Raw genomic sequence first — 42,646 nt, forward strand, 5'->3', positions numbered from 1 at the left:
ACTATCATTACTTTACGGGTTTCGCTATAGTATAAGTCATAGCTGCCTGCATCACCAATGAATTTCACTTTATCATCGGCTGTACGTTCGAAATAATTCAGGTCATATACTATGTCTGTGCTTGTGAGGTCGTCAAACAGATTTACTTCCTGATTTTTTTCGAAAGAACGCGATAGTTTCTTGAATGCTTCGTTGCTTGCTGTTACATCACCGAAGTTGTCTAATACCAAGTCATTAGGGTTTAGTGTACTTCCGTTCAGAGTGGTTTCGAACATATAGTTATCGAAAACGATACTTGTGATATAATCCACATCGGTACTGGTAGTTGTAATATAATCGCCTGTTTCGTCTACTAACTGAATAGTTCCACCTTTATTACCCCAAACATGGCCTGTGAAATCGATCTGGTTGTCCGATGTAATTTTCTGGGCAATACGGTAACGGATACTGTTGGCCTTAATCATTACATCAGCCGATTTGTATATATCCGATTTTGTTCCCTGAGGAGTCAAAGGATATACTTCGCCACTGTCGAGTACAAGGTATAATGTGTTGTAATAGGTTCTTTTGCCGGTTACACCTGTAATGCTTCCGGTAGTTTTGTCTCCTTCCACATTAATAAGGGTTAACATCACTTCTATATTAGCATCCTCGGGCAGTTCGCTGGTATATGTCACCTTGAATTTGGATGATACTTCTGCGCTATTTCCTGCTGTACGGATTGTTTGTTGTGCAACAAGTACATCATTCACAACCATTTTCATTTCCAATGTGGAAAGAGGCGTTTTAGGGTCCGAGACTTTAGCTGTTATCGTAACAGAATCTCCGTACGCAAATGTCGAAGGATTTATTGAAGCTGTCTCGATAACCGGAGTCGAGTGAGGGAATACAGTCCGCGAGTCTTCATCTTCACACGAAGTGAACAAGAGTGCCCCGGCGCAAAGTCCCCATATAATATTTTTATATATAGATTTCATATATTCTGACTGTTTAAGATTTTGTATTTATTTAGTAGCCCGGATTTTGGGTAAGGTTAGCATTCAGGTCCAGTTCACTTTGAGGTATTGGCCAGATTAATTTTTCATCTGAAATTCTGGATGCAAATTCACTCTGGTGATCGGTACATGATTGCATTACTTGTTTAAAACGGTTTCTACGCTTCAGATCCATCCATCTTTTACCTTCGAAAGCAAATTCGAAACGGTTTTCGTTTTCGATAGCCAGTCTCATATTGTCTTTTGACGTTGCTGTTGTATTAGCTAATTCGGCACGGGCTCTTACCTTGTTAATCTGGTTTTTGGCTTCATTGAGGTTACCCAGTTCGTTCTCAGCTTCTGCTAATAACAGGATAGCTTCGGGCAAGCGGAACAGAACAATATTTCCGGCTTCTTGTGATCTTAATTTATAGCAATACGGATATTTATTCGATGGCCAGTATTTGTCAGTCCATTTTCCGGTTACGTCGCCAAACATGATCGAAGCATCTCTGCGGACAACGTCGCCGGCAGATGTGAAGGCTTTATATAAATCCTGACTTGGAGTATTGAATTTCTTCCAGTCGATGCCGTAGAACATCTGTGCAGCCCAGTTTCCTAACGTAGTCCAACTATTGTAGTCTACTTCGAAAATAGATTCCTTACTGTGCTCATTAACAAGGTTTACGCTAGGCAGTACTCCATTTGATGGAGTTTCGGCAACAGCAAACAGATCGTTGTAATTATCAAGCATACCATATCGGGTATCCTGAACAACTGCCTGAGAGTACTGTTTTACTTTGTTCCAGTCGGTATTAGAGAATCCGTCTTTGGTTGCATATACCTGAGCTAATATTAAGCGAACGAATGCTTTACTGATTTTGAACTTATTGGTCGAATAATCGGTAACATTAGCTTCTGAATATTCGAGGTCACTTACGATCTGAGTATAAATGTTTTCGACTGTTTCTTTTTCAGGATACAGTAATGGATATATCTCATCGATATTACCAAGACTGATTTCGGGAATGTATTGTGTGATCAAAGGTACATCTCCGTATATTCTTACAAGGTAAAAATAACAGATGGCTCTCATAAAGTGAGCTTCACCGCTGATCTCGTTTCTGCGTTGTTCTGTTAAGGCAGAATCTTTGATCTTAGGTATCCATTCGATTATAGTATTGGCTTTCGATATATGAGAATACAGGTACCCCCAGTCTCTCTTAACACTACCGTTCGATGCAGAGATACGAAGTTCGTCGATCTGCATAGTCTGATCTTTAGGTTCTCCGGCATAGGCATTATCAGCTTGAGCATCATTCATTATGTACAAGTCGAGTTGCCAGAATTCATTTGCAAAATCTCCGTAAGCACCTGTCAGAAGTTGTTCCATTTGACTAGCTGTGGTATACTCGGTTGCATTGTCTTTGCCACCCGATCCCCAGTTTTCGTTGGTTAATTCTGAGTCGGGGGATTCATCAAGGAAACTGCTGCATGAGCTGAGTGCCAGACATGCCATAGTTCCGCATAGTAGATGTTTTATATTGTATTTCATTGTGATTCGTTTTTTAGAATGATACATTAAGACCGAAAATAAATGAACGAGATTGTGGATAAGTACCATAGTCGATACCTAATTGAGCTGCACTGGCATTAGAGTCTACCCAGCTAAGTTCGGGATCGTAACCTCTGTATTTAGTCAGTGTGAATAAGTTATTGACTGTTCCGTATACATTCAGTTTAGATAATTTCAGTTTATTGATGATCTTTTGGTCGAATGTGTATGCTAACGTCAAAGATTTCAGACGGATAAATGAACCGTCTTCAACAAAGCGTGTAGAGTTTAACGAGTTAGTTAATACTCCGGCTCTCGGAACATCGGTTATCATTCCCGGACGTACCCATCTGTTCAGAACTGTAGTTGTTTGGTTTTTAGAGTCAAACATTCCTTCTGAGTCTATACGCGATGCGTTGAAAATATCATTACCGTACGATCCGTTGAAGAAAGCACTAAGAGTGAAATTCTTCCAAGAGAAATTGTGAGTGAATCCGAATGTGAAATCCGGTTGTGCATCACCGATAATAGTTCTGTCGGCCGAATCTATAACTCCGTTAGCATCTACACCTGCAACTCCATTGTTATTTAAGTCTTTGTAAATGATATTACCTGTTTCCGGATCAACACCTTGTGCTACATATCCGTAGAAAGAACCTAATGGAAGACCTTCTTTGATCATAATCACATCATCCCCGTTACTTTCGATATTGGCTGCAGTAAATTGCGGTGTAAGCCCCAGTTTAGTCAGTTTATTGCGGTTAAACGACATATTGATGCCGGCATCCCATTTAAATGTGCCTGTAAGGATCTGTCCGTTGATATTGAATTCGAAACCTTTGTTTACCATCTCTCCGTCATTTCTCATCGGTAGATCAACACCTACTGTAGAAGGTAACTTGATGTAAAGAAGCAAATCGGTGGTCTTTTTGTAATATACATCGAATTCTCCTGTTAATCTTGAGTTGAATAGAGTTAAGTCTATCCCTGCATTGTATTGGGTCGTAATTTCCCATTTCAGGTCACGGTTACCCAGTCTTCCCGGTTTTACTGCAGGACCTTCTCCTGTAGTTTCTTGCTTAACGATGGTATACTTATCATATAGGTCGTAGTCGCCGATACCGCCTTGGTTACCATTGCGTCCCCAACCGATTCTTAGTTTTGCATCATCTACAACGTTAGTTAGTGGTTCGAAGAATTTTTCGCTGGAAAAACGCCATCCGGCAGACATTGATGGAAAATATGCCCATTTGTCATATAATTTAGAAGAACCGTCGGCACGGAAGTTGAGTGTCGCTAAATAGCGGCTTTCAAAATCATATTGTACTCTGGCAAGGTACGACATCAATGAGTTACCTTCTTTTTTAGTAGTAGCACTGTTTATCTTGTTTGCCATATTCAATGTCATCGTTTTGAAAGTAGTACCTTTTACAAAGTCTTCTACCGACATATATGAGTTGGTATGTCTGTATCTTTGCATAGTGATACCTCCTAAAGCGCTGAAATTGTGCTTTCCGTCAAACTTCTTATTATATGATAATATATTTTCGCTTTGCCATGTAAGATAACTGTCGTCAGCATGTTCGCCGCGACCATTTGCCTGACGTCCATATTGCGTTTTGATCGGGTCGATAAATTTATCCCAACCATGGTCGGTATAGTCTACAGAGAAACGAGGTTTAAAGTGAAGTCCGTCTGCCAGAGTGAAATCCAGTTCAAGATTACCCATGAAACGGTATTCCTGGTTCTTATCGTATGTATTTGCCTGTGCAAAAGGATTTTCCCATGATGACTGGAAGGGGTTAGTGGCGTACTGTCCCGGATTAGCGGAATCCCAGATAGGCATAAAAGGAGGAGTGTTTATAATAGACATAATAACACCTCCACGTCCGGCGTTGGCATTGTCGGTAGCATCCATACGTGTATTGCGGGCAAAGCTCAGGTTGGAAGTTACTTTGAACCAAGGCTTAATATCTGATGACAGGTTGGTTCTGAATGAAAATCTGTCATAATTGGCAGGAGAGATAATACCTTCTTCTTTTTGGTATCCTCCTGATATATAGTAATTTGTTTTATCTGTACTTCCCGATAGAGAAACCTGATAGTTTTGTTGCATACCTGTTCCGTACATTTCTTTAGCCCAGTTGGTATAGTTATGGTTGGTACGGTCTACACTTATCCCTACTTCATCCATTAAATCATAATACTGCTTTGTGTTCAGGGTTTTGATCTGTTTGGTGACATTAGAGAATCCGACATACATCGATAAATCTACCTTAGTTCTTCCTTTCGAACCTTTTTTAGTAGAGATAAGTACGACACCGTTGGCTGCACGACTACCATAAATAGCAGCAGATGAGGCATCTTTCAGTATTTGCATAGTTTCTATATCGGAAGGCGATATATTTGTTATATCATTGGTGATAACTCCGTCTACAACATAGATAGGGTCGTTTCCTGCATTTAGAGAGGTAGCACCACGTACACGTACTTGTATACCTACACCCGGTTTACCGGATGGTTGTACGACCTGTACACCGGCGGCTTTCCCTTGTAGAGCTTGTTGTGCCGATATTATAGGACGGTCTGCCCAGTCGTCAGCCGAAACACTTGCTACAGATGTAGTCAGGTCGGCTTTACGTTGAGTACCATATCCGATCACAACAATTTCTTCCAGTTGTTTGGATGATTCTCTTAAAGTTACATTTACTACTGATGAATTAGCAGCTACTTCGGCTGTCTCATATCCCATATAGGTAAATACCAGAGTAGAGCTTGCGGGGATATTGTTTAATGCATACTTACCGTCTATGTCCGTCATTGTGGCATTGGTGGTTCCTTTCAGGCTAACCGAAACCCCGATAAGAGTTTCACCTGTAACAGCGTCCGTAACCGTACCTTCTACTCTTGTACCGTTTTGAGCAAAAGCGATAGCCGGAAGCAGCAAAGTAATAACAAGACAAATCTTGTACAAGAATTGTTTACTTTTACACTTCATGATTCTTTTAGATTTTAATGTGATTTTGTTTTTGATGTAATATTTCTTTGGTATAAGAAACATTAAAGACTAGTTGATTGTTAACAGATGTTCAAATTTTGAAATATCATTTCATGCTTTTCTGGTTTTGGTTTTAATGGGTTATTAGAATTTGGGCTCTTTAAAAAATCTTAATATTTCAAAATTATGGATATAGGTAGCTCTAACTTTTCTTTATACAAAAAAAGTAGTGATATGGAATCTATAAAATATTGATGTTTATAGATTTAGTGGTTTGTTGATAGAGCTAAAAAGTAGTGGGTTTGGATTGATTTAACCTATCTGTTTTTCTGGATAACCCCGATTTTCATCACCCAATCTTCGAATTCGTCTCTTGATACTGCAGCTTTGTTTCGTCCCTTTGTGCGGTAGTTGTATATAGTGCTGAGGGAATACCGTAAGAATCCGGCGATCTTAACACTGTCGGTAATACCTAAACGAATAAGGGCGAAAATACGTAGCTCGGTGTTTAGCTGTTCTCCGGGCTTTAATTGTATTTGCTCTTCCTTGATAAGCAGCGAATTGAAATCTTCAACAAAGGTAGGATAGAGGCTGATAAATATGTTGTCAAATTTTTTATACAAATCTTCTAATTCATTATCAACAATTGTTGTTGATTTCAGCATCTTGAAAAGCTCGTCGAGCTGATTATTACTTGCTCTTTTGTTCAGAGCTTTGCGATAATCTTCCAATTTGGTTATATAAGCCGAACAAAGGTCGAAGAAGTGCGCTATGTATTCCTCTTTTATATGGTTGGACTCGGATAACTGAAAGTTGACATTATTTAATTGATTATTTGTTGCCGTTATATCTTCGTTGAGATTTATAAGTTTAACATTGGCACGGTATAATTCTTTCCTTATTCTGGATATTCGCCTCATCTGTACATATACATATACAACGGCGGCAATAAGGCATACTATAAATATACTGGTAAAAATGAGAAAGAGTTTTAGTTCGCTCTTCTGTTTATATTCTTTAGCCAGATAAGCAGTATTGATAATACTGAAAAACTCTGATATCTCGATCGTTCGGAAACGTACATTACAGAACACAGCATCTTCGATGGCGGCTTTTGTAAATTTATAGGCTTGGTCTATATTGCCTTCTTCGTAAAATGTTGATGCCAGGCTCTGAAGTGAGGCATTATCTTTGGTTGCATTCCGTATGTCGCAGATAGCAGAGATGGCATAATAATGTTTTTGTAATTCGTGGTCGCGTTTATTTTTATAAACGGTTCCTAACAGATAGGTAACCAGTCCATAGTCGGGATCTTCCGGAGATATTTTCTCAAGGAGTTTCAATAATCTGTTATTCGCTATTTCGAACTGTCCCTGATAAAGTATTTTTTCGGTATATGTTATCTGGTATTTTATTGATCCGGTATCTAATATCGCTAGCAATGAATCGCGAAATGCTTCATTTTTCTGGAAATAGGTGTGCCGGTTATTACTTTGTGCATAATGTCCGTAAAACTGGCTGTATGTTTCGAAATAAAGAGGTAAAAGATCTTTAGACAGCTTTTTGCGGTCGGTATTATCCAGTATACTTTTTGACTCTATGTACATCCCTGAGGCTGAGTATAAGAGAGATAACCGTAGGCTTGTTTCGTCGATCCTGTTTTTGTTGCCCGATTTTGCAGCTATAGTTTTATTCTTTTCTATATAGAGTATAGCCGAGTCTATCTGGTATTTCTGATATTCGTTTGATAATTTGATGTTTATATCGTATTCTTGATTATCAGGAAGATTTTGTGTGCCTAGAAGCTGTTTCAGACTTTTAATCTTTAATTCTTTTTGCTCCATATATACCTGTTTGTTATTGATCTCTTTGTTCAACAGATTCAATACAGAGTCTTTCTCCATTTTCGATTGTGAGTATAAACTGGTACAACAAGTGAGTAGGATAAGCAAAAATTTATTCATAGCTGGTCGATTTACCTTCAGAGATTATTCAAAGTTAATCAAAAAAATAATTTATAAAGGGCTGTATGACTATACAGCCCTTTATTGTGTTTCTATATCGGCATTATTTATTTATAAGTAATCTGTATATCTCCTCCAAAAGGATCGAAATCAAATATAACCTTATCTGAAAGCACTTTAGGTGTAATTTTTTTTCCTCCTTGTTGTATTTCAAAGCTTTGAACTCCTGTAGTTTCAATAATAGCAGTTAAAGGTTCTTTGAACAGGTTTTTGTCCAGACTCAGTTGAGGAGTGACTGTTACTTTTCCTTGCTCCTTCACTGTATTTAGTTGGATATTGTCTCTTTCGGCTATGTAAGATGCAACCTGACTGAAGGTTCCTACCCATATTTGATTGTCTAAAGCCTTTACTTTCTCGAAATTATTCCACAAAACATTAGGGTCGGGGAAAGCATCGTATCCATAGTTGATTCCGTGTATCATTGCAACAGCCCATTCTCGATTGTCGATTATTTCTTTTAATTTCTTATTGAGCGATTCTATTGTACTTTCTGTTCCTATAGCAAATTCGAAAAGACGGGTTCCAACTCTGTTCTTTGAAGCCAGAGCTATAATCTCGTCATTCTTTGCATTGTAAGGATAGCATAATGAAATGGGGATCAAACCTACTTTCTCCAAAATTATACTGTCGTTTTTCTCTATTTCTTTTACAGCTTCTTCTCTTGTTATTTTTACAAGATTTTGATGAGACCATGTATGTGATGCTATTTCATGTCCTTTTTCAGCCATAATCCTCAGTTCTTCCCATGTCATATGGGTTGTATCTGTTATATGTTGGCTGTCTTCATTTATTGTTGATCCGATAATCCAGAATGTACCTCTGAATCCGTATTTTTCGAGTTGTGGGACTGCCAGCGTATAATGTTCTTTCATTCCGTCATCGAAAGTATAACTGAGAGCAGAGACTTTGTCGTCTTTATAATTTGCTATGCGGATATTTACATCAGGTATTTCGTTTCCGAGTACCAATAAAGAATTTATCAAGAAGAAGGTTGCCGCGAATACTATTTTTTTCATGATCTTTGGTATTTGTGAATATTTATTGGGTGAGATATAGAGAGTCGCCGATGTAAATACCATCGGCAAAGGTCTCTACATGAATTTTATCTTGTATTTTGTTTCTTCTGAATTCAAGAGTGCGTTCTTTGATCTGTTGCTCGCTTAGTAGCTTGCAGATAATCCGGGAATCCTTGATTTCGAATTCGAATCGTACATCGAAAGGGTAGGGATTGGCAACCCGAAGATCCTTATAGCCATATACGATTGTTGCATCGGAACCAAGTGGTGTGAATCGTTCTTCTTCGGTATAGATATCTACTGTATGGTTATGACGTTCGGTTATATTCATTCCGGCTTTTAATGCACAGATATAAATTAGTCCGGAAAGTTGACAAAGTCCTCCTCCATAATCGGCTTGAAGCTTTCCCTCGATCAGATTTCGTCCAACTTTAAATCCTCTTTGAGAAGAAGGATTACCTATGGCTTCCCAAAATGATAAGGTTTCGTTTTGTCCGATGATATAGTTTTCTATAAAATCGGCTCCTAGTCTGATATTATCTATTTTATTTTCGTAGTGGCTCGACTGCCTGATTGGTTGGGTTACTTCTATAGAGAACGGAGGTGTGTATTCGGATGCATGTGCTACCGCAAAACATATTCCTGATTTTTTATCAGTCGCTTTGCGTTTTCTCAGCTTATACTCTAACCTGAGGTATTTCGGTATTAATTTTCTTAACCTCATACTTTCTTTTTGAGTATAACAACAATATATGACGCGTACTTTTTCAGGAATGAACGGCATATCCATGTATCTATCCGGCGGAGATAACGTCTGGTAGAAGGAGGAAACCTGTGAATCGGAAAAAATAATATTCCATATGATGATTTTACAAGCCATTGTGTTGTCATGGCTTGTATTTCGATAGTCGAAAGGGCATTGGATGCGTGCCAGTTTTCGGCTTTATAATTAATAGCCTGACGCCGGTATTTCGAAGGGAAATCGAAAATAAGCGTTGCTCCCGGTTTAGCTATACGGCTTGTTTCTTCCAAAAACTGCCGGGTAGTTTCTTTGTCTAAATGCATGACTAGATGGAAGGAAAAAATGGTCTCGAACTTTTTATCTTCGAAAGGCATTTGCGAAGCATTACCTTCGAATAATAAGCGATTGCGATATTTTCGTTGGGCTACTTCGAGCATATTGGGGCTTATGTCGAGTCCGTATCGTGCATATCTGAGAAATCTGCCTGTTCCGCATGCTACATCAAGAGTTGTTTCCTTATCTCTGTGAAGCATAAGCTTGTGCATTACCTTTTTCTCTTGGTAGTCAATATATTTCCCATATGAATTAGCAAATCTGTCGTGATCGTATTCAGGTGCTAAATCATTATAATATGTCTTAATGGATTGTTGTCTGTTCTTATTCATTTTAGAAATCCGTATAGAGTGGGAGTATTGTGCGGGTTATTCTTCTATAATGATTCGGTACGATGCTGTAAACTTTTCTCCTGCCGGCAGTTTGTTCATCCAGTCTCGGTGTTTAAAGTCTCCGGAGTAATTAACTCTGTCGCATCGCCCGTACCACGGTTCGATACAAACAAACGGAGAATCTTTGTGCGGCGGTTCCCATAAGCCAACCAGAGGCGCATCAAAATCTAAGGTGATATAAGGTTTCCGTTGCGTATTCAGAAGTGTAACCCGTCGAATTTGATTGCTTTCGAAGATAAGCGCGTCATTGTCGAATGTCTGATTGTCGATAGGGAGTCTCACGTCGGGCAATTGTAAATCATATTCTTTGGAGGGATCTATACATCCCTTTTCCGAGATAAGAGTATATTTCAGCTTTTCGGTATTATCAAAAGTGAAGTATCCTTTTATTGCATCAGAACCTTTGCTCTCGGGATAATTGAAGGCTGGATGTGCTCCTATCTGGAAATAAAGTTCCGATTGTCCTATATTTATAACTTCCCATGATACTTCTATTACGTTACCGGATAATTTATATCCGATCTCCAGATGAAAAGGAAATGGGTATATATTGCGGGATGCTTCGTCATCTTTCAGTAGGAAGCGGATTTCGTTTTCAGATTCTTTGACTAGTTCGAATTCGCGGTCTCTTGCAAAACCATGCTGAGACATCCGGTAAGTTTTTCCTTCATGGGTGTACTGATTATCCCATAAGCTGCCGACTATGGGAAAAAGTACCGGGGAATGGCGTTTCCAATATGTTGGATCTGCCTGCCAAAGATATTCACGGCCGTCATCTTTCCGTGTAATGCTCGTAAGTTCGGCTCCGAAAGATTTAATTTTTATGGATAGTTTATCGTTGACCAGAGTTTTCATTATATCGTGTTGTTTGAGTATCTTATTGTTGAACTAATTGATTATCCTTTAGTTCGGTTATCTCTTTTATCCCTTTCCGGTTGAATAGTAACCGGAATTTACGATAATATAAATTTTCGGAACCTTCGCATCGCACAACCATATAGAGCGCATAGACTTTTTCGCTCGAATACCGGACATAACCATCCTGTTCATCCGGTAGATAGATGGGTATTGACGGATTGTCCATCTTTTGTATGTAGTGAGCTATATTAAACCGTGTAATGTCATTGATACCGATAAATTCATATCCCCGGTAAGTGCCTATTTTTGACGATTCCAGCCTAACCAGTTTTCGGTAGAGAAGAATCTGTTCATTATATACTTTGTTTTCGGCTTCCACAAGGGGTGATCGTTTGCGCATGCTGATAACTTCGGGTGGAACTTTCGATTCGAGTACGTAGTCGAAAGCTTCTTTTGTCCATCCGATAGGTTCGTGTTGTATATCGAGTTGTCGTTTGGTATCGAAATACTTTTTCCCTAGCTGTGTACTGAAATAGTATCGCATAAGGTCTTTGATCCTGTCTTTGAATATATAGCTGATAACGAGGGCACAGAACAAGGGAACGGTGAAATTGCCGTAATGGAGCTGTGCCGAAAAAGAAATTACGGTTGCGAATATCATAGATATACCAGCTGCAATTCCGTAGAAGAACTGTTCGGCGATAGCCCCGTCTTTACTCTTTTTGGTAATGAGGAAGAGATCACTTTCGATAAATTTCTTCAGTATGCCCCAGCGCATAATTACCAGATAATTATTGCTGCTGTCTTTAGTATCGAGCATCGAATAACCTTGCGACCTTTTGTAATTGTCTTCTTTTACAACAAGGTTATGCAGCTTGTCTTTGACCTGAAAAAAGGAGTTCATATTCTCAAGTCCTCGCATCAACCTGAAAGTCTGTTGCTGAAGGATATTGCCGATAAAGTCGTCGCCAAAAATATAATACTGTTTATTATCTTCCGAAATTGAAGGGTGATTGATATAAGGTTTTAAGTCCCGGTATCGTTTTATGATTTGTGAGATATGCAGTACATATTCATCAATTAATCCGTTTAATAGATCATTTTCCTCTTCTTCAATAATATAAAATGCCCTGTCTCGGGATGCACTTTTGAATATTGATGAAAACATCCTGATCTGGAAGATGTAGTTTTTCTGAAATTCTGCATTCTCGGGATCGGAGGTGATATCTTCGATAGCTTTTTTTAGTCTCGATAAAGGACTGCTTTCACCCATGTATATTTCCTGTAGTGTATAAACAGGAGTGATCAAGCGTATATATGACTTTGTATCTTTATAAAATTGCTCTTTACTGTACGTACTACGATTGATATCTATATTGTTCGGGACAAATAGCCAGGTGTTGATACCAAATTCATTAGTCTCATTACCAGTCGTTTTTTTTGTGGCAATAAAAGATGTCTTGAATTCGAACGAGTAGGCATCGTGTATTTTTACTTTGATATCAATCATACTACCAAAGATAGTATTTTTATGGTATTGTTTGTTATTCAGATATATTTCAGTGTAAACAGTTTTGATGGAGGTTATTAATAAATAGTCTGCTTACAAGGAGTTAGAGGCATTTTTTGCACTGAGGTATTAATAAGGCCAATTCAAACCTTCGATGTTGAACTTTACGCTTTTGTTTTCTTCATGAAAGAATTCGAACTGTGCCAACAGGGTTTTGGTCTTTTTTAGTTTTGATATAAATGCTGTACTATGGTGGATACTAATAGTGGTTGAGCTGAATTCTTTTGATGTGGTGAAATGGAAAGTCTGGGCTTTTTCGTTATCAAACCGTACTTTAATAAAATCATCGTTATTATTGAATAGAAACTGGTCTTTTTGTATCAATAAAAATACTTCGGATATATCTTGGGAGCTTATTTTCCTCAGTATTAATTTAACGGGAGTACTTCCTTTATAAGGATAACTGAAAAATAACTCGTCTTCGGACCATGTTTCTGCTAAATATGTTTTTATATCGTCTATTTGGCAGACGTTTTCTGTGTAAATCCATTGGCAACCGGAGCTTTGGAACTCATTAATGGTATCCTTTGTATTATTGTTTTTATTAATCTCAGCGACTGTATTTTGAGCAGGTGGTTTTGGTGATAAACCTGAACAAGAACTGAATAAAATGATAGAAGCAAAAAGATAGAATAAGTGTATTCTTTTCATCAAAGTGTAAATTTTTTAAGGGGTTTTGCAAAAATAAGAAATTGTTCAGTTTTTTCTAACTAAAATCTATATATTTAGTTCTACTTCACTATAATTTAATACTATGTTGTAACGAGAGGGATTTCTTCTTTTGTAAAAAAGAGGAATGATTGTAGTTGAAACTTTTAGAAAAGGTTGGTTATTTGCGCAAATTACCAGTTTTTGTAGGGATTGCTTATTAATTGAGAATTATAATACCGTTTATCTCCTGTAACTTCTTCGCCCAGCCAATGGGGTTTGTCGAAACTTTCGTCTTCTGATTGCAATTCTATTTCAGCAATAGTCAAGCCTTCATTTTCTCCAAAAAATTCATCTACTTCAAATATGTGTTTTCCAGACTTTATGAGATAACGTACTTTATCGATCACACCCGGTAGGCAGAGTTGGAGCAACTGCTCAGCATCTTTTATACTGATCTCCTTTTCCCACTCGAAACGACTGATGCTATTTGCTTGTGTACCTCCTTTAATGGTTATGTATCCTATGTCTCCTTTGATGCGGACACGAACAGCCCGTTCTGCATCCGATACTAAATAACCTTGTGTAATCCGCTCGCTGGAATATGCAGATGATTTGTAATCGCCTGTAACTAAGAATTTGCGTTCTATTTCAGTATTATTCATAAAAATGAAGGAAAGCAGTCGGCCGGTATTATTTATTGTATGATCTGTTTAATGGCTCCCATCTCGGGGTAGAATATCACTTTTATGGGCTGTTTATTATTGTCGAACATCTGGGGTACGAGTACGTCTTGTATGCCATATTGAACAACATCGCAACTCTTGTTGACCCAGTCTTTGTTGCCGAACTCAACTTTGAGAGTTGCTTTTCCCGGAACATTGAAGATGATGCCTTTCGAAAATTTCTTTTCCAGTTCTTTTTCCTCTTTAGGACTAAGTATCGGGGCTTCTTTCACGGCTTCTTTACTTATAAGGGAAAGGTAAGCTGGCGCTCCCGAAAGATCGTCATTGCGAACAAAGCCTAATCGGCGTGAGAACCTGAATATAACTTGCTTGTCTATATTTTTGTTTTCGGGTATAATGGTAGATGTCAGAGGTTCTATATTTTCGACGGTTTCGGTACCGGCAAATAAAGAGGTCAGTGCTTTTTCTTGTGTGTCAAGGCGTTCCATAACAAGCTTATAAGCATTGCCATCGGGAGGCATATTATCAGCCTCTCCGGTAAGTATGCTGTTACGTGTTTCGCGAAGTAAAAATATTTGCTTGGCTATGAGTTCAGCTTGCCTTGATTTTGATCCTGCCCGTAATGTTTCTTCCGATAAAAAGGAATTGGGATTAAGGATCGGTTTAGCCTCCTCGGTTTTGGTTGTATTATTAGGAGTTGAAGGGGCATCGAATTGCGCATCGGCATTGATCGCACATATCAGTCCGTTCTTATCTAAGGTGACGAATGGGGCTACCGTGTTGCTGCGAAATTCAACCTGATAGCTTTTCTCTTTATCTGCCACTCCGCTAACTTCGGCAGATATGTCGGTTAAAGTGTATATAACTTCGTCTTGTGTGATAGGGTTTGCTATATTCAGATATTGTTGAGCATATTCGAAAAACTCTCCGGCTTTGCGGGTTGTTTTAGTTGCCTGTGCTTTTACGGTAATAGCCGTTTTCGGTAGCGAATATACTACTCCGTAATTGTTGCTCCTTACAGCACTCATTTTTACAGTTTCCTGAGCGTGCAATCCTCCGACAAACAATAGAGACAATAATCCTATATAATAATGTTTCATATTTTTTGTATTCTGAAATTAGTTGATAACAGACAGGGTAAAAGTAAGTATTTTCTGTCGTATTATCAAGATATATACAATCCGGACATATTACTAAAAACTGCCAGGGTCGAATTCTAAATTTACTTTTTTTCTTCGGTGATACCCGACTCGCGCATCTTGTCAAACTTGTCCAACTGATGTAAGTTGACAGTTAACGAATCTGAACTTGAGGAACTTTCGTATATAGTCAGTCCGAATACTTTGACATTATAGATCAGATGGTTAAATACTTCGCACATAATGCGTTCGTATTCAGCCCAAACTGTAGTATTGGTAAATGTGTACACTTCTATCGGTAATCCGGATGAAGTGGGTGCCAGTTCGCGAACCATCAAAGTCATATCCTGATGGATATTCGGATTATTCTTCAGGTACCATATTGCATAGCAGATAAACAGGTCACAGTTAGTTATTTGAAAACCATTGAGTAAAGAAGCTTCGTCAATTTTCAGATTTTTATTCAGTGTGCCGTATTCTTCTTTTTTCTGCTTGATATAACCTGCTAATGCTTCGGTTTTTTCATAAACAGCTAATTCTTCGTTGGTAAGGTTTCTTATGTCAGATTGTTTGATCACGAGTGCCCGTTTGATACGTCTTCCGCCGCTTTCCTGCATTCCTCTCCAGTTCTGGAATGAATCGGAGATAAGCGAATAGGTTGGTATTGTGGTTATTGTCTTATCAAAGTTCCGCACTTTTACCGTTGTTAAGGTTACTTCTTCTACAGTTCCGTCTGCGCCGTATTTGCTCATGGTTATCCAGTCGCCTATTTGTACCATATTATTTGTCGATATCTGGATACTTCCCACAAATCCCATGATTGTATCTTTGAACATCAGCATGAGTACAGCTGAGGCAGCTCCCATAGCTGCAAAAAATGCCGTTGCCGATTTGCCGGTAAGAACAGAGTATATTACAACAGCCCCGAAAATGAAAAGAATGATCTGTATGATTTGCAGATAGCTTTTCATCGGCTTATTTTGGAAAGCAGGTCTTTCTTGTATCAGGTCGGCCAGTGTACGTATTATTGCCATAATAGTCCAAATGACCATAAATACCATATATATATCGGTCAGTTTTATTGCAGGTTTTATTGCTGCATGATAGTCTGCAAATATGGTAGGTATAGCTGATATAATGAACGAGTAGGGTATAACCAATGCTAAGAAGTGGGGCAGCCGGTTGTTGCGGGCGTGACTGAATATGGAGAGTCCGGTTACTTTCTCGATCTTCTTGAAAGCGAAGGTCACTATAGTTTTGGTGATCTTTTGTAATAAGTATACAATTAATATAGCAGCAACCAGTACAATAATAAGATTAAGGATCTTGATCCAGTTTTCGGAGACTCCTATATCCGATAAAAAAGCCTGAATATGATTGGTTATAAAATTGGCAGATGTTGTAAATTCTGTTTTTTCCATAATGTATGATGTTGTTTAGCGTTTTGCTGCTAGTAAAATTGTTTTAAAGTTACACTTTTGAAGCTTGACTTCCTAAAAAAAGCTATATGCATCTAACATCGGACATAAAAATAAAGTTCGAATTTGATGTAATTCAGAAGATTTGTGTATTGTTATATATCTTGATAATTTCATACATTTGGGGTATTAATGAACGTATAGTTGTGTAATGGAGAATATCCGTTTCAGAGGGAATATTTTAGATGTTAAGCGAATTGTTTTATGGACAGTCTTTTCTGCGATTGTCTTTCTCTTGTTAGTATTGTTCTTTTTTTGTGTAGTTGCTGATATTGTATTTCAGTTGACGAGTATACCGGTTTTGTGATCGGATTTTTCTATATGCTCGGAAGCCTATTTGTTGCCATTTCATTGGGGCAAATGTTGGTAAACTTGTTGTATGGAAATGAGATTGAAATGTCGGAATCGGATGGTGTTTGGAAATTTACCCAGAAGGGGAGTTTTTCTTTTAGGATAGATTTGCAAACTATCAGAGTATTCAGAAGGTCACTAGATGAAAAACAAAATAGATTGAACCGCATAAGTATTAATACAGGAGACCGCACCCTGTATGTAAATGTGGGTACAATTTGGAAAGGAATTGTTAATATTGAGTTGAATAATAAGTTAGTCCAAACGGGCGAATTTTTGGCTCAACAGATGAAAGTTAAACTTATATGGAATGAGGGAAAAGACCGTCACGGGAAGATTATTAGTAACGAATTTTCAGTAATTCATCCGGAAATAAAAGACCGAGAACCTTATGTCGGTAAAAAGATTTGGGGAAGGACTGTCTTACTGGTTTTTGCTTCTCTAACATTAATGATTGTAGCCGGAGTGTATGCTGCAGTTTGGTTAACATCAGATGACGATCCCGGTAATATGGTTCAGGTACATGGAAAGGAATTAGGCGGTAGTAATTATTATTCGTATAATGACGAGGTTTATTATTTACGAAGGGGAGATGGATACTTTAAAGTGAAGGATGCAGATTATAATACTTTCCGCCCTTTGTTGAAGGATAAACAGTTTGGTGGTGAAATGGGAATAGATACTTTTTCCGTTTATTTAGGAACGGAGAGGATTGCAGATATCGACCGTCGGACAATACGGTATATCGGAGCTTATTTTATTGCTGATGCTAAATCGGTATATTATAAGAATTATAAACTGGAAGGAGCCGATTCCAAGACTTTTGGTTTGGTTGGTACGACTACTCATATTTCGAGTAAATATCCTTATGGAGGAGACAGCCGGAATCTTTATTACAAGCATTATTTATTAAAAGGAATCAATCCTGCTGAGGCATGGATATTCGACGGGATATATAACTATATAGCAGACAATAGATTGGTTTATTATCGGACAAATAGGTTAGAGGGAGTAAACGCTCAAAACTTTAAGGCCGAAAAAATAGATTATCAGCTTACGTATGCAACAGATGGTAAGTCGCACTTTATCAATGGAATAGCTTTTCCCGATAAGGTTGCGAATAAACTATTCGGCACATCTGAAGTTGATTTGCAGACTCTGAAACTATTAGCTAAAAAAGAGGACGGGTACTGTTATCATATGTTATTCTTCGATAAAGAGAACATATATTATTTTGATGAATCGAAGCAGGAATTTATTTGTAATGAGAGCTTTGATAAGGAGTTGGATCTGACGATTCTAGCTAATGGATTATTCTCTGATGGGAAAAATATCTACTTTATGATTGGAGAATCTGTACGACGACGAAGAGGTGGAGTGATAGCGTATATTACAAAGGTTGTAAAACTGGAAGATGTTAATTCAATAAATTTCCGAAAAGTAAAAGAGGTGAGCCGCGGTATAATCTGGACTGATGGACGCCGTTTTTTTGTTTCGGGATATATCGAAGAAAAGCATAGTTCGTCACTGTTATGGGAATTAAAGTGTGAACCGGCTGAAAGTTTCTCGAAAGACGATATAACGGGAATTCCCGACTATACATCATTTGTAAAAATAAAAACAAAGCCCAGAAAGTCGTTTTTGAAGGAAGATGATTATTAAGTATTTGAAGATGTATTTCCCGATAATAAAAGGCTCTTACTGCTTTGCTCGCAAGATCGGTAAAAAGAGTTGGAACCTTAAAATAATTATCCTGAGAAAAAAAATGTATGACACATGTACATATTCATCTAAATATCGTACTTTTGTAAGCTTAAAAGTTTTAAGCATCCGAATATGAAAAGCGTAAAGGTAAGAGATAAAGAATTTGAGTTGTTTATCCCTGAATCTGAGATAATTCAGGCTATAGATAGAATAGCCGAGCAGATGAATACCGAATTGGAAGGCAAAGATCCGCTGTTTGTATGTATACTGAACGGTTCGTTTATGTTTGCCGCCGAACTGATGAAGAAGGTGACAATTCCTAGCGAAATCTCTTTTGTACGTATGGCGTCCTATCAGGGGACTAAATCGACCGGAAAGATTAAAGAAATCTATGGGCTTGAAGAGGATATAGCCGGGCGTACTATCGTTATAATTGAAGATATTGTGGATACAGGTCATACTATGTCGTTAATTTTAGACCAGTTAGCTTGTGATGAACCGAAAGAGATAAAGGTTGCCACATTGCTATTTAAGCCTGAAGCATTAAAAACAGAGGTAAAATTGGACTATGTAGCTTTGGAAATCCCCAGCGACTTTATTGTCGGATTTGGTTTGGATTATGATGGTTACGGTCGCAACTTGGCTGATATTTACAAAATAAAATCATAAGATAGAATGTTGAACATTGTTATTTTTGGAGCTCCGGGCTCAGGTAAAGGTACTCAAAGTGAAAATCTTATCAAGAAGTATAATCTGGCTCATATCTCCACAGGGGATGTTTTGCGGGCTGAAAAGGCTTCCGGAACGGAACTTGGTAAGCTGGCTGACAGCTATATGTCGAAAGGTCAATTGATCCCCGATGAATTGATGATTGATATTCTAGCCAGCGTTTTTGATCAGAAGATCAAAGCCGGAGATTGTAAAGGTGTTATATTTGACGGTTTTCCTCGCACAATACCTCAGGGTAAAGCGTTATCTGAAATGTTAGAGAAGCGTAACCAAAGTATTTCGGCAGTAGTAAGTCTTGATGTTCCCGAAGAAGAACTTATTGAAAGGCTTATTAATCGTGGTAAGCAAACCGGGCGCAATGACGATAATTATGAAACGATCAAGGCTCGTCTAGATGTGTACTATAATCAGACTACACCATTGAAAGAGCTTTTCGAGAAAGAAGGGAAACTTTATTCTATCGAGGGAGTAGGTACTGTTGATGAAATATTCGGACGTATTTCGTCTGTTATTGACAGCGTAAAATAAAATAAACTATATGGGTTTGAAAGCTATTGGCTGATTAGGCCGGTGGCTTTCGGCTTTTTAAAGTTCGAACTTGTTTATTGCTTTATAAGCATAAATATTACTTAATTAAATTTACTGCCTGTGATTAGGTAGTTGTTAACAAATTATATGTCAGATACAAATTTTGTAGATTACGTCAAAATATACTGCCGTTCGGGTAAAGGGGGGAGAGGATCGACTCACTTCCGGCGTGAAAAGTATATTCCTAAAGGAGGTCCTGATGGTGGAGACGGAGGTGATGGTGGACACATCATTCTGAGAGGAAATCGGAATTACTGGACTTTGCTCCATCTTAAATTTAAGCGGCACTTATTGGCCGGACATGGCGAAAGTGGCTCCGGACGTTTATGTACCGGAAAAAAAGGTGATTCGGTAATAATCGATGTACCTTGCGGGACTGTTGCTTATGATGCCGAAACCGGTGAATATATATGTGATGTGACCGAAGACGGACAAGAAATAATCTTGCTGAAAGGTGGTAAAGGAGGTCGGGGAAATAACCATTTTAAAACTCCGACAAATCAAGCTCCACGTTATGCTCAGCCGGGAGAACCATTTGAAGAGAGACGGGTTGTCCTGGAACTGAAAGTTCTGGCCGATGTTGGATTGGTTGGGTTTCCGAATGCAGGAAAGTCAACTCTTTTGTCAGTAATGACAACAGCAAAGCCCAAAATAGCCAATTATGCATTTACCACACTTGAGCCTAATTTAGGTATCGTTAGTTATCGCGATCACCGTTCGTTTGTAATGGCAGATATACCCGGTATTATCGAAGGTGCCAGTGATGGAAAGGGATTAGGGTTGAGGTTTCTACGCCATATCGAGCGTAATTCACTTCTATTATTCTTAGTGCCGGCTGATGCAGACGATATTCATGCAGAATATAAGATATTATTGAATGAATTAGCACAATATAATCCGGAGTTATTAGATAAACGCCGTGTCTTGGCTATTTCTAAATCTGATATGTTGGATGAAGAGTTGATCGAGGCATTGAGTGAAGATTTACCTGAAATTCCTCATGTATTTATTTCATCTATTGTTGGACAAAATATTCAGCAGTTGAAAGATTTATTATGGAAAGAACTGAATGCGGATGGAGAATATGTGAAAGCTGCAGATAATCAGATCAAACATCGAAAGCTAGACATCAGGGCTATAGAGCTTGATGATGAAGAAGATGACTTCATTCCTGAAGATGATTATGAAGAGGAAGATTGGGATGAAGAAGATGAGGACTTCGACCCTGATTTTTACTATGGAGAAGGAATGGAAGATGAAGCTTCTGATGAAGATGTTAAGTCTTAAAAATATATTCTCTTAATGAGTTTAGAACTGATACATTCACCTTTACTTAATCGTTATAAATCGATTGTTCATTTTACAACTACGATCAACGGTGGAGTCAGCAGTGGCAATTATGCTACATTGAATCTTGGATTGTATTCCGGAGATTTGCCTGAAAACGTTATGGAGAACCGTTTCCGGTTAGCAGCAACTCTTGGTTTACCTCTTGAGAATTTGTTTTTTCCTTATCAGACGCACGAGGATAAGGTTTGTGTCATTGACGAAGCGTTTATAAATCTGCCCAAAGAGCAACAGTCTGAATTATTAAATGGAGTAGATGCATTAATAACAAATATTCCTTCAGTTTGTATTGGGGTTACAACTGCCGATTGTGTGCCTATTTTATTATTCGACCCAAGTACAAATGTTGTGGCGGCTGTTCATGCCGGCTGGCGGGGGACTATTGCAGATATTGCTGCTAAGACCCTGAATAAAATGATTCGGATTTTTGGTTGCTGTCTTGATAGTATGCTGGTATATATTGGACCGGCTATTTCAGAAGAATATTTTGAGGTAGGGGATGAAGTTGTATTAGCTTTCGAGAATGCTGGTTATGATTTGAGTCAAATACAAAGAGTGAATACTGAAACTAATAAGTCGCATTTAAATTTAAAAAAGGCGAATCAAATTAGGCTTGAACAACTGGGTATACTTTCTTCTAATATAGATATGTCAGATATATGTACCTATAAAAGTAGTGATATGTTGTTTTCTGCTAGACGACAGTCTGTTAATTCTGGTAGAAATATTACAGGTATATCCATTTCGAATAATTTATTATAGTGTATTATATTTGTATATTTATTCTTTGTGTTGAATTTTAGAGGTGTTGTTTTAGACATGTGAGATATATTGGGTTTATTTATAACTCCTGTTTTTTTATCTTTGGTGCAGAATAAAATATTATTGATTATGAAAAATATATTGTTTCTTTCTCTTGTATTAGGTTGTTGCTGGCAAACTATCTCTGGTCAGGAGATAGCTAATGATACGATCGTGTATAAGGGAGAGCATGGGTATATGCCTAATGATACAGTTCAGGATTGGACTATTGATTATCAAGCGTTGGAATCTCAGGTAAAAGCCGATATCGATTGGTTGAATTATACTCCATTGGGAGAAAGGCAAGATGTGAGAGATGATAAAAATAGATTTGTCTTGATGTGGATGTCTGGTGTACCTTATATGAAAATGAAGATTGACGATCGCATTGTTACATTTTCAGAAGGTGAGCCCTGGCTGGTTATGGCATACATGATCGGGTGGACGAAATACTTTCTTGAGAATAACTATTCACAGAATGAAATACAGCTAAGCATAGCAGGTATAAAGAATGTTGTAAACTTTTACAATCGCAACAAAAAGATATATCTTGAAAAAAATAAAGCGGTGGAGGCATATGTGAAGCTCGAGAAAGCAGGGAAACTGGAAGAGTATATATCCAGTGCTCTTTTATCTGGTGAATAGATAACAGATTTGTCTTTTAATAGAATAAATTGATGGATGTGAACAAAAAGTCACATCCATTTTTTATATATTATATAAAATTATTATTTATTGTCTTATTTTGATATAATTCTATTGGTCTTTACTGTACTGTATTGATAATTAGTATATTGGTTCTTTTGTGTTGTTGTAAAATCAAACTTTAAGGTGTTCTCAGAATTGTTCAATCAAAATTATTCTTTTTTCTATGTTTAAAAGCATGTATATGCTTTTTCTGTATGTAATGTGTTTATGTATAGGCATTTATCTTCGTGGTTCATGTTTTAGTGTAAAAAGTACATATGTTAATTAACATTTGAGTTGTTGTCTGGGTTATTAAAGTACCTATATTTGCCAATACCAAGTGATGGTATAAATTAAGAAATTAACGTTAACCTATTTCCAAATTCACTTAAAAAAATCTAAAAGATGAAAAAGAGCATCAAACAAAAGAGATTTAGACAAGAAGTGACTGGCAAGATACTTTTTAGTATTTTGGCTGTATTGTTTTGTTTATTACAGAGTAATGAAGTTTTTTCTCAAAGCGCAGAAAAAATACAGGTGAGGGGTGTTGTTTCTGATGAAACAGGAGAGACCCTTATTGGAGCAAGCGTGGCAGAAAAGGGAACCTCTAATGCAACAATTACTGGCCTTGACGGGGATTATACATTAACAGTATCTCCTGATGCAGTATTAGTTGTTGCTTATATCGGTTATTCGCCTCAAGAAGTGCCGGTAGGAGGGAAAACATCTGTCAACATTCAGTTGAGAAGCGATTCACAAGCCCTTGATGAGGTTGTGGTTACAGCTTTAGGTATTAAGAGAGACCGCAAGTCTTTGGGCTATGCGTTGTCTGAAGTAAAGGGTGATCAACTAACAGAAAACAGGGACGCGAATATCGCTAACAGCCTTTCCGGTAAAGTTGCAGGTCTTCAGGTAAAACCCTCGGCTTCAGGTGCGGGCGGTTCTAGCCGTATTGTTCTTCGTGGAGCTAACTCCATTAGTGGTAATAACCAACCTTTGATCGTTGTAGACGGTGTGCCTATTGATGGTGGTACAGGTGCCGATAATGACGATATCTGGGGTGAAGGTGTGTATGACACAGGATCAGGTATGTCTGATATATCGCCGGATGATATTGAGAATATCACTGTTCTGAAAGGTCCTGCAGCAGCTGCTTTATACGGTTCGCGTGCCGGTAATGGTGTAATCATGATTACGACTAAGACGGGTAAAGGTACTAGCGGTATCGGGGTATCTTATAACTCGAACCTGACTTTCGAATCATTAATGATGACACCTAATTTCCAGAACACATATGGACAGGGAGCTAATGGTGCGCTTGACCAGCAATCTATTTTCAGCTGGGGAGCAGAAATGAAGGGACAGTCGTATACTGACTATGCCGGAAGTTTTAATGATAATAAGGAATTCGTGAGTCTTCGTAATAAGACTTATAGTGCCGGAGGTATGGATATTAAAGATTTTGTCCGCACTGGTACAACCTGGACTAACAGTTTGGATATCTCAAGTGGTGGTGATAAAAATACTATTCGTTTCGGGGTAATGAATCTGATGAACAAAGGTGTAGTTCCTAATAATGATTTCAAAAGATCATCTGCAACATTGCGTGCTACAGCCGAATTGACAAAGAAATTAACATTGGATGCTAAGGCTAACTTTATTCATCAGGATATGAATAATATGGTTAAATTAGGAGCAAGTCCTGATAATATTTTCTATCAATTCTTGTTAATGCCTCGTTCTACGCATTTAAGTGATTTTTCTCTTGGTGCAAATGGCTATAAATCTTCATATAAAGGTATAGTTAATCCTTATGCATATCCATCAGGAACAGTTGATGCTTCAGGATTCGATCTTTCAGGGAAGCCATTAAGTTATGCTAAACCTTCCGCTGGTAATGTCGCTAACCCTTATTTCTCGGTTTATAATAACACGACAAATGATAGGAGATACCGCTTTATCGGAATGACATCTTTGAAATATGAGTTTACTGACTGGTTGAATATTCAAGGGCGTTATGGAGTTGATTATATTGCAAGTCAATTGAAAGATATTCAGTCGTCGGGTAGTCCGCTTTGGTATTCGGATAAGAATGGTAACTTCTCTTTATCAAAGAGTGATAGCTACGAGATGAATGCCGACTTATTGATCACATTTAATAAGCAACTGACTGACAAACTCGGATTATTAGCAACTGCCGGAGGAAATATGATGTATTCGAGATCCGATGGTGTATGGAATTCAACTAACGGATTAGCAATTGAGTATTATTATGCTCTAGCTAACGGTGTGAACAAAGATGCATCTAATTCTCTTTACCGTAAGCAAATTAACTCTTTGTACGGTACTACATCTTTCTCTTGGGATAATATGCTGTACCTAGACTTAACAGCCCGTAATGACTGGTCTTCGGCTCTAAATAGTGATAACAGATCTTATTTCTATCCGTCTGCAGGTCTTAGCTGGATATTTACTCAATCATTTGGCGAAAGAAACGGTCTAGGCCCAATTAACTATGGTAAGGTACGCATGTCATGGGCTCAGGTTGGTAACGATACCGATGCTTATAGGCTTCATAACTATAGAACGATTCGTGTAAATTCTCAAGATGGTTCTATGCAAGCTAACAAAAATCAGGTAAAAGCATTATACAATCTTAAAAACGAGACAATAAACTCTTGGGAGCTAGGATTGGATCTGAAAGCGTTCAACAACCGGGTAGGTTTAGACTTTGCTTTCTATAATAAAGAAGCGAAAGATCAAATATTGAGAAAAGATATACCTGCTTCGACCGGATATCTTTTTGAATATATAAATGCGGGTAATGTAAGAAACCGTGGTATTGAGATTATGCTTACAGGAACTCCTGTTCGGACGAAAGATTTTGTATGGGATGTAGCTTTGAACTGGTCAAAGAACAGTAATAAGATATTGAAACTTACTCCTGACGGACAAAGACAAACATTAAGCCATGCATCATATTCGGATCAGATTATAGTTGTAGCTGACGAAGGTGGTTCATATGGCGACATGTATGGTAAGGCATACGCAAAAGATACTAAGGGTAACCTGATTGTAGATGAAAATGGTTTGCCTACTTATACAAGTAGTTTTGTGAAATTGGGTAATTACAACCCTAGTTGGATGGGAGGTTTGACAAGTACGTTCAACTATAAGGGGATTTCTCTTTCATTCCAGATCGATATGCGCTATGGTGGTGATGTATACATGGGGTCTTACCGTTCGGGAGCAAGCTACGGTACATTAGACTTTACGGAAGCAAATCGTGCTGAAGGAAGTATACTTGTGAAAGGTGTTTACGCCGATGGTACAGCCAATACAACCAAAACCAATGCACAACTATATTGGGGACGGGTTGCGAACATTACAGAAGAATGGATATATGATGCAACTAACATCAGATTAAGAGAGCTAAGCATAGGATATTCGATTCCAAGAAAACTTCTTCGTCAAACTCCGCTGGAAGGTGTGAAATTGAGTTTCGTAGGACGTAACCTTTGGATGATATACAGTAAAACTGACGGTTTCGATCCGGAAGCAGGATTTACAACAGGTAATGCACAAGGTATCGAAATGGGATCTATGCCTACTTTACGTTCATTAGGTTTCAATCTGAATGTTACTTTCTAACCTATAAAAATCCGAAATCATGAAAAAAAATATATTATTATTCATATTCTCAATATCATTGGGATTGATAAGTTTCTCTTCTTGTACAGATTTCGATAATCTGAACGATGATCCATATAATCCTAAGGAAGAAGATTATGACTTCTCTAAAGCCGATTTGGGTGCAGCTCTTCGTTATGGTAGTAATCTTGATTATATAGCAGATAACGGAGGTCTTGCCGGGGGAGGAGACTTATTTGACCGTATCAAAAATAACTGTTGGGAGCCTTGGGCACAATATTTCGTAGGAGGGGCAAATCCTCAGAATGGATGGGTAGAAGCTTATTGGAAAGCTAATTATGCAACTTGGATGTCACTTCTTAACGGTGTAATTCGTGATGCTGCGCTTTATCCTGACCGCGAAAATTCAGAAGCTATTGCCCGTATCTGGCGCGTATATATGTTATCGACTTTCTCTGACTATTTCGGACCGGTACCGTTCTCTGAAGACCCGACAGAACCAAGTCCCGATTATATGTCAGTTCAGGATCTACATACAATCTTTTTCAAAGATCTGGAAAGAGCTATAGATCTGTTTGTTCCCGGACCAACTATGGTTGTTGATGAAGACTTTATATTTGGTGGAGATATTCTTAAATGGCAGAAATTTGCGAATACGCAGAGATTTATGTTAGCTTTGAAAATCTCGGAAATTGATCAGGCGACAGCAGTAGCAGAAATGAAAAAATCATTGGCACATCCGGCAGGTTTAATGACCAGTACAGCTGACGATGCTGTAGGACGTTGGTACGATTCGTGGCAAAATGGTCCTGCATATGGAGGTCTTACATGGAACAGATATGCGATGACAACTACTATGGAAAAAATGATCACAGGTATAGGTGGTTTTCCATATACAGGAGCAGCAACAGGAAAGAAACCTTCTCATGTAGATCCTCGTGCTCAGACATGGTTTGATCCAAGTAATCAGGGTTCGAATTTCCAAGGTGTAAATGTTGCCCCTATTACATGGGATGAGAATACTATATCCTGGATAAGCGCTACGATAAAAGCTGACAACCGCAGGCCATTAGATCAATTGACGTATGTAGAAACATGTTTTATGTTAGCAGAGGCTGTTCATAGAGGTTTTGTTTCGGCAGGAGAAGCCGGCGGCGATGATAAGGCTTGGTATGAAAAAGGAGTTAAAGCCTCTTTTGCCCGTTGGGGTGTAAGTGCTAAAGCTGATGATTATCTGGCTTCTACAGCTAAGAACGGATGGGGAACATCGGCTAAATATGACGATACCAGCGGAGCAGGAAATACTAAGCTTGAAAAAATCGTTACTCAACGCTACTTAGGTTTATTCACAGACCTGTCTTTTCATGTATGGAATGATAAGCGCCGTTTGAATCTTCCGGCTATGGATATTCCCGAATATCAAAATACAAGTGTTGGTACCTGGCCAAGAGACGGAAATATACAAAACCCGATGAACTACTTCCAAAGAGGTATGTATCCTCAAAATGAGGAGATGAATAATCCTAAATATACTTTGGTTCCATTAGGTGGAGAAAACATAGTTACAGTTCCGCTTTGGTGGGCTTCGAAGAAAGCAAATTATTGTACATCAACAAGTAAGTAATACTATATAAGACTGCTTAGTGGTGCAGGGATAGATAACTATAACTCTTGCACCACTAACAGTTAAAATAAAAAAATCGCTGATTTTAGTGGTATAAATAATGATTGGTTTTGTACAGGAAATGTCGAAAATAAAGTCAGATATACTCAGCATATTGAGTATCTAACCGAAAATAAAGAAATGCATATCACATGAGAATAGGAATTGATTTAGGTGGCACTAATGTAAGAGTGGCACTTGTGGATGACAACGGGATAATAAATGTTATAAAAGAACCTTGTAAATCAGATAAGGCTGTTGATGAAATTATGGATCACATAAAAGAGATGATCCGTAAAATCAAAACTCCGGATGTAACAGGTATAGGTATAGGTGTACCATCTGCCGTAGACCCTGTAAGAGGTATAGTGTATAATGTGATGAATATCCCTTCGTGGAAGGAAGTACACATAAAAGAGATTCTCGAAAAAGAATTCAGTATCCCTGTATATGTCAATAATGATGCAAATTGTTTTGTCATGGGCGAAAAATTTTATGGAGCAGTTAAGCCTTATAAAGATATAATAGGGATAACACTCGGTACAGGATTGGGATCGGGACTTGTTATTGATAATAAGTTATATACCGGGAGTAACACATGTGCCGGAGAGATAGGCTGTATCTCATATCTTGATTATACATATGAGGATTATTGCAGTAGCCGTTATTTCATAAGGGAACACAACACAACCGGAGAAAATGCTTACAAAGCAGCAAAAGAAGGTGATGCAGAAGCCCTTCAGATATGGGACGAATTTGGAGTCCATATTGCTAACATGATTTTTACGGTATTATTTGCGTACGATCCGCAAGCTATTGTGCTCGGAGGTAGTGTTGCAAATGCATATGAGCTGTTTGCGTCTTCGATGCATACCAGATTGAAAGATTTTATGTTTCCCCATGTGATCGATAAGCTTGTAATAAAAGTATCGGAAGTTCGTGATGTTGCAATATTAGGAGCTGCGGCTCTGGTGCCAAAATAAATATAAAATTAAAGGGTTATGGTTTTTAAATCTTCGTATTCAGCTATATATATTCTGTGTTGTATGCTACTGTTGGTATCGTGCGGCAAAAATGAGAAAAGTGAATATAAATCGATTAAATTATCTGAAAACTGGAAACTTCATCCATCAGACAGCATAGTTCGTCAGGGAGAAATAATTGCTTCACAGGAACAATCTGTGGAAGGTTGGTTCGAGGCAAAGGTTCCTTCGACAGTTTTAGGAACATTGACTGCGAACGGATTGTATGGAGATGCCTTTGTCGGTAAGAATATTACGGATATTGACAAGACGCAGTTTGATAAGTCATGGTGGTATAGAACAGAGTTTGATTTACCTCAATTAGGCGATAACCAGCATGTTATTATCGATTTTGACGGAATTAGCTATTATGCTAATGTGTGGCTGAATGGAAAGCTGGTCGCTTCGCGCGATTCGCTGTATGGTACATACAGACGTTTTTCGTTTGATATCACTTCTTTTGTGACAGAGAAAAATACACTAGCGGTTGAAGTATTTAGAGGTCAAGCAGGTGACCCTAATGTCGGTTTTGCGGACTGGAATCCACGTCCGGCTGACGAGAATATGGGTATATTCAGAGAAGTAACATTAAAGATAACCGGTTCTGCAAAATTAAATAATACCTATGTTCATACGAAAGTAAATACCCAGACTCTGGACGAAGCATGGGTTACTGTTGAGACCGAAGTTGAGAACCTTACAGATGCACCGGTAAATGGTGAATTGAAAGGCAAAATAGAGTCGATAAGTTTTACGTATCCCGTAAGCTTACAACCAAATGAAAAAAAGAAAATAGTATTAACATCCGAACAAGTAAAAGATCTTCATATAAAACAACCTCGTTTGTGGTGGTGCAATAATATGGGGAATCCGGAATTATATGATTTGGAATTAAACTTCCTAACGGATAATGCTGTTACATATACAGATTCGGTTACTTTCGGTATTCGTCAGATCGAGGATTTTTTTGATGGTGATGATCGTCGGGGTATAAAACTGAATGGCAAAAAAGTTCTCCTGAAGTCAGCAGGATGGACTGACGATATATTCTTACGTGATACGCCCGAAACAAACGAATTGCAAGTGCAATATGTGAAGGATATGAATATGAATATGATTCGTTTTGAAAATTTCTGGGGAACCAGCCAGAACATATACGACCTTTGCGACAAGTATGGCTTGTTGGCTCTGGTAGGATGGAGTTGCCAATGGGAGTGGGAAGCCTACTATGGTAAACCTTGTGACGAAACGTATGGCTGTATTCTGAATGATCAGGAGATTGATCTGATAGCAGAATCATTTGCCGATCAGGTATTATGGTTGAGAAACCATCCTTCTATAATAGGGTGGATGCCTGGAAGCGATATGTTACCGGCTCCGAAACTGGAAGAAAAATATTTGGCATTCTTAAAAGAGTCCGATAGCAGCAGACCATATATTGGTGCCGCTAAAGAACGCACCAGTGAGTTGAGTGGAAAAACAGGAACCAAGATGGCCGGTCCTTACGAATATGTAGGACCAAACTATTGGTATATAGATACAAAATTTGGCGGAGCATTCGGTTTCAATACCGAAACGGGTATCGGTGCACAATTACCGGTACTGGAATCTATCGAAAAGTTTATACCTAAAGATAAGCTATGGCCATTGAATGATTATTGGGGATTCCATTGTACAGCATCTGCTACGGCTATGAATTCGTTAAAGGTTTTGACCGAGGTAATGGATAATAAGTACGGGAAAGCCGATAATCTGGAAGATTATTTATTGAAGGCAGACCTGATCAATTATGATGGAACCAGAGCTATGTTTGAAGCGTTCAGAGCCAATATTGATAAAACTACAGGTATAGTTCAGTGGATGCTAAATTCGGCATGGCCATCGCTATATTGGCAATTATATGATTATTACAAAGTACCTACAGCAGCTTACTATTCGGTGAAGAAAGCTAATCAGCCTATCCAGTTGATCTATAACTATGGTACAAATGCCATACATGCTGTAAATGAAACTATGTCTGATATAAAAGGACACAAGGCGGTTATCCAGGTTTTCGATACAAAATCGAAACTATTAGATAAGAAAGAAGTAGAGGTAACTCTGACAACAAATACGGCTTCTGAAATATTTAAGTTACAGGAGTTGACAGGTAATATATTTGTTGATACAAAGATATTTAATGAGGAAGGAGAATTGGTTGCTGATAATTTCTATTGTATTTCAGCGAAACAAGATGAGTACGACTGGGATAAGACAGACTGGGTACATACCTCGGCAAAAGCTTACAGCGACTTTAAAGATTTAGCTCAACTTCCGGCCATTACATTAGATGTGAAATGCGAAAAAGCGGAATCGGGTAACGATGTGGTATATTCGGTGACAATTAAAAATACATCATCCGATATTTCGTTCTTCAATAACCTGAAATTGAAAGATAATAACGGAGATATAATTTGTCCTGCATTTTGGTCGGATAATTATATAAGTATCTTGCCGGGAGAAGAAAAAATGTTAAAATGTAAGATCAGTAAACACGATATGCCGGATAGTACTGTAACTTTAGAAGTGAAGGGATGGAACTGTTCTAGAATGAGTATGGGTGTTTGATTGACAGATGATAAAGAAATTAACTAAAATTTATTCAAGAATATGAGATTAGATTTAAGTTCACAGATAGTATTGGACCGTGTGCCACAACGGTACTATCGTCCTGAGAATGAATATGAATTGTCGGCCCAGACCCGTTATGAAAAAGTGCCGACCAGTATTTATGAGTCATCGGTAGATGCTTCATTACATATAGCAAAATATATAGCCGACAGGATAAGAGAAAAGCAGAAATCGAATGAAACATTCGTATTGGGATTGCCCGGAGGACATTCTCCACAGACTGTCTACGGAGAATTGGTGCGGTTTCATAAAGAGGAAGGATTGAGTTTTAAAAATGTAATTGTATTTAACTTATACGAATTTTATCCATTACAACCGCAATCGAACAGTAATTTACGTTTGTTAAAAGAATTGTTTCTTGATCATGTAGATATTTTACCTCAAAATATTTATTCTCCGGATGGATCGGTTCCGAAAGAAGAAATTTTAAATTATTGCCGTTGTTACGAGCAAACTATCCAGAAAGTAGGAGGTATAGACTATTTGTTGTTAGGTTTGGGGCGTGCCGGTAATATTGGTTTAAATATAGCCGGATCGAGCTTTGGTTCAAAAACACGTTTGGTCTTGCTTGATGTACAGTCTAAAAAAGAAGCAGTTAATACATTTGGGTCATTAGATAAAGTTCCCGATAGTGCTGTTACAGTTGGTCTGTCTACTATAATGAATGCTAAGGAGATTACCTTGATAGCCTGGGGCGAAGACAAGGCAAAGAGTATAGTAGATGTAGTTGAAGGAAATATATCTGACCGGATTCCGGCTTCGTGCCTACAGAGCCATTTGAATGCGCATATTGTATTGGATCTTAATGCTGCCTATGGTTTGACCCGTATCAATCGTCCATGGCTGGTTACCAGTTGCGATTGGAATGATAAGTTAATTCGCCGGGCTATAGTTTGGTTGTGTCAAAAGTTAAATAAACCGATTCTGAAACTTACCAATAAAGATTATCAGAACAACGGGTTAGAAGAATTACTGTCTCTGTACGGATCGGCATACAATGTGAATATTATGGTATTCAATAACCTGCAGCATACTATAACAGGATGGCCCGGAGGTAAACCGAATGCAGATGATACGAACCGTCCCGAGAGAGCTAAACCTTTTCCTAAAAAGGTCGTTATATTCAGTCCTCATCCTGATGATGATGTGATTTCGATGGGAGGAACTTTCAAGCGGTTGGTCGATCAGAAGCACGATGTCCATGTGGCTTATCAAACTTCAGGAAATATAGCTGTGGGTGATGATGAGGTGATTCGTTACGTATCGGTTATGGAGGATGTAAGAAGCAAATATGATCCAACGAATGAGGTATTGAAGAAAGAATATGCGGATATTTTGCAATTTCTGTTACACGATAAAAAACAGGATGATGTGGATACTCCCGATGTGCTGTTTCTGAAAGGTCATATTCGAAGAGGAGAAGCTGTAGCGGGGTGCCGTTATGTTGGTATAGATGCTTCGCATGCACGATTTTTAGACCTGCCTTTCTATGAAACCGGAAAAATAAAAAAGAATCCTATTTCGGAAGCCGATGTAGAGATTATAAAAGATTATTTATTGGAGATAAAACCTCACGAGGTATTTGTTGCCGGTGACTTGGCCGATCCTCATGGAACACATAAAGTTTGTCTGGATGCCATATTAGCAGCTATTGACGAATTGAAAGATGCAGATTGGCTTAAAGATTGCCGCATCTGGATGTACAGGGGAGCATGGCAAGAGTGGGAGATAGACCATATAGAAATGGCTGTTCCTATTTCACCGGAAGAATTACGGGCAAAACGTAATGCGATCCTCAAACACCAGTCACAAATGGAAAGTGCTCCTTTCTTAGGAAATGACGAACGCTTATTCTGGCAAAGAGCCGAAGAAAGAAACAAGGCTACAGCAGACTTGTACCATCAATTGGGGTTGGCTAGTTATGAAGCTATCGAGGCCTTTGTTGAATACAAACCATTATAAGTTAAACAGTAATTATGAGATTAATTATTCAGGATAATTATGACATTATCTCTCAATGGGCGGCAGCTTATGTTGTATCTAAGATACAGGCTGCCCGTCCTACTGAGGGCAAGCCATTTGTGTTGGGGCTACCAACTGGTTCTACCCCTTTAGGTATGTATAGATATTTGATAAAATACTATCAGGAGAATAAGTTGTCTTTTAAACATGTCGTTACATTTAATATGGACGAGTATGTGGGATTAGATAAGCAACATCCGCAGAGTTACCACTCTTTTATGAGAAATAACTTTTTTGGGCATATTGATATTCAGGAAAGTAATACGAATATACTGAATGGAAATGCGTCTGACTTACAGGCCGAATGTGAATTATTCGAAGCCAAGATAAAAGCTGTGGGCGGAATTGACCTGTTTCTGGGTGGAATAGGGCCCGATGGGCATATTGCTTTCAATGAACCCGGTTCGTCTTTAAGTTCGAGAACTCGAATTAAGACGCTTACACAGGATACTATAATTGCTAATTCGAGATTCTTTGATGATGATATTCAAAAGGTGCCCAAGACTGCTCTTACTGTAGGGGTCGGTACTATTCTGGATGCCAAAGAAGTTTTGATACTGGTAAACGGACACAACAAAGCAAGGGCACTGGCTCAGGCTGTAGAAGGTGGTATCAATCAGATGTGGACAATCTCGGCATTACAATTGCATCCACACGGAATTATTGTTTGTGACGAGGCTTCTACATACGATCTGAAGGTAGGAACCTATAAATATTTCAAAGATATAGAACGGGAGAATTTATCACCTGATATGCTGCTGACATAATATTGTTAACAAATTAAATAAGCTTATGAAAAAAATGAAACTGTTGTACTGTCTTGCTATTTTATTTATAGCAAGTGCTTGTACCAAAGACAGTGTTGTGGCTGATTATAATATCGTGCCGTTGCCGCAGCAAGTGTCTGAAACAGAAGGAGAGGGATTTACCCTTGACGGAAAGACTAAAATTGTTTACGAAAAAGGAAACGAAGCTCAAAAACGTGTAGCTGAATTTCTGGCTGATTACATCAAAAAGGGTGCGGGTTTTTCTCTTACCGTTTCTGATGCCGGAGAGACAGATAATGTAATTATCCTTAAATCGGATTATAAAACCGATAAACCGGAATCATATAACTTGACCGTGACTGCGAAGCAAATCGTTATCAATGGGTCTGACGATGCCGGTACATTTTACGGGGTTCAGACTTTGCGTAAGTCTATACCTGCAACTACAGAAGAGAATCCGGTTCTATTTAAACCTGTTGATATACAAGATTACCCACGGTTCTCTTATCGTGGAATGCATTTGGATGTCAGCCGTCATTTCTTTACGGTAGAAGAAGTGAAGGAGTATATTGATATTCTGGCTCTACATAATATCAACCGCTTTCACTGGCACCTGACAGACGATCAGGGCTGGAGAGTTGAAATTAAAAAATATCCGGAACTGACTACAATAGGATCAAAAAGGGATGAGACGGTGATAGGACGTAATACCGGAAAATACGATGGTACGCCTTATGGACCTTATTTCTATACTCAAGAGGAAATTAAAGATGTTGTAGACTATGCTCAGAAACGTTTTATCACGATAATTCCGGAAGTAGACCTACCGGGGCATATGCTTGCTGCATTAACAGCTTACCCCAATCTGGGATGTACCGGCGGACCATACAAAGTAAGCCCTGAGTGGGGTATATTTGAAGATGTATTGTGTGCAGGGAACGAGGATATCTATCCGTTCCTTGAAAATGTATTTACTGAAATAATAGAATTATTCCCGGGTGAACTCATTCATATCGGGGGAGACGAATGCCCTAAAACAAGATGGGCTGCCTGCCCTAAATGTCAGGCTAAGATTAAAAGCCTGGGCTTGAAAGCGGATAAAGAACACTCTGCCGAAGAAAGGCTGCAAAGTTATGTCATATCACATATGGAAAAATTCTTGAGTGATAAAGGACGCAAAGTAATTGGCTGGGACGAGATTATGGAGGGAGGAATTGCTCCTAACGCTGCTATTATGTCATGGAGAGGTACCGAAGGCGGTATTGCTGCTGCCAAGATGGGGCACGATGTGGTAATGGTACCTACCAAATATCTGTATTTTGACTATTATCAGACCGATGACCTTTCTCAGGAAAAATTCGGAATCGGAGGTTTTGTACCTGTTTCGCAAGTATATAATTTTGAACCGATGCCCGAAGGTCTGACTCCTGAGCAGCAAAAGCATATTATAGGTGTTCAGGCTAACTTGTGGAGCGAATATGTGCTCAATTTCCCTCATGCAGAATATATGGTTTTACCTCGTATGGGTGCATTGAGTGAGATACAATGGACTATGCCCGAGAAGAAGGATTATCAAACATTCTTACCTCGTTTGGTGAAGCTAACCCAGCTTTATAAGCGATTAGGATATACATATGCTACTCATATTTTTGACATTTCAGCTAAAGTTGAGCCGATGAAAGATGAGCGTAAAATTGTTGTTACAATGAGTACGTTCGATAATTCTCCTATCTATTATACCCTTGATGGTAGTGCTCCGACAACTTCGAGTGCGAAATATGAGAAACCGCTTGAGATAACAGATAATTCTATATTGAATGCTATCACAATAAGGGGAGCAGATAGCAGCCGTGTTTATACAAAAGCATTTGACTTCAATAAAGCAACATTTAAGGAAGTAACTCTGGAAAATCCTTCTATACCTAAATATACGTATGGCGGAGCGCCTTCGTTAGTAGACGGTTTGAAGGGAGGAAAAGTTTTCTCAAATGGTGCATGGGTTGGTTTTACTGCCGATTTTGTAGCTGTGGTTGATCTTGGTGAAGAAACAGACGTTTCGGAAGTTACTATAGGTACATTTATTGATGTAAGTGATTGGATTTGTGGTGCTACTGAGATGGAAGTATTATTATCGTCAGATAACAAAACTTTCAAACAGGTATTCCACGAAAAATATCAGGAAGTACAAGAGGGACAGGAAAAAGAATTGAAGGATGTGAAAGCTTCGTTCGCTCCTGCAAAAGCCCGCTATGTGAAGATTATAGCTAAACCGATCCCTCGTATGCCGGACTGGACTCAGGGACGAGGAAACCGTGGTTCGATATTTATTGATGAGATCTCTATAAAGTAAGGATTCACCTTTTGTTTTGAAAAAATTCTTTTCCGAATGTCTGTATTATAAAAACTACAGATATTTGGAGAAGAATTTTTTAGTTTATATCATCTTATAAGGACATATAATAAAGTATGGATTTATTTTTTTTCTACGAAGCTTATTCTAATTAGGTCAATATTAACTAATTTAGCCAACTTACTCACTTTTATAAACTCTTAACCGTTTTTGTTATGAACTTAAATGAACCGTACGCTTTGTTTGAAAGGAATAATCAGGAGTTATTGCAATTATTAAATGATTGGGAACCGAAATTATTGGCTCTGAGTAATGAAATTATTTCTATCCGGAAGAATAAGCAAAACAGGACGATAAAACAGATCGTTGGTCATTTAGTTGATTCTGCGTCTAATAATACTCACCGTATAATTCACTTGCAATATCAGGAGAACCCTTTGATTTTTCCCGATTATGCAACTTTTGGTAATAACGACCGATGGATAGCTATTCAGGATTATCAATCGGAAGACTGGAATGATCTGGTTCAACTGTGGAAATATTCTAATGAGCATGTTATTCATGTTATCCGTAATGTGAAAAAGGAAAAACTGGATAATGAATGGATCGCTGGAACAGGTGAAAAGGTGTCTCTGCAATCTATGATCTCGGGTTACTTGTCTCATTTTAAATTACACTTGAACGAAATAGATGAGTTAATAAATAATGAGAATCGGTAGTTGAAAAAGGTTCTTTAGTTTTTCTACTATTTACTAACGCGCCTAAAGGCTTGTTCTTCATTTTGCCTTGATGCAAAACGAAGCAAAAGATCAAGACTGCGCCTGCAAGCCCGACCCGTTACGTGCTCGAAAGCTAAGACAAAAGAAATCGTTTATTGTAGCAGTCCTTTTGTCTTTTAACGCTCTCTTCGCACAACGGATACCCCGTGCTTTACGCCGATGTCGGAACCTGGCGGATAATAAACTTATTTGGCGAATCGACTTGCCTGGTGCAAACAAAGTCTTTTCATTTTCTTTTGCGGCTTTGGGCAAAAGGAAGGCAAGCAATCTATGATTGCGTGCAGTAAAAAATAAGTATTATTAAAAAGAACATTTTTTCAACTACAGATTGACATAAATAAAGGATAAATAAGTTCGCTTTCTTTTCTTTGCGGATAACTCTTTTTATCTATATATACACTACCGGAATACATTCAGTAGGACTAAGAATAAAAAAATAGTATGTAACGTGTCACTTTTGTCACTTTTAAAGGTTTTTTAGATTGATATTCAATGCGAAAAAAAGGTGACAAAGGTGACACCAAGTCAACATTGCTTGTATAACTTTGTTTACTTATTGTCACTTAAAATATAAATAGAATGGCTGATAATATACAAGAAGGAAATAAGACGTTGAGGTTTGGAATTGTAGGTACGAATTTTATCGTGGATACAGTGTTGGCTGCGGCAGCATTGGACAGCCGGTTCAGTGCAACTGCAATCTATTCGAGAACGCAGGAAACGGCAGATGCTTTTGCCGGTAAGCACAATATTCCGTATACTTTTACTTCACTGGAAGAGATGGCTCAGTCCGATCTTATTGATGCTGTGTACATTGCTTCGCCTACAGCTTATCATGCGAAACAAAGTATACTCTTTATGGAGAACGGGAAACATGTTCTCTGTGAGAAACCTATGGCCTCTAATATCCACGAAGTGCAGGCGATGATAGCGGCTTCGCATAAATATGGTGTAACATTGATGGAAGCCATGCGGTCTACCCTTACCCCTAACTTTAAGAAGGTGGTTGATAGTTTGCCGGAAGTGGGCACCATAAGGAGATACTTTGCCAGTTATTGCCAGTACTCCTCCCGCTATGATAAACTGAAAGCCGGGATTGTAGAGAATGCTTTCAAACCCGAATTTTCGAATGGGGCAGTCATGGATCTGGGAGTATATACAATCTATCCGATGATTGTTTTATTCGGTAAACCTCTTTCTATACATGCTTCGGGGCTGTTACTGCCCACGGGTGTCGATGGTCAGGGTGCTGTGAATTTCGAGTACGAAGGTATGAATGCTACTGTTTTATATTCGAAAATATCGGATTCTCTTTTGCCATCGGAAATACAGGGTGAAAGCGGAATAATATCATTGGACAGGATTGATGTTATATCGAAAGCTCAGTTTCATAAGCGTAAGGGTGATTCATATACATTGTCAATAGATACTCAGAAAAATGAATATTATTACGAAATTGCCGAATTTATAGATCTTGTGGAGTCGGGTAGGAGAGAATCGTTCATTAACAGCCATGCCAACTCATTGGCGACAATAGAGGTTATCGATGAAATAAGGCGGCAGATAGGTGTTGTGTTTCCTGCGGATACAGATAGTAAGTTTTAAGGCTTTTTTTACTGTTTGCTTCCGATTATTTTTGTTAATTTTGTCACTATATACACAGGTAAATAATCCTGTATTCACTGTTTTTTGAATAATGATCAACTGAAATTCAATAATAGATTATCAATATGGCAACTCCAGCATTTAAGTATCAGGAGACTTTTCCTCTTGGAAAGGATACGACTGAGTACTATTTACTATCAAAAGAGTATGTATCTACCACTACATTTGAAGGACAAGAAGTTCTGAAAGTAGATCCGGAAGGTTTAACATTGTTGGCTCAACATGCATTTCGCGATGTAGAATTTCTACTTCGTCCCGAACATCAGGCACAGGTATCTAAAATATTGTCAGATCCGGATGCAAGTGATAACGACAAATTTGTAGCTCTTACTTTTCTTCGTAATGCCGAAATCTCGGCAAAGGGAATACTTCCGTTTTGTCAGGATACCGGTACTGCTATTATTGTAGGAAAGAAAGGTCAGTCTGTATGGACAGGCGGAAATGATGAGGAAGCTCTTTCGAAAGGTGTATACAATACATTTACAGAAGAGAATCTGCGTTATTCGCAAAATGCTCCGTTAAATATGTATGACGAAGTGAATACCGGTTGCAACCTGCCGGCTCAAATAGATCTTTATGCGACAAAAGGTAATGAATATAAATTCTTGTTTGTAGCTAAAGGTGGAGGTTCTGCCAATAAGACATACTTATATCAGGAAACTAAAGCATTGCTTACTCCGGGTAAACTGGAAGCTTTCCTGATAGACAAAATGAAATCATTAGGTACGGCAGCATGTCCTCCTTATCATATAGCATTTGCGATAGGTGGTACTTCTGCCGAAACTAACCTGAAAACTGTAAAACTGGCTTCTACTAAATATTATGATAACCTGCCGACTTCGGGAAATGAAGGTGGACAGGCATTCCGTGACTTAGAGATGGAAGCTAAGCTGTTGAAGGCTGCTCAGGAGCTGGGTCTTGGTGCTCAGTTCGGAGGTAAGTATTTCGCTCATGATATCCGTGTGGTACGTTTGCCACGCCACGGAGCTTCTTGTCCTGTCGGTATGGGAGTTTCTTGTTCGGCTGACCGTAATATCAAAGGTAAGATCAATAAAGATGGTATCTGGCTCGAAAAAATGGAAGATAATCCTTCACGGTTAATTCCTGCCGAATATCAGCAAGAAGGCGAAGCCGGAGGTGTTAAAATAGATCTGAACCGTCCTATGCCCGAGATTCTCGCTGAGTTGAGTAAATATCCGGTGTCTACACGTTTATCATTGACTGGTACTATTATTGTAGGTCGTGATATTGCTCATGCCAAATTGCAGGAACGTTTGGATAAGGGAGAAGGACTTCCACAATATATTAAGGATCATCCTATTTACTATGCAGGTCCGGCTAAGACTCCTCAGGGATATGCTTGTGGATCGATGGGACCGACAACCGCCGGACGTATGGACTCGTATGTTGATAATTTTCAGGCCGCCGGAGGTAGTTTGATTATGATAGCAAAAGGTAATCGTAGCCAACAGGTTACTGATGCTTGTCAGAAGCACGGTGGTTTCTATTTGGGCAGTATCGGTGGTCCGGCTGCTATACTAGCTCAAACTAATATCAAAAGCCTCGAATGTGTTGAATATCCTGAACTGGGAATGGAAGCTATCTGGAAGATCGAAGTGGAAGATTTTCCTGCATTTATTCTGGTTGATGATAAAGGTAACGACTTCTTTAAGCAGTTGAAACCTAATACAGGTTGTACTTCGTGCTGAAACAGGATGATTGATATAAAAACGGAAGGCTAAAACAGCCTTCCGTTTTTCTTTTATATATTGTAGATAGTAATAATGCAAGGCTTATCGCTTGTTACTGTATAATTTCCATTGTATAATGTATCTGGTATTTCACCAGCTCCATAAGCAACTGTAGGTCTGAATACAATATATAGATAATCTGTTGTATAGCAGTATCCTGCATACAGGGCTGTAGGAAAGGCCATATATTCGCCGGTCGACTGTGTTATTGTCATATAATGCTCCATAGCGTCTACTGCTTCAGCTGTTCCGGTTAAAGTATTATACTTATATAAATAAATATATATACTTGACTGATATGGAGGTGCGTACCGTGTGTCGAAAGTGGTTAATCCTATCATATCGAAAGTCAACAGGTATCGTCCTTCGGTAGGTATCAGTATTTTATCACTTCCTGATAATGAGAGGGAACCGTTTAGTTTTGTCATATTTGTAGGAATATTATTAATATACGGAAACACAGTAGGTTGCACCTGAAATTGGGCTTGTTGACCCAAAGACGGGTTGGCTTCCCATTTAACGGTTTGCCCGTCGTTCTGCAGAGCCAGTATCGAAGGGCCTCCGTACCCGGGAGTTAGCTTTAAACCGTATTCATCTCCGCTTACAATCTTACTATGTTCGATATGCAGCTTTGCCTGAGGAGAGATAGTCCCCAAACCCATTCTTCCGTTAGTGTCGATGGTTATATCATTCTGTTGCTGAGTTGTAGTTACGGCAGACGCTCCGTTTTGCGGATTATCTTTAGCCCCGTCTATATGAAATAATGTTCTCGGGAAATCAGTCTGTATCCCTATTTGGCTATGTATATTTAGGCTAAAGATAAGACTGGATATTAAAGTTATGTATTTTATGTAATGCATAAGTTTTCGGAATAAAAAAGTTATAATTGATAAAAGATAACAGATCCCATATTAAAAGCCTCAGTATTATAACTGCTATAGGGGTTATTATAGTCGAGTAACATATATAAAGCAGAAGAGTCTGCATCGGCATTACCCAGAAATGTAATACGGATATACAGAGAATCATTTTTTAATATGTTGGTAGCTATCAGAGATACATATAAAGTTGTATAATCGAATATTTGCATAAAGGGCTTCGTATCCACCGTTTGGCAAACCATATCAGCTACACCTGTTCTGCTCCTGACCAGTTCGTAACGAACATCTACCTGTCGCGATCTCATGGTCGTGTTATCACTTGGGGTGATTCCAGTTTTCAGCAGCATTACATTGCAGCGAAGCATAAAAGCGTAAGACCCGTCATTCGATATTACTATCTCATTTGCAGTCGGGTTAATGGGAAATTTCGTTGCTGTTCCGTTTAAGAAAGAATAAGTTCCCTGAGTCAGGTTTACAATATATCCTCCGAGTCCTTTGGTAATTCCCCACCATGCATTACCATCTGCATCGCCTAAGAGTATTTTATTCTCACCCTGAGTACCGTCTGCTAACCGGAAAGCTTCTCCGGCTACGGATGATTTCAAATGCAGGCGGGCGGTTGGATTAAGAGTACCTATGCCTACATTTCCTGTATTATCGATCAGTATATCATTGGTTGATTGCGCAGCTGTGATTGTGCCCGATGCGGTATTGTCTCCTGCTGCATCCATATGAAAAACACCCTGTGTATTCTGAGTATTGATCCCCACCTGTGCTTTAATATAGAACATTCCCGATAACAAGA

The 42,646-nt window shown here is 38.5% G+C and carries 31 protein-coding genes (1 of these 31 only partly in view); 16 read left to right on the forward strand and 15 right to left on the reverse strand.

Annotation, left to right across the window (positions count from 1 at the left end):
- The 13 genes from BUC12_RS14140 to BUC12_RS14200 form a co-directional block, all read right to left on the reverse strand.
- Positions 1–977 carry the 5' portion of a DUF5016 domain-containing protein gene (locus tag BUC12_RS14140; protein WP_062178922.1) on the reverse strand. The gene continues 394 nt to the left of window position 1, outside the view, so 977 of the gene's 1,371 nt are visible here — the first part of the coding sequence; the start codon lies at positions 975–977; the stop codon falls past the left edge of the window.
- 31 nt (positions 978–1,008) lie between these two features.
- Complete coding sequence (locus BUC12_RS14145; protein ID WP_062178918.1) at positions 1,009–2,529, reverse strand: RagB/SusD family nutrient uptake outer membrane protein; 1,521 nt, start codon at positions 2,527–2,529, stop codon at positions 1,009–1,011.
- 13 nt (positions 2,530–2,542) lie between these two features.
- Positions 2,543–5,527: a SusC/RagA family TonB-linked outer membrane protein gene (locus BUC12_RS14150; RefSeq protein ID WP_062179205.1), complete on the reverse strand. Its 2,985-nt coding sequence runs from the start codon at positions 5,525–5,527 to the stop codon at positions 2,543–2,545.
- 317 nt (positions 5,528–5,844) lie between these two features.
- Positions 5,845–7,491, reverse strand: a complete 1,647-nt coding sequence (locus BUC12_RS14155) for a DUF6377 domain-containing protein (RefSeq protein ID WP_062178915.1) — start codon at positions 7,489–7,491, stop codon at positions 5,845–5,847.
- Between the two features lie 107 nt (positions 7,492–7,598).
- Entirely contained in the window at positions 7,599–8,567 is a 969-nt protein-coding gene (locus tag BUC12_RS14160) for a polysaccharide deacetylase family protein (protein WP_062178913.1), read from the reverse strand.
- A gap of 22 nt (positions 8,568–8,589) precedes the next feature.
- Positions 8,590–9,291 carry a VanW family protein gene (locus tag BUC12_RS14165; RefSeq protein ID WP_062178910.1) on the reverse strand — a complete coding sequence of 234 codons (702 nt, stop codon included), beginning with the start codon at positions 9,289–9,291 and terminating at the stop codon, positions 8,590–8,592.
- Complete coding sequence (locus BUC12_RS14170) at positions 9,288–9,974, reverse strand: class I SAM-dependent methyltransferase (protein ID WP_062178906.1); 687 nt, start codon at positions 9,972–9,974, stop codon at positions 9,288–9,290. Before BUC12_RS14170 ends, BUC12_RS14165 begins: the two co-directional genes overlap by 4 nt.
- Before the next feature lie 36 nt (positions 9,975–10,010).
- Complete coding sequence (locus tag BUC12_RS14175) at positions 10,011–10,889, reverse strand: aldose 1-epimerase family protein (RefSeq protein WP_062178903.1); 879 nt, start codon at positions 10,887–10,889, stop codon at positions 10,011–10,013.
- Between the two features lie 22 nt (positions 10,890–10,911).
- Positions 10,912–12,402, reverse strand: coding sequence for a hypothetical protein (locus tag BUC12_RS14180; protein ID WP_062178900.1), 1,491 nt, complete (start codon positions 12,400–12,402; stop codon positions 10,912–10,914).
- 129 nt (positions 12,403–12,531) lie between these two features.
- Positions 12,532–13,113, reverse strand: a complete 582-nt coding sequence (locus tag BUC12_RS14185; protein ID WP_062178896.1) for a hypothetical protein — start codon at positions 13,111–13,113, stop codon at positions 12,532–12,534.
- Positions 13,114–13,304: 191 nt separating this feature from the next.
- Complete coding sequence (locus tag BUC12_RS14190; protein WP_062178893.1) at positions 13,305–13,775, reverse strand: CYTH domain-containing protein; 471 nt, start codon at positions 13,773–13,775, stop codon at positions 13,305–13,307.
- A 32-nt stretch (positions 13,776–13,807) separates the two neighbouring features.
- Positions 13,808–14,896 (reverse strand): DUF4831 family protein, encoded by a 1,089-nt coding sequence (locus tag BUC12_RS14195; protein WP_062178890.1) that lies wholly within the window; start codon positions 14,894–14,896, stop codon positions 13,808–13,810.
- Positions 14,897–15,018: 122 nt separating this feature from the next.
- Positions 15,019–16,356: a mechanosensitive ion channel family protein gene (locus BUC12_RS14200; protein ID WP_062178887.1), complete on the reverse strand. Its 1,338-nt coding sequence runs from the start codon at positions 16,354–16,356 to the stop codon at positions 15,019–15,021.
- Between the two features lie 378 nt (positions 16,357–16,734).
- Here BUC12_RS14200 and BUC12_RS14205 point away from each other — a divergent pair, with 378 nt between their 5' ends.
- The 16 genes from BUC12_RS14205 to BUC12_RS14285 all read left to right on the forward strand — a co-directional run bounded on the left by BUC12_RS14205 (position 16,735) and on the right by BUC12_RS14285 (position 40,918).
- Complete coding sequence (locus tag BUC12_RS14205) at positions 16,735–18,426, forward strand: DKNYY domain-containing protein (protein WP_062178883.1); 1,692 nt, start codon at positions 16,735–16,737, stop codon at positions 18,424–18,426.
- 174 nt (positions 18,427–18,600) lie between these two features.
- Positions 18,601–19,137 (forward strand): hypoxanthine phosphoribosyltransferase, encoded by a 537-nt coding sequence (gene hpt / locus BUC12_RS14215; protein WP_062178875.1) that lies wholly within the window; start codon positions 18,601–18,603, stop codon positions 19,135–19,137.
- A 6-nt stretch (positions 19,138–19,143) separates the two neighbouring features.
- Complete coding sequence (locus tag BUC12_RS14220; RefSeq protein ID WP_062178872.1) at positions 19,144–19,725, forward strand: adenylate kinase; 582 nt, start codon at positions 19,144–19,146, stop codon at positions 19,723–19,725.
- Between the two features lie 147 nt (positions 19,726–19,872).
- Positions 19,873–21,072, forward strand: coding sequence for a GTPase ObgE (gene obgE, locus BUC12_RS14225; RefSeq protein WP_062178869.1), 1,200 nt, complete (start codon positions 19,873–19,875; stop codon positions 21,070–21,072).
- A gap of 15 nt (positions 21,073–21,087) precedes the next feature.
- The gene (gene pgeF, locus BUC12_RS14230; RefSeq protein WP_062178866.1) at positions 21,088–21,894 is read left to right on the forward strand and encodes a peptidoglycan editing factor PgeF; all 807 of its coding nucleotides are present in this window, start codon (positions 21,088–21,090) and stop codon (positions 21,892–21,894) included.
- Between the two features lie 129 nt (positions 21,895–22,023).
- Entirely contained in the window at positions 22,024–22,578 is a 555-nt protein-coding gene (locus tag BUC12_RS14235) for a hypothetical protein (protein ID WP_062178863.1), read from the forward strand.
- Between the two features lie 447 nt (positions 22,579–23,025).
- Positions 23,026–26,271 (forward strand): SusC/RagA family TonB-linked outer membrane protein, encoded by a 3,246-nt coding sequence (locus BUC12_RS14240; RefSeq protein WP_082141892.1) that lies wholly within the window; start codon positions 23,026–23,028, stop codon positions 26,269–26,271.
- 19 nt (positions 26,272–26,290) lie between these two features.
- Entirely contained in the window at positions 26,291–27,895 is a 1,605-nt protein-coding gene (locus BUC12_RS14245) for a SusD/RagB family nutrient-binding outer membrane lipoprotein (RefSeq protein ID WP_062178860.1), read from the forward strand.
- A 191-nt stretch (positions 27,896–28,086) separates the two neighbouring features.
- Complete coding sequence (locus tag BUC12_RS14250) at positions 28,087–28,917, forward strand: ROK family protein (RefSeq protein WP_062178857.1); 831 nt, start codon at positions 28,087–28,089, stop codon at positions 28,915–28,917.
- Positions 28,918–28,980: 63 nt separating this feature from the next.
- Positions 28,981–31,563: a glycoside hydrolase family 2 protein gene (locus tag BUC12_RS14255; RefSeq protein WP_236689380.1), complete on the forward strand. Its 2,583-nt coding sequence runs from the start codon at positions 28,981–28,983 to the stop codon at positions 31,561–31,563.
- Positions 31,564–31,605: 42 nt separating this feature from the next.
- A complete protein-coding gene (locus BUC12_RS14260) occupies positions 31,606–33,588 on the forward strand; it encodes a glucosamine-6-phosphate deaminase (protein WP_062178851.1) in 1,983 nt (660 codons plus the stop codon).
- Positions 33,589–33,602: 14 nt separating this feature from the next.
- Positions 33,603–34,415, forward strand: coding sequence for a glucosamine-6-phosphate deaminase (gene nagB / locus BUC12_RS14265; RefSeq protein WP_062178847.1), 813 nt, complete (start codon positions 33,603–33,605; stop codon positions 34,413–34,415).
- Between the two features lie 25 nt (positions 34,416–34,440).
- Positions 34,441–36,765: a glycoside hydrolase family 20 protein gene (locus BUC12_RS14270; RefSeq protein WP_087880250.1), complete on the forward strand. Its 2,325-nt coding sequence runs from the start codon at positions 34,441–34,443 to the stop codon at positions 36,763–36,765.
- Between the two features lie 215 nt (positions 36,766–36,980).
- Entirely contained in the window at positions 36,981–37,484 is a 504-nt protein-coding gene (locus BUC12_RS14275; RefSeq protein WP_062178844.1) for a DinB family protein, read from the forward strand.
- A 639-nt stretch (positions 37,485–38,123) separates the two neighbouring features.
- A complete protein-coding gene (locus tag BUC12_RS14280) occupies positions 38,124–39,149 on the forward strand; it encodes a Gfo/Idh/MocA family protein (protein WP_062178840.1) in 1,026 nt (341 codons plus the stop codon).
- Between the two features lie 125 nt (positions 39,150–39,274).
- Positions 39,275–40,918: a fumarate hydratase gene (locus BUC12_RS14285; protein ID WP_062178837.1), complete on the forward strand. Its 1,644-nt coding sequence runs from the start codon at positions 39,275–39,277 to the stop codon at positions 40,916–40,918.
- A 53-nt stretch (positions 40,919–40,971) separates the two neighbouring features.
- Here the strand turns inward: BUC12_RS14285 and BUC12_RS14290 are convergent, their stop codons facing one another.
- Together BUC12_RS14290 and BUC12_RS14295 are read right to left on the reverse strand one after the other, a co-directional pair.
- The gene (locus BUC12_RS14290) at positions 40,972–41,820 is read right to left on the reverse strand and encodes a hypothetical protein (RefSeq protein ID WP_062178834.1); all 849 of its coding nucleotides are present in this window, start codon (positions 41,818–41,820) and stop codon (positions 40,972–40,974) included.
- A gap of 20 nt (positions 41,821–41,840) precedes the next feature.
- A partial coding sequence (locus BUC12_RS14295) for a hypothetical protein (protein WP_221407223.1) occupies positions 41,841–42,646 on the reverse strand: 806 nt, incomplete at its 5' end.

This window comes from Indolivaga macrotermitis, assembly GCF_900128985.1.
Taxonomy (GTDB): domain Bacteria; phylum Bacteroidota; class Bacteroidia; order Bacteroidales; family Dysgonomonadaceae; genus Dysgonomonas_A; species Dysgonomonas_A macrotermitis.

Bases quoted from the DNA above. Each gene is read 5' to 3' on its own strand.
- BUC12_RS14235 (WP_062178863.1), top strand. From the start codon at position 22,024: ATGAAAAATATATTGTTTCTTTCTCTTGTATTAGGTTGTTGCTGGCAA.
- BUC12_RS14150 (WP_062179205.1), bottom strand. From the start codon at position 5,527: ATGAAGTGTAAAAGTAAACAATTCTTGTACAAGATTTGTCTTGTTATT.
- BUC12_RS14180 (WP_062178900.1), bottom strand. From the start codon at position 12,402: ATGATTGATATCAAAGTAAAAATACACGATGCCTACTCGTTCGAATTC.
- BUC12_RS14195 (WP_062178890.1), bottom strand. From the start codon at position 14,896: ATGAAACATTATTATATAGGATTATTGTCTCTATTGTTTGTCGGAGGA.
- BUC12_RS14190 (WP_062178893.1), bottom strand. From the start codon at position 13,775: ATGAATAATACTGAAATAGAACGCAAATTCTTAGTTACAGGCGATTAC.
- BUC12_RS14260 (WP_062178851.1), top strand. From the start codon at position 31,606: ATGAGATTAGATTTAAGTTCACAGATAGTATTGGACCGTGTGCCACAA.
- BUC12_RS14160 (WP_062178913.1), bottom strand. From the start codon at position 8,567: ATGAAAAAAATAGTATTCGCGGCAACCTTCTTCTTGATAAATTCTTTA.
- BUC12_RS14200 (WP_062178887.1), bottom strand. From the start codon at position 16,356: ATGGAAAAAACAGAATTTACAACATCTGCCAATTTTATAACCAATCAT.
- BUC12_RS14250 (WP_062178857.1), top strand. From the start codon at position 28,087: ATGAGAATAGGAATTGATTTAGGTGGCACTAATGTAAGAGTGGCACTT.
- BUC12_RS14205 (WP_062178883.1), top strand. From the start codon at position 16,735: ATGCTCGGAAGCCTATTTGTTGCCATTTCATTGGGGCAAATGTTGGTA.
- BUC12_RS14170 (WP_062178906.1), bottom strand. From the start codon at position 9,974: ATGAATAAGAACAGACAACAATCCATTAAGACATATTATAATGATTTA.
- BUC12_RS14275 (WP_062178844.1), top strand. From the start codon at position 36,981: ATGAACTTAAATGAACCGTACGCTTTGTTTGAAAGGAATAATCAGGAG.
- BUC12_RS14165 (WP_062178910.1), bottom strand. From the start codon at position 9,291: ATGAGGTTAAGAAAATTAATACCGAAATACCTCAGGTTAGAGTATAAG.
- nagB (WP_062178847.1), top strand. From the start codon at position 33,603: ATGAGATTAATTATTCAGGATAATTATGACATTATCTCTCAATGGGCG.
- BUC12_RS14255 (WP_236689380.1), top strand. From the start codon at position 28,981: ATGCTACTGTTGGTATCGTGCGGCAAAAATGAGAAAAGTGAATATAAA.
- BUC12_RS14290 (WP_062178834.1), bottom strand. From the start codon at position 41,820: ATGCATTACATAAAATACATAACTTTAATATCCAGTCTTATCTTTAGC.
- obgE (WP_062178869.1), top strand. From the start codon at position 19,873: ATGTCAGATACAAATTTTGTAGATTACGTCAAAATATACTGCCGTTCG.
- BUC12_RS14220 (WP_062178872.1), top strand. From the start codon at position 19,144: ATGTTGAACATTGTTATTTTTGGAGCTCCGGGCTCAGGTAAAGGTACT.
- BUC12_RS14175 (WP_062178903.1), bottom strand. From the start codon at position 10,889: ATGAAAACTCTGGTCAACGATAAACTATCCATAAAAATTAAATCTTTC.
- BUC12_RS14155 (WP_062178915.1), bottom strand. From the start codon at position 7,491: ATGAATAAATTTTTGCTTATCCTACTCACTTGTTGTACCAGTTTATAC.
- BUC12_RS14145 (WP_062178918.1), bottom strand. From the start codon at position 2,529: ATGAAATACAATATAAAACATCTACTATGCGGAACTATGGCATGTCTG.
- BUC12_RS14280 (WP_062178840.1), top strand. From the start codon at position 38,124: ATGGCTGATAATATACAAGAAGGAAATAAGACGTTGAGGTTTGGAATT.
- BUC12_RS14270 (WP_087880250.1), top strand. From the start codon at position 34,441: ATGAAAAAAATGAAACTGTTGTACTGTCTTGCTATTTTATTTATAGCA.
- BUC12_RS14285 (WP_062178837.1), top strand. From the start codon at position 39,275: ATGGCAACTCCAGCATTTAAGTATCAGGAGACTTTTCCTCTTGGAAAG.
- BUC12_RS14185 (WP_062178896.1), bottom strand. From the start codon at position 13,113: ATGAAAAGAATACACTTATTCTATCTTTTTGCTTCTATCATTTTATTC.
- pgeF (WP_062178866.1), top strand. From the start codon at position 21,088: ATGAGTTTAGAACTGATACATTCACCTTTACTTAATCGTTATAAATCG.
- hpt (WP_062178875.1), top strand. From the start codon at position 18,601: ATGAAAAGCGTAAAGGTAAGAGATAAAGAATTTGAGTTGTTTATCCCT.
- BUC12_RS14240 (WP_082141892.1), top strand. From the start codon at position 23,026: ATGAAAAAGAGCATCAAACAAAAGAGATTTAGACAAGAAGTGACTGGC.
- BUC12_RS14245 (WP_062178860.1), top strand. From the start codon at position 26,291: ATGAAAAAAAATATATTATTATTCATATTCTCAATATCATTGGGATTG.